Origin of the sequence: Marinomonas sp. FW-1 (assembly GCF_005222245.1) — a bacterium.
GTDB lineage: Bacteria > Pseudomonadota > Gammaproteobacteria > Pseudomonadales > Marinomonadaceae > Marinomonas > Marinomonas alcarazii.
Genome location: NZ_CP025987.1, coordinates 3,111,833 through 3,160,000, shown reverse-complemented (window position 1 = coordinate 3,160,000; position 48,168 = coordinate 3,111,833). Strand labels below are relative to the sequence as shown.

At 44.1% G+C, this 48,168-nt stretch carries 39 protein-coding genes and 2 rRNA genes (2 of these 41 only partly in view); 19 read left to right on the top strand and 22 right to left on the bottom strand.

Annotated elements, in window-relative coordinates; translation table 11 throughout:
• A 23S ribosomal RNA gene (locus C1X04_RS14630) occupies window positions 1–2,201 on the top strand; it begins 686 nt to the left of the window's first position.
• Between the two features lie 185 nt (window positions 2,202–2,386).
• Window positions 2,387–2,501: ribosomal RNA gene (gene rrf / locus C1X04_RS14625) — 5S ribosomal RNA — on the top strand.
• Between the two features lie 200 nt (window positions 2,502–2,701).
• Here the strand turns inward: rrf and C1X04_RS14620 are convergent.
• Window positions 2,702–2,881: a hypothetical protein gene (locus C1X04_RS14620; protein WP_137170326.1), complete on the bottom strand. Its 180-nt coding sequence runs from the start codon at window positions 2,879–2,881 to the stop codon at window positions 2,702–2,704.
• Between the two features lie 301 nt (window positions 2,882–3,182).
• Between C1X04_RS14620 and C1X04_RS14615 the strand changes: the two genes are divergently transcribed.
• Window positions 3,183–4,427, top strand: a complete 1,245-nt coding sequence (locus C1X04_RS14615; protein ID WP_137170325.1) for an MFS transporter — start codon at window positions 3,183–3,185, stop codon at window positions 4,425–4,427.
• Window positions 4,428–4,476: 49 nt separating this feature from the next.
• On the opposite strand, the gene C1X04_RS14610 is transcribed toward C1X04_RS14615, so the two are convergent.
• The 6 genes from C1X04_RS14610 to gap form a co-directional block, all read right to left on the bottom strand.
• Window positions 4,477–4,950, bottom strand: coding sequence for an Lrp/AsnC family transcriptional regulator (locus C1X04_RS14610; protein WP_110577246.1), 474 nt, complete (start codon window positions 4,948–4,950; stop codon window positions 4,477–4,479).
• Window positions 4,951–5,203: 253 nt separating this feature from the next.
• Window positions 5,204–6,271 carry a 5-(carboxyamino)imidazole ribonucleotide synthase gene (gene purK / locus C1X04_RS14605; RefSeq protein ID WP_137170324.1) on the bottom strand — a complete coding sequence of 356 codons (1,068 nt, stop codon included), beginning with the start codon at window positions 6,269–6,271 and terminating at the stop codon, window positions 5,204–5,206.
• 3 nt (window positions 6,272–6,274) lie between these two features.
• Window positions 6,275–6,766: a 5-(carboxyamino)imidazole ribonucleotide mutase gene (gene purE / locus C1X04_RS14600; protein WP_110577248.1), complete on the bottom strand. Its 492-nt coding sequence runs from the start codon at window positions 6,764–6,766 to the stop codon at window positions 6,275–6,277.
• 212 nt (window positions 6,767–6,978) lie between these two features.
• Window positions 6,979–7,416: a methylglyoxal synthase gene (locus tag C1X04_RS14595; protein WP_110577337.1), complete on the bottom strand. Its 438-nt coding sequence runs from the start codon at window positions 7,414–7,416 to the stop codon at window positions 6,979–6,981.
• Between the two features lie 39 nt (window positions 7,417–7,455).
• Window positions 7,456–8,904: a pyruvate kinase gene (gene pyk, locus C1X04_RS14590; RefSeq protein WP_110577249.1), complete on the bottom strand. Its 1,449-nt coding sequence runs from the start codon at window positions 8,902–8,904 to the stop codon at window positions 7,456–7,458.
• 81 nt (window positions 8,905–8,985) lie between these two features.
• Window positions 8,986–9,999 (bottom strand): type I glyceraldehyde-3-phosphate dehydrogenase, encoded by a 1,014-nt coding sequence (gap, locus tag C1X04_RS14585; protein ID WP_110577250.1) that lies wholly within the window; start codon window positions 9,997–9,999, stop codon window positions 8,986–8,988.
• Between the two features lie 378 nt (window positions 10,000–10,377).
• Here gap and edd point away from each other — a divergent pair, with 378 nt between their 5' ends.
• Complete coding sequence (gene edd / locus C1X04_RS14580; protein WP_137170323.1) at window positions 10,378–12,192, top strand: phosphogluconate dehydratase; 1,815 nt, start codon at window positions 10,378–10,380, stop codon at window positions 12,190–12,192.
• A 249-nt stretch (window positions 12,193–12,441) separates the two neighbouring features.
• On the opposite strand, the gene putP is transcribed toward edd, so the two are convergent.
• The gene (gene putP, locus C1X04_RS14575) at window positions 12,442–13,938 is read right to left on the bottom strand and encodes a sodium/proline symporter PutP (protein ID WP_137170322.1); all 1,497 of its coding nucleotides are present in this window, start codon (window positions 13,936–13,938) and stop codon (window positions 12,442–12,444) included.
• A gap of 317 nt (window positions 13,939–14,255) precedes the next feature.
• Window positions 14,256–15,122, bottom strand: a complete 867-nt coding sequence (gene hexR, locus C1X04_RS14570) for a transcriptional regulator HexR (RefSeq protein ID WP_110577254.1) — start codon at window positions 15,120–15,122, stop codon at window positions 14,256–14,258.
• Window positions 15,123–15,211: 89 nt separating this feature from the next.
• Between hexR and C1X04_RS14565 the strand changes: the two genes are divergently transcribed.
• Together C1X04_RS14565 and ung are read left to right on the top strand one after the other, a co-directional pair.
• Complete coding sequence (locus C1X04_RS14565) at window positions 15,212–16,093, top strand: choline kinase family protein (protein WP_137170321.1); 882 nt, start codon at window positions 15,212–15,214, stop codon at window positions 16,091–16,093.
• Window positions 16,094–16,125: 32 nt separating this feature from the next.
• On the top strand, window positions 16,126–16,842 hold the full coding sequence (gene ung, locus C1X04_RS14560) for a uracil-DNA glycosylase (RefSeq protein ID WP_110577256.1): 717 nt from the start codon (window positions 16,126–16,128) through the stop codon (window positions 16,840–16,842).
• A 53-nt stretch (window positions 16,843–16,895) separates the two neighbouring features.
• Here ung and C1X04_RS14555 read toward each other — a convergent pair whose 3' ends face one another.
• Window positions 16,896–17,786, bottom strand: a complete 891-nt coding sequence (locus tag C1X04_RS14555) for a folate-binding protein YgfZ (RefSeq protein ID WP_175404958.1) — start codon at window positions 17,784–17,786, stop codon at window positions 16,896–16,898.
• Between the two features lie 314 nt (window positions 17,787–18,100).
• Here C1X04_RS14555 and xylB point away from each other — a divergent pair, with 314 nt between their 5' ends.
• On the top strand, window positions 18,101–19,666 hold the full coding sequence (xylB, locus tag C1X04_RS14550) for a xylulokinase (protein ID WP_254682276.1): 1,566 nt from the start codon (window positions 18,101–18,103) through the stop codon (window positions 19,664–19,666).
• Between the two features lie 86 nt (window positions 19,667–19,752).
• Here xylB and C1X04_RS14545 read toward each other — a convergent pair whose 3' ends face one another.
• The 6 genes from C1X04_RS14545 to C1X04_RS14520 all read right to left on the bottom strand — a co-directional run bounded on the left by C1X04_RS14545 (window position 19,753) and on the right by C1X04_RS14520 (window position 26,470).
• Window positions 19,753–20,649: an AraC family transcriptional regulator gene (locus C1X04_RS14545; RefSeq protein WP_137170320.1), complete on the bottom strand. Its 897-nt coding sequence runs from the start codon at window positions 20,647–20,649 to the stop codon at window positions 19,753–19,755.
• A 149-nt stretch (window positions 20,650–20,798) separates the two neighbouring features.
• Window positions 20,799–22,229, bottom strand: a complete 1,431-nt coding sequence (locus tag C1X04_RS14540) for a mannitol dehydrogenase family protein (RefSeq protein WP_110577259.1) — start codon at window positions 22,227–22,229, stop codon at window positions 20,799–20,801.
• Between the two features lies 1 nt (window position 22,230).
• Window positions 22,231–23,325 carry an ABC transporter ATP-binding protein gene (locus C1X04_RS14535; RefSeq protein ID WP_137170319.1) on the bottom strand — a complete coding sequence of 365 codons (1,095 nt, stop codon included), beginning with the start codon at window positions 23,323–23,325 and terminating at the stop codon, window positions 22,231–22,233.
• A gap of 17 nt (window positions 23,326–23,342) precedes the next feature.
• Window positions 23,343–24,173: a carbohydrate ABC transporter permease gene (locus C1X04_RS14530; protein WP_110577261.1), complete on the bottom strand. Its 831-nt coding sequence runs from the start codon at window positions 24,171–24,173 to the stop codon at window positions 23,343–23,345.
• A 10-nt stretch (window positions 24,174–24,183) separates the two neighbouring features.
• A complete protein-coding gene (locus tag C1X04_RS14525; protein ID WP_110577262.1) occupies window positions 24,184–25,044 on the bottom strand; it encodes a carbohydrate ABC transporter permease in 861 nt (286 codons plus the stop codon).
• 106 nt (window positions 25,045–25,150) lie between these two features.
• Entirely contained in the window at window positions 25,151–26,470 is a 1,320-nt protein-coding gene (locus tag C1X04_RS14520) for a sugar ABC transporter substrate-binding protein (protein ID WP_110577263.1), read from the bottom strand.
• A 322-nt stretch (window positions 26,471–26,792) separates the two neighbouring features.
• On the opposite strand from C1X04_RS14520, the gene C1X04_RS14515 reads away from it, so the two are divergent.
• Window positions 26,793–27,068 carry a succinate dehydrogenase assembly factor 2 gene (locus tag C1X04_RS14515; protein ID WP_110577264.1) on the top strand — a complete coding sequence of 92 codons (276 nt, stop codon included), beginning with the start codon at window positions 26,793–26,795 and terminating at the stop codon, window positions 27,066–27,068.
• Between the two features lie 49 nt (window positions 27,069–27,117).
• Window positions 27,118–27,498: a hypothetical protein gene (locus tag C1X04_RS14510; RefSeq protein WP_137170318.1), complete on the top strand. Its 381-nt coding sequence runs from the start codon at window positions 27,118–27,120 to the stop codon at window positions 27,496–27,498.
• Between the two features lie 27 nt (window positions 27,499–27,525).
• On the opposite strand, the gene nadB is transcribed toward C1X04_RS14510, so the two are convergent.
• On the bottom strand, window positions 27,526–29,121 hold the full coding sequence (gene nadB, locus C1X04_RS14505; RefSeq protein WP_137170317.1) for an L-aspartate oxidase: 1,596 nt from the start codon (window positions 29,119–29,121) through the stop codon (window positions 27,526–27,528).
• A gap of 233 nt (window positions 29,122–29,354) precedes the next feature.
• Here nadB and rpoE point away from each other — a divergent pair, with 233 nt between their 5' ends.
• The 6 genes from rpoE (at window position 29,355) to C1X04_RS14475 (ending at window position 34,105) form a co-directional block, all read left to right on the top strand.
• On the top strand, window positions 29,355–29,942 hold the full coding sequence (rpoE, locus tag C1X04_RS14500) for an RNA polymerase sigma factor RpoE (protein ID WP_110577339.1): 588 nt from the start codon (window positions 29,355–29,357) through the stop codon (window positions 29,940–29,942).
• Window positions 29,943–29,944: 2 nt separating this feature from the next.
• Window positions 29,945–30,622, top strand: coding sequence for a sigma-E factor negative regulatory protein (locus tag C1X04_RS14495; RefSeq protein ID WP_110577267.1), 678 nt, complete (start codon window positions 29,945–29,947; stop codon window positions 30,620–30,622).
• Between the two features lie 3 nt (window positions 30,623–30,625).
• Window positions 30,626–31,597 (top strand): MucB/RseB C-terminal domain-containing protein, encoded by a 972-nt coding sequence (locus C1X04_RS14490; RefSeq protein ID WP_110577268.1) that lies wholly within the window; start codon window positions 30,626–30,628, stop codon window positions 31,595–31,597.
• Complete coding sequence (locus C1X04_RS14485) at window positions 31,590–32,057, top strand: SoxR reducing system RseC family protein (protein WP_110577269.1); 468 nt, start codon at window positions 31,590–31,592, stop codon at window positions 32,055–32,057. Before C1X04_RS14490 ends, C1X04_RS14485 begins: the two co-directional genes overlap by 8 nt.
• A 61-nt stretch (window positions 32,058–32,118) precedes the next feature.
• A complete protein-coding gene (locus tag C1X04_RS14480) occupies window positions 32,119–33,528 on the top strand; it encodes a DegQ family serine endoprotease (protein WP_110577270.1) in 1,410 nt (469 codons plus the stop codon).
• A gap of 151 nt (window positions 33,529–33,679) precedes the next feature.
• Window positions 33,680–34,105 carry a chemotaxis protein CheW gene (locus tag C1X04_RS14475; protein ID WP_110577271.1) on the top strand — a complete coding sequence of 142 codons (426 nt, stop codon included), beginning with the start codon at window positions 33,680–33,682 and terminating at the stop codon, window positions 34,103–34,105.
• Between the two features lie 70 nt (window positions 34,106–34,175).
• On the opposite strand, the gene argA is transcribed toward C1X04_RS14475, so the two are convergent.
• Complete coding sequence (argA, locus tag C1X04_RS14470; protein WP_110577272.1) at window positions 34,176–35,498, bottom strand: amino-acid N-acetyltransferase; 1,323 nt, start codon at window positions 35,496–35,498, stop codon at window positions 34,176–34,178.
• Entirely contained in the window at window positions 35,488–36,663 is a 1,176-nt protein-coding gene (argE, locus tag C1X04_RS14465; RefSeq protein WP_137170316.1) for an acetylornithine deacetylase, read from the bottom strand. Before argE ends, argA begins: the two co-directional genes overlap by 11 nt.
• Window positions 36,664–36,794: 131 nt before the next feature.
• On the opposite strand from argE, the gene C1X04_RS14460 reads away from it, so the two are divergent.
• The 3 genes from C1X04_RS14460 to C1X04_RS14450 all read left to right on the top strand — a co-directional run bounded on the left by C1X04_RS14460 (window position 36,795) and on the right by C1X04_RS14450 (window position 41,062).
• Entirely contained in the window at window positions 36,795–37,736 is a 942-nt protein-coding gene (locus C1X04_RS14460; protein WP_110577274.1) for a CYTH domain-containing protein, read from the top strand.
• Window positions 37,737–37,787: 51 nt separating this feature from the next.
• A complete protein-coding gene (gene glnE, locus C1X04_RS14455) occupies window positions 37,788–40,718 on the top strand; it encodes a bifunctional [glutamate--ammonia ligase]-adenylyl-L-tyrosine phosphorylase/[glutamate--ammonia-ligase] adenylyltransferase (RefSeq protein WP_110577275.1) in 2,931 nt (976 codons plus the stop codon).
• 134 nt (window positions 40,719–40,852) lie between these two features.
• A complete protein-coding gene (locus C1X04_RS14450) occupies window positions 40,853–41,062 on the top strand; it encodes a hypothetical protein (protein WP_110577276.1) in 210 nt (69 codons plus the stop codon).
• Window positions 41,063–41,161: 99 nt separating this feature from the next.
• Here C1X04_RS14450 and sbmA read toward each other — a convergent pair whose 3' ends face one another.
• On the bottom strand, window positions 41,162–42,442 hold the full coding sequence (sbmA, locus tag C1X04_RS14445; RefSeq protein WP_137170315.1) for a peptide antibiotic transporter SbmA: 1,281 nt from the start codon (window positions 42,440–42,442) through the stop codon (window positions 41,162–41,164).
• Window positions 42,443–42,662: 220 nt separating this feature from the next.
• Here sbmA and C1X04_RS14440 point away from each other — a divergent pair, with 220 nt between their 5' ends.
• Window positions 42,663–43,526, top strand: coding sequence for a PhzF family phenazine biosynthesis protein (locus C1X04_RS14440; protein WP_137170314.1), 864 nt, complete (start codon window positions 42,663–42,665; stop codon window positions 43,524–43,526).
• Between the two features lie 54 nt (window positions 43,527–43,580).
• On the opposite strand, the gene C1X04_RS14435 is transcribed toward C1X04_RS14440, so the two are convergent.
• Together C1X04_RS14435 and C1X04_RS14430 are read right to left on the bottom strand one after the other, a co-directional pair.
• Window positions 43,581–44,816: an aspartate aminotransferase family protein gene (locus tag C1X04_RS14435; RefSeq protein ID WP_175404957.1), complete on the bottom strand. Its 1,236-nt coding sequence runs from the start codon at window positions 44,814–44,816 to the stop codon at window positions 43,581–43,583.
• 54 nt (window positions 44,817–44,870) lie between these two features.
• On the bottom strand, window positions 44,871–48,168 hold the 3' portion of the coding sequence (locus tag C1X04_RS14430; RefSeq protein WP_110577282.1) for an NAD-glutamate dehydrogenase. It continues 1,520 nt past the right edge of the window; the window shows 3,298 of its 4,818 coding nt (coding positions 1,521–4,818); its start codon lies beyond the right edge, outside the window — the gene reads right to left on this strand; the stop codon is at window positions 44,871–44,873.

Here is a 48,168-nt window from a genome sequence, read left to right as displayed (position 1 = left end):
GTTGAAGGTTGAGTAACATCAACTGGAGGACCGAACCCACATCCGTTGAAAAGGCTGGGGATGACTTGTGGATAGGAGTGAAAGGCTAATCAAGCTCGGAGATAGCTGGTTCTCCTCGAAAGCTATTTAGGTAGCGCCTCGTATCTCACCATTGGGGGTAGAGCACTGTTTGGGCTAGGGGGTCATCCCGACTTACCAACCCCATGCAAACTCCGAATACCAATGAGTGCAATTACGGGAGACACACGGCGGGTGCTAACGTCCGTCGTGGAAAGGGAAACAACCCAGACCGTCAGCTAAGGTCCCAAAGTTACAGTTAAGTGGGAAACGATGTGGGAAGGCTTAGACAGCTAGGAGGTTGGCTTAGAAGCAGCCATCCTTTAAAGAAAGCGTAATAGCTCACTAGTCGAGTCGGCCTGCGCGGAAGATATAACGGGGCTCAAACTGTACACCGAAGCTACGGATGCTTAGTTTACTAGGCATGGTAGAGGAGCGTTCTGTAAGCCGTTGAAGGTCAAGCTGTAAGGCAGGCTGGAGGTATCAGAAGTGCGAATGTTGACATGAGTAACGATAAGGGGAGTGAAAAACTCCCCCGCCGGAAGACCAAGGTTTCCTGTCCCATGTTAATCAGGGCAGGGTGAGTCGGCCCCTAAGGCGAGGCAGAAATGCGTAGTCGATGGGAAACAGGTTAATATTCCTGTACTCGTGCATATTGCGATGGAGAGACGGAGAAGGCTAGGCCAGCACAGCGATGGTTGTCTGTGTTTAAGGCGGTAGGTTTAGGGCTTAGGCAAATCCGGGCCCTTTTAAGACCGAGAACTGATGACGAGCCCTCTTTTGGGCGAAGTGGTTGATGCCATGCTTCCAGGAAAAACTTCTAAGCTTCAGATATGCAGGAACCGTACCCCAAACCGACACAGGTGGTCAGGTAGAGAATACCAAGGCGCTTGAGAGAACTCGGGTGAAGGAACTAGGCAAAATGGTACCGTAACTTCGGGAGAAGGTACGCCGGCCGGTGTGAAGGACTTGCTCCGTAAGCACTAGTCGGTCGAAGATACCAGGTGGCTGCGACTGTTTATTAAAAACACAGCACTCTGCAAACACGAAAGTGGACGTATAGGGTGTGACGCCTGCCCGGTGCTTGAAGGTTAATTGATGGGGTTAGCGCAAGCGAAGCTCTTGATCGAAGCCCAAGTAAACGGCGGCCGTAACTATAACGGTCCTAAGGTAGCGAAATTCCTTGTCGGGTAAGTTCCGACCTGCACGAATGGCGTAACGATGGCCACACTGTCTCCACCCGAGACTCAGTGAAATTGAAATCGCAGTGAAGATGCTGTGTATCCGCGGCTAGACGGAAAGACCCCGTGAACCTTTACTATAGCTTCACAGTGAACTTTGAACCTACTTGTGTAGGATAGGTGGGAGGCTTTGAAGCGGTGACGCCAGTTACCGTGGAGCCACTCTTGAAATACCACCCTGGTATGTTTGAGGTTCTAACTCAGGTCCGTAATCCGGATCGAGGACACTGTGTGGTGGGTAGTTTGACTGGGGCGGTCTCCTCCCAAAGAGTAACGGAGGAGCACGAAGGTGTGCTCAGCATGGTCGGAAATCATGCATAGAGTGTAAAGGCAAAAGCACGCTTAACTGCGAGACAGACACGTCGAGCAGGTACGAAAGTAGGTCTTAGTGATCCGGTGGTTCTGTATGGAAGGGCCATCGCTCAACGGATAAAAGGTACTCCGGGGATAACAGGCTGATACCGCCCAAGAGTTCACATCGACGGCGGTGTTTGGCACCTCGATGTCGGCTCATCACATCCTGGGGCTGAAGCCGGTCCCAAGGGTATGGCTGTTCGCCATTTAAAGTGGTACGCGAGCTGGGTTTAGAACGTCGTGAGACAGTTCGGTCCCTATCTGCCGTGGACGTTTGAGATTTGAGAGGAGCTGCTCCTAGTACGAGAGGACCGGAGTGGACGAACCTCTGGTGTTCCGGTTGTCACGCCAGTGGCATTGCCGGGTAGCTATGTTCGGACGGGATAACCGCTGAAAGCATCTAAGCGGGAAGCCTCCCTTAAGATAAGATCTCACTGGGACCTAAGTCCCCTAAAGAGCCGTTCGAGACTAGGACGTTGATAGGTTGGGTGTGTAAGTGCTGTGAGGCATTGAGCTAACCAATACTAATTGCTCGTGAGGCTTGACCATATAACACCAAAGTGGTTTTAGAGACACAAAAGACACAGATTACGATTAAGCATCAGCAATGATGAGCATCGGTTTGATACTTGGTTATCCCTATTTCAAAATGAATTGTTAAAGATCCAAGCATGTATTCGCGTGTTGTGGTGAGACGAAAAAAGTCCAGCCAGAACAAAACGCAAAACGAATTGCTTGACGATCATAGAGGCGTTGAACCACCTGATCCCATCCCGAACTCAGAAGTGAAAAGCGCCATCGCCGATGGTAGTGTGGGAGATCCCATGTGAGAGTAGGTCGTCGTCAAGCTTTAAAATGAAAAGAACCTCGTCCTGCGAAGCAGGGCGGGGTTTTTTCGTTTTGGAATATCGTCATCTATCTCTTTACTACTTTTGGATACATGTGATTACACGATGCACCGAAGGTGCTAGTGGAAGACATCCGCAGGATGCCCGAAGGGGATGAAGCACCGCTTCAGATCATTGTGGTCGTCGTATCGTGCTCCAAAGTCAGGTTTTTTCGTTACGAGGAATCAACAAGCTAAGCTGTAATGGCTTGCTGCAACAGTTGCCTTGCTCTTGCAGCAGTGGCTTACTCTTTTGTGCCCCGCTAGCGCCTGTCTCATTCTTCGACGCATCTGCGCGGGTCATCAAAAGAGAACGACTTATTTGTCTATCTGGGCGCGTCATCAAAAGAGTACGCCTGATCGTATCGTGTATTAAGTCGTTTACCTGATTTGCCTAAGCCATGCGCTACGCAGCAATGGTATACCCAGCTTGTGCTTGTCTTATCCTTCGGTGCGTCAGTGCGGTATATTAAAAGAGCTCGCCTTGTGTCATCTATCAGAATAGCTTTTCCATATTTTTTAAACGACGTGGTCGTAGGTGTCATGCGTATATCAAAGAGGCTTTGAGAGTTATTTATGCTGTCAGGGCTTTTTTTCGTTTAAAATAGCGCCAACAAAGATATTAACAACCTCAGAGTACCTTTATGTCAGATAAAGAAGCACAGAAGAAAGTTGATAAGGCGAATGTATTTAAGTTAGTCATATCGAATTTTTTAATTAATTTAGGGGATGTTTTGATTAACCCTAAAGTGACTCTTCCTTGGCTTCTACAAAGCGTAGGTGCACCTTTGTTTTTATTAGGTTGGCTTGTACCGATTCGTGAGTCTGGGTCTTTGTTACCACAGGTTATTATTGCTCACTTTATGTACAAAATAAAAGTCAGAAAGTGGGTGTGGGTGCTTGGAAGTGTTATTCAATCTTTGTGTGTCGTATTGATCGGTTTTGCGGCTGTAACACTTGAAGGTGAATCTGCTGGTTGGGCTATTATTAGTGCTTTAGTTGTATTTAGTGTGGCAAGAGGTTTGAACTCCGTCGCCTCTAAAGATGTTTTAGGCAAGACGGTAGTCAAGAATAAACGAGGTAGTGTGAGCGGTTGGTCTGCAAGCGCTGCTGGATTCATCACGATTATCATAGCTCTCACTATATTGTTTGGCTTTGACAGTTTTCATAAAAATACTGATGTCTACGTTTGGGGGATTGTTGCTGCGACATTGATTTGGTTGATTGCTGCTTTAATATATTCATTCGTGCGAGAACCTCTTAGTGACGTTAAAGGGGCTGGTTCGAGTTTACTGGACATCTTTAGAGAGTTTGCATTACTGCGTACAGATCGGCCATTTCGTTCATTTGTTATCGCTCGATCTTTATTTCTATGCGCTGCTTTGAGTGCCCCTTACTACGTTCTAATTGCTCAAAATGACGCCCAGAATTCCGTTTTAACCCTAGGACTATTTATACTGGTTAGTGGTTTGGCTTCTTTGCTGTCATCTCCATTTTGGGGGTTGTTTTCCGATTACTCTAGCCGTCAGGTGATGGTGCTATCTTCATTATTGAGTGTTTTTTCTGGGGTGGGGTTGTTTCTCAGTGTTCGTTTTGAGGTAGAAATGCTCTCAGGTAGTTGGTTGTTACCTCTGTTGTATTTTGTTCTTAGCATCGCTCATCAGGGGATTCGGATTGGGCGTAAGACGTATTTAGTTAATTTGGGAGAGGGCAATCTGCGCACCAGTTATGTATCCGTTAGTAATACATTGATTGGTATTGTTTTGCTAGCTATGAGCAGTATCAGCTTATTGTCTTATGTTGTTTCTCTGGAAACTCTGGTTTTGATATTTTCATTTATAACTTTAGCTGGTGCTATTATGGTGATTCGTTGTTTACCAGAGGCTTAAAGCGCCATTAGTTTGTTGCTTGCTTCCTGTCGCTTTAAGCCCTTCATTGTTAATTTGGTAAAGGGATAGAGGGGGCGTGCTTTACACGATTCAATACGACTGTTGAGGTAAGATCTCGAACGCAGGTTAGACTCGAAAGTGACTCGCTTAAAAAAGAGGAAAGCGATGGAAGGTTTTCACTTATGACTCTCAGCCAGTAATCAGCATCACCGCTGACAGAATAGCATTCTAATATTTCGGGAATTGCTTCAATTGCTTGTTTAAATTCTTTATCAGAGTTCTTTACTCTCTTATCGAGGGTGATACTGACAAAGGCGGTTATTTGATAACCAAGCTCACTGGCATTTAATTGAGTAAAGTAAGCTTCTATTAGATTGTTTTGTTCAAGTCTCTGTAAGCGCCGAGAGCATTGTGACGGTGATAAATTTACTTGTTCGGACAAGGCAACATTACTTAATCTTGCGTTTGTTTGCAGTGCTCGTAGCAATCGCCAATCATAACTGTCTAGTTCAATATGACTCATTCAAAGTTCCTTAATCAGCATCTATAAATATGTGCTGCTATTTTTATATTTGCTAAGCCGTTTTTAGCTTGATCAACAAGAATAAGGGGTTTTGTAAACTAAACAAGCTTAAAAGCTTTGTTTTTGCATTTTTTTATGCATTTATTTGCACTTTTGTTTTTTGAAAGTATAGAAGGTTTTGATTCTGAGGGATAAATAAATGCCGCCTATCATAATTGATAGCGGCATTGATGGGCTGCTTTATGGTAAATGGCTATTTTTGAGGTAGATTCTCAGATAGCCAAGTTAGTGCTTCAGGGTAAGGGGCAGGTATATTCAATTGATTGAGGGCTGCTTGTAGTACTTCTGGGTCGCCAGAACAAAAGTTGAGGTGACCAACTTTTCTTCCAGGTCGTACTTCTTTCTTATACCAATATAGCTCTAAGTCTTTAATGTTGAGCCATTGATAGTCAAGGTCTACGCCGATGAGGTTGACCATCATGCTTTGGTTTTTCACTTCAGCTGGTGCCAGTGGTAAGCCTGTTACAGCTCTCACATGATTTTCGAACTGACAGACGCTTGAGCCTGCTTGCGTCCAGTGGCCACTATTATGAACTCGTGGGGCAAGCTCGTTAATGAGTAGCTCATCACCTACGCGGAAGCACTCCATAGCCATTACACCGACATAGTCTAGCGCGCCCATCAGTTTACTAAGCATAGCTTCAGCTTTGCCCTGTAGAGGCTTCAGGCGCTCTAATGGCGATATTGAGGCGTACAGAATGCCGTTAATGTGTAGGTTTAGAGTAAGAGGGTAAAAATGTGTTTCACCGTCTTTGCCTCTAACACCGACTAAAGAAACTTCCTCGTTAAAATTGATTGCTTGCTCAGCAATAGCACGGCCTTTCCAATCTTCAGGGATTTCAGTCGCGTCAGACTGTTTTAACCAATATTGCCCTTTACCATCATAGCCACCGCGGCGTTGTTTCATAAGGACGCGTTCGCCTAATGTTTCATAAGCAAAAGCAGCGGTTGAATCTGATTCAACAGGGAACCATGGTGCTGTAGCTAGGTCGAGACGATCTAACCACTGCTTTTGTGTTAGGCGATCTGCTAGTTGTGGGAACGTCGCTAAATTGACAAAGTTGCTGTGAGTAGCAAGTTGCTTTGTTGCCACAGTTTCTGGCCATTCTTCTCTTTCTGCTGTGACAATATCTGCTGGTGATAGATTTAGCGTTTCAGTTGATTCGATATCGACTGGACGAACATCGAGGCCGAGAGGTGTTCCAGCTTGTTTTAACATAGCGCCTAACTGACCAGCACCCAATACCCATAGAACTGACATAAATTAGGCCTCTCTTGGATCTGGGTTGGCTAAGACGGTTTCAGTCTGGTTTATTCTGAACTCTTCAATCTTCTTAGCTAGTTCGGGGTTGGTGATAGCAAGGATTTGACACGCTAATAGACCAGCATTAAAAGCGCCAGCTGTGCCAATAGCTAGTGTACCTACGGCGACACCTTTTGGCATTTGCGCGATAGATAATAAGCTATCCATACCATTGAGTGCTTTGCTTTGAACAGGCACACCTAGAACTGGCAATCGAGTGTGAGCGGCAACCATACCTGGTAAATGAGCAGCGCCACCAGCACCACCAATAATAACTTTGAAGCCTTTTTCTACGGCACTTTCGGCAAACTCCGCAAGTTTTACAGGGGTTCTATGAGCGGAAACAACTTCAACGTGATAGCTAACACCAAGAGCGTCCATTATTTCAGCCGCACCTTCCATGGTAGCCCAATCACTTTTAGAACCCATTATTAGAGCAACTTCTGCTTGCAAAATTTTTCTCCTATCGAGGAATCCAACGTGGTGCTGAGGGAGTTAAAGCGTTGAATTCGGTCAGTAAACTTATCGAACATAGCATGAGGCCTAGAGCATCTATATCAGATAATAATTGGCGGCTAATATAGCCGATTTTGAAGTAAACCGCGAGCTTTGAGGGAGGATAAGTGCTTAAGTGGAAAGATAATGAATGGAAAAGAAAAGAGCGACTAAAGTCGCTCTTGGAGGTATTTATCGTAATCTGGAATTTGCCGTTCAAACTCGGATTCAAATAATGGAGAAGAAACCAGAAAGTTTGCAGAAGAAACACTGCATGCAATCGGGATGTTCCACACTGCTGCAACTCGAAGCAGGGCCTTAATATCTGGATCATGAGGCATAGGCTCAAAAGGATCCCAGAAAAAAATCAACACATCAATTTTGCCTTCGGCAATGAGACCGCCAAGTTGTTGGTCTCCACCCAAGGGGCCACTAATTAGGGACTTTACTGGAACGTTTAATTGCTTCTGCATTAAATTTCCAGTTGTTCCTGTTGCCATCAAATTATGCTTGATTAGCCTTTCTTTATGCTTTTCAGCCCATTCGATAAGAGCAGGCTTCATATTATCATGAGCAACCAGAGCGACGTTTTTACGCTCTGGTGTCATGATGGTTTTTTGTTGCAGTGTATTGTTTTTCACTGTGGATTATTCCTCAGCAGCGCCAACTTTCACGACTTTCATCATATTAGTTGTGCCATAGCTTACTAGGTGATCACCTTTTGTCACTATGACAAGGTCACCATCTTTGATTAAACCGAGTGATTTAACATGGTCAACCAAGCCTGTAATGATAGTGTCTACGTTATACTCTTGTGAAGAAAAAGCCACAGGAGTTACGCCGCGATAAAGGTTTACTTTATTAAGCGTCGCTTGGTTTGGAGACAATGCGTAGATTGGCAGACCAGAACTGATGCGAGACATGAGAAGTGGTGTTGTGCCAGATTCAGTCAAACTGATGATCGCTTTTACGCCTTCCAAATGGTTAGCCGCGTACATAGCTGACATGGCGATTGTTTCATCGATACTCGTAAAAGTAACATCAATGCGGTGTTTAGAACGGTTGATTGCTGGTTGTTTTTCAGCACCTAAGCAAACGCGGTTCATGGTTTTGATGACTTCTTCTGGGTACGCACCAGCCGCTGTTTCAGCAGAAAGCATTACGGCGTCTGTACCATCTAGTACAGCGTTCGCAACGTCAAACACTTCAGCACGAGTTGGCATTGCACTGGTAATCATGGTTTCCATCATTTGTGTCGCGGTGATAACAGGGCGGTTCAATTGACGGCAGCGCTTGATCATGTGTTTCTGTACACCAATCAATTCGGCATCGCCAATTTCCACACCTAGATCGCCACGAGCAACCATAACGGCATCAGAGGCTAGAATAATAGAGTCCAATGTTTCGTTGTCAGCAACGGCTTCAGCACGTTCTACTTTAGATACAATGCCTGCTTTCAGACCGGCAGCCTCTGCAAGTGCACGGGCTTCGTGAAGGTCTTCTGCAGAACGAGGGAATGAAACGGCTAGGTAGTCAGCTTTTAATGCTGCTGCTGTTTTAATGTCTTCGCGATCTTTATCGGTAAGGGCTGCTGCAGACAGGCCACCACCTTGACGGTTGATGCCTTTGTTATTCGACAGAGCGCCGCCAACGATGACTTTAGTAATGACTTCTTGGCCTTTCACTTCCAACACTTCAAGGACTACTCGTCCATCATCAAGAAGCAAAATATTACCTGGTTGAGAGTCTTTTGCTAATTGAGGGTAATCAATACCAACTCGAGTTTCGTCACCATTGTTTTTGTCAAAGCCTACATCAAGGATAAAAGTGGCTCCGTCTTCTAGCTCAATTTTGGTGTTTTTGAAGCGAGCAATACGGATTTTTGGGCCTTGTAAGTCACCAAGTATCGCAACATGACGGTTGTTTTTCTTCGCCATTTCACGAACTACTTCAGCGCGATTAATGTGATCTTCTGGTTGACCATGGGAAAAATTCAAGCGAAAGACATTTGCTCCAGCCAGAATCAGTTTTTCGATCATTTCTGGTGAGCTGGAAGCTGGGCCTAAAGTGGCAACAATTTTAGTTCTACGAGTCATGTTAAGTACCAAAGATTAGAAAGCGTGAAGTGAAGTATAAGAGACGACGAAGGCTGCGTCAGCAGCCTTCGTGTATTTTGACTATTTAGCAGCCATTAATGCGATAGTATTATCGAGCATGCGGTTTGAGAAGCCCCACTCGTTATCATACCAAGCCATAATTTTAACCAACTTGCCTTGAACGCGTGTTTGCGTCGCATCAAAGTTAGATGTGTAAGTGCTGTGGTTAAAGTCAGAAGAAACGAGTGGCTCATAATTGATATGTAATACCTGAGCAAGAATAGGGTCAGCTTTGATGGCATCTTCTATAATTTTGTTTACTTCTTCTACTGTCGTTTCGCGTGGTGCTAGGAAAGTCAAATCAACCAAGGAAACGTTGATCGTAGGGACACGAACGGCCATACCATCAAACTTACCAACTAGTTCAGGCACAACAAGGCCAACAGCAGCAGCGGCACCCGTTTTACTTGGGATCATATTTTGTGCAGCAGCACGAGCACGGTATAGGTCTTCGTGATAAACATCTGACAAACGCTGATCGTTAGTGTAAGCATGAATAGTCGTCATCAAGCCACTTTCGATTCCCAATTTGTCGCTAAGCGGTTTAGCAACAGGAGCTAGACAGTTAGTTGTGCAAGAAGCGTTAGAAATAACCGTCATGTCTGAGGTAAGTACATCTTGGTTAACGCCGAATACAACCGTAGCATCAACTTCTTTGCCTGGTGCAGAAATAATGACTTTCTTCGCTCCAGCTTTGATGTGCGCGCTGGCTTTTTCTTTTGTTGTAAAAAAGCCTGTACACTCATAAACAACATCAACACCTAGTTCAGCCCAAGGAAGGTCGGCAGGGTTACGTTCAGAGAAAGTGCGGATTTTGTCTTTGTTGACGTAAAGTGCTTCATCATCAAAGGTGACTTCTTCACCAAAGCGACCATGTACAGTGTCGTATTTTGTTAAATGAGCGTTGGTCTTGGAGTCGCCTAGATCATTGATCGCAACAATTTGGATTTGATCACGCTTACCTGATTCATACAAAGCTCTAAGCGTGTTGCGTCCAATGCGTCCATAACCATTGATAGCTACTTTAATTGTCATACTCACCTCTAAATAGTGCGAAAGTTACTAATGTTCGAATTCGAACAATTAGCGTTCAATAATGTTCTTTGACGTAAAAATACTACATAAGTAATTTTTTAAGCAAGGATTAGTAACAAATTCCTTGTAGTTTGACTATATTTCGATCAATTAACTGTCATTGATCATGTTGCATAGAAGTATATTACAAATGTTGGGATATTTTAGCCGAAAAAATGTCTTTTTCGAATCCTGAATGTAAAAAAATTACAAAATAATATGTTTTTGGTGTGTTTTTTGGGATTTTTGGCGTGAAATAAAATTAAAATGTAGTAATATTACATAAATATAGAGTCAGGCAGCTTGCTGAGATAACAGAATGAAAAAACGGAGAGAAGCATGAATCCGATTGTTGCTAAGGTAACGAACGACATTATTGAGCGTAGTAAAACCTTGCGCGAGCAATACCTTAAAGATATGAGAAAAGCGCAAGAGCAAGGGCCACACAGGGGGAAGTTATCCTGCGGCAACTTGGCTCATGGCTTTGCGGCATGCGAACCTCAGGATAAACAAAAATTGACTCTAATGGATGAGGCGAATATTGGCATAGTATCGTCTTATAACGATATGCTGTCCGCTCACCAACCTTACGAGAATTACCCAGACCAAATCCGCTCCGCTGTAAAAGAAATGGGCTCTGTCGCTCAGTTCGCGGGTGGTGTGCCTGCCATGTGTGACGGCGTCACCCAGGGGCAAGATGGCATGGAGTTGAGTTTGTTTAGTCGCGACAACATTGCGCAGGGTGCTGCGATAGCGCTTTCTCATAACATGTTTGACGCCGCTATTTATTTGGGGATTTGTGACAAGATTGTTCCAGGCTTATTGATTGCAGCTTTACGCTTTGGTCATTTGCCGGCTTTATTTATTCCTGCTGGACCAATGCGTTCTGGTATTACCAACGCAGCTAAAGCTGCAGTGCGTCAGCGTTACGCACAAGGACAGGCGACTCGAGAAGAATTACTCGAAGCCGAGTCTGCGTCTTATCACAGTGCTGGCACTTGTACTTTTTATGGAACGGCAAACTCCAATCAGTTATTAGTCGAAATCATGGGGCTTCAGCTTCCTGGTTCCTCTTTTGTTAATCCTGATGATCCATTACGAGGAGCGCTAACTAAATACGCTTCTCAACTATCTACCAAGATCACAGCGCTTGGGCGAGATTATCGTCCTTTATACGAAATAATTGACGAGCGCAGTATTGTTAATTCGATTGTTGGATTGTTGGCAACGGGCGGCTCTACTAACCACACAATGCATATTGTGGCTTACGCTCGAGCTGCTGGCATTATTGTAACGTGGGATGACTTTTCTGCTCTTTCGAAAGTGGTGCCATCACTGACAAAAATCTACCCTAATGGCCAAGCTGATATTAACCACTTCCATGCGGCAGGTGGGATGGCATTTTTGGTTAAGCAGTTACTGAAAGGTGGTTTGTTGCATGAAGATGTTAATACTATCGTCGGAAAAGGTTTAACGCATTACACCAAAGAACCATTCCTAGATGGCGATAATCTAGTGTGGCGTGATGGTACAGATGAAAGCTTGGATATGGACGTTGTACGACCTATCGATAATCCATTCAGCAAAGAGGGCGGATTGGCGTTGCTCAAAGGTAATCTTGGTCGCTCCGTGATTAAAGTTTCTGCCGTGAAAGAAGAGAATCGAATTATAGAGGCTCCAGCGGCTGTATTTCATAGTCAAAATGAATTGGCTGCTGCCATTGCCAGCGGTGAACTAAAACGTGACTGTGTGGCTGTGGTTCGCTTCCAAGGGCCAAAAGCGATAGGGATGCCTGAGTTGCATAAATTAACGCCTTACCTTGGTAACTTACAGGATCAAGGTTATCGAGTGGCGTTAGTGACTGACGGTCGTATGTCTGGTGCATCCGGTAAAGTACCTGCGGCAATTCACCTAACTCCAGAAGCGTTAGCGGGAGGCTTGATTGCGAAAATTCAAGATGGCGACATGGTTCGCTTGGATGCCATTGAAGGGACTTTGTCTGTGCTGGTTTCTGATGAAGAGCTCAATCAACGCGAAGCGGCTTCGCAAGATTTAACGAATTCCCATCAAGGTATGGGGCGAGAACTATTTAGTGCGCAACGCATTTTAGTAAGCGGTGCTGAACAAGGCGCTTGCAGCTTGTTTAATGACTAAACCTTTCCTCTGACTACTAACATTTGTTAGTAAATGGTGTTTAGGGGCTTGTTTCAAGCCCCATTTTTTTGTCTAAATTTTCTTCTCTTGTATTAATTAATCTTGGTGAACTCTCATCTTTAGGGGACTTTGTATCTCAGTGTTTTAGCTAATATAAGTGGGAGCTTGTGGGTATAAAAAAGGCCCGAATCCATTATGGATTCGGGCCTTCTAGAGCAATAAGTCTATTGAGCTGGCTGCTCTTACTGCTTAGTTCATTGTTTCTAGTGCTTTCTCGTATTCGTCAAAAGATTCTGTTACAGACTCTTCTGGCTTACCTGTAGCAATGCTGACGACAAAGATTGTGATGCTTGAAAATACGAAGCCAGGAAGGATTTCGTATAGGTCGAAGAGACCACCAGTTAACTGCTTCCATACTACAACCGTAACACCACCAACGATAATACCTGCTAAAGCACCGTTACGGTTCATGTTACGCCAGAATAGACTTAGCAGAATCGCAGGGCCAAATGCCGCACCGAAACCAGCCCAAGCATAAGATACTAGACCAAGCACCGAGCTCTCAGGATTTAATGCAAGCACTAAAGCAACAATGGAAATTGCGACAACGGCAAAACGTCCAACGTTAACAATTTGTTTTTGTGTCGCTTCTTTGTTGAATAGTTGCTTGTAAAAATCTTCCGCCAAGGCAGAAGAAGATACGAGTAGTTGAGAATCCGCTGTACTCATAATTGCAGCCAAAATAGCAGCAAGAAGAATACCTGCAACCACAGGGTGGAAGACAGCATTAACAAGAATCATAAAGATTTTTTCTGGATCATCTAGCGTGCCAGCAAGGTTGTTATCAACAAATGTGATACCAACAAGGCCAATCAATATAGCACCAACCATTGAAATGAATGTCCAGATAACCGCAATGCGACGCGCTGTTTTGATGTCTTTATTAGAACGAGATGCTTTGAAGCGCGCTAGAATGTGAGGCTGACCAAAGTAGCCAAGTCCCCACGCAACAAGAGAGATAATACCAATTGCTGTTAATGGTTCACCGCTTACACTTGTCCAAATATCTAGCAGCTCAGGGTTTTTAGCTGTTAGTGTGCCCGTTAGTTCTGACCAGCCACCGTCAAGCGCTACAAGAGGCACGATAACCAAGGCTGCGCTCATCATTAGGCCTTGAACTAGATCTGTCCATGCAACCGCAAGGAAACCACCAAAAAGAGTGTACGACACAACACATACTGTGCCGATAACCACTGCATAGGTGTAATCTAAGCCAAATACGGTTTCAAACAACTTACCGCCAGCAACTAAGCCAGAGCTTGTATAGAACAAGAAGAACAGCAATATGAATAAAGCTGAGATTGTTTGAATTAGCTTGGATTTGTCATTGAAGCGAGTAGATAGGAAGTCTGGAAGCGTTAAAGCATTGTTTGCTTTGATACTGTAGGTTCTTAGTCGTTTTGCACAGATTAGCCAGTTCAGCCAGGTGCCCGCAAGTAGACCGCCTGTAATCCAAACGGCTTCTAGACCTGAAGCAAAAGCGTAGCCCGGCACCCCAAGCAATAACCAGCCGCTCATGTCTGAAGCACCAGCTGAAAGAGCGGTCGGCCAAGGGCCTAGGGAGCGTCCACCAAGAAAATAATCTTCAGAGCTGGAAGTGAGTTTGTAAGCGTAAAGCCCAATACCTAGCATAACTACCAGATAGGCTAGGAATGTAAAGCTGATCGCATAGCTGCTTTCTATCATTATTATTGTCCCCTAGTCGGAATTGTTTTGTGTGGAACAGCTTTGAATAAGTTGGGTTACTTATTTGTGTCCCGAAAAGTGGTAACGTCTAAATCGTTATCATGATAGCCATCGATATTAGGTGTAAAAATAATCGTCTGACTGTAAAGATAATGGACGGCATTTTAACATACCTAAAGACTCGATCGGATTCTAAGTGGCTTACGGTTGATAATCTTTCAAAATGCTCTCGCAAATTTACAAAAAAATCTGATTTCCTTGTTGAGTCAATGGATTCGAATAAAAATAAGGCGCAGCCAGTGCGCCTTACTAGAATATTATTTTTTTTCTACTTTTGGTAAGCGAGTGTCTTGAACGCTTTGCTTGAGCTTTTTAAGGTGGGCATTGAACTCAGGGCCTCGTTTTAAAAGCACACCAGTAGCAAGGGCATCAATCAAGGTTAGATAAACAATACGCGAACTCATTGGCGTATAAATATCTGTATCCTCAGTCTCTTCAATAGGAAGTACAATAGAGCAATGTTCAGTCAACGGAGAATCTGGATTAGTAATACCAATCACAGACGCGCCAGTCGCTCTAGCCACGCGAGCTGTTTCAATGAGCGGTAAGGTTCGACCAGTGTAAGAGATGACAACAATCGCATCGCCTGAATGAGCGCCAGCCGCTGCCATGCGTTGTACTAATATGTCGGTATAAGCAACAACCGGCATATTTAGACGAAAGAATTTGTGATGAGCATCTTTCGCAACGGGTCCGGATGCACCTAAACCATAAAATTCGATACGTCGGGCTTGGGCGAGTACATCGACAGCTCTGCTGATGAGTGATTCCGGTAAAATTTCTTGAGCACGCGTTAAGTTGTTCTTCGCGGCTTCAAAAATTTTCGCAGTGACAGCGCCTGGGGCATCGTCTGGTTCCACGTTTAAGTTAACGTATGGCGTACCTGTTGCAAGACTTTGAGCCAGTGATACCTTAAAATCCGGAAAACCACTACCGATTAGGCTTCGGCAAAAACGGTTTACGGTGGGTTCACTCACTTCGGCTCTTGCAGCCAATTTCGCAATGCTGGAGTGGATGGTGGTTTTAGGGTCGGCAAGAATCGCTTCCGCAACTTTTCGCTCGGATTTGCTCAGTGTGCTTAAACGTTCTTGTATTTTACGAATAATGTCTTCGTGTTTATTCATTGATCTGCTTCAAAGTTGTCTATTGACTCGGATGGTTCAGTTATACATTCTGACAGCGACTTACATTTCTGGCAATAAAATGATGAAAAATGACTGAATTATCTGAGTATTTCGCAAATCTGGCTTGTATTTTGCCAACCACCGGTGAGATTAAAACAACATTACTAGAAGAAGGCTTTTCTAATGAAGCCTACTTAATCGATTGGGGAGAAAGCATTCATTTGGTATTGCGAGTTCCTTTTATAGATAGTGATATATTTTATATTAATCGAGCTAGTGAAATGGCAGCGTTGAAAAGTGCTGCCGCGTTAGGTTTGTCGCCCGCCGTTATTTGGAATGACCAAAAAGGTGCCTTTGCTTGTCAGTTTGTTGTTCAGCCTTCTCTTGATTGGTCGGTTGTTCATAAAGATAAGGATGTGTCACGAATTGCTAAGTCATTAGCCAGTAGTCACCAAGGATTGCCTATTACGAATCATCAATACGCTGTTTTTGAGGTTATTGAGCATTATTTAAGTGGTATCCATTCTTATGCTGAGAAAGATGCAGTATTGCTGAAAGAATATGAGTATCTGAAATCTGTTTTTAGTCAACTGGCGCAGCCGAATCAGCTACTTAACTCTGTCCTTTGTCACAATGATTTGAATCCTAAGAACGTTCTTATGGATAATGAGCAATTGTGGATTATTGATTGGGAATACTGTGGTGTAGGTGATCCATTATTTGATCTTGCGGTGGTGGCAAAGTCGCATAATTTAGATGAAAGGCAAACGATGCTTTTGATGGCTGAGTACGATGTGAGTTTGCCTTTATCAGAATCTTTAGCTGCAATGTCTGAATACAAAAAAGCCTACGCCGTGCGGGAAATGGCTTGGTTATTACTAAAACATCTAGTGACCCCGAAGGACCGTATTTCTTTGAAGTATTATTACGAATTCAAAGCAACACCTTCGCTCAATCCGTTTTATGCCTAATATTGGCTTCAAATACAAAAGAGAATTGAATAATGGAATTAACAGGAGATTGGCAGCATTACTTAGCCAGTGAACTTGAAAAAGAATACATGCAAGACTTGCAAGCCTTTCTGAGTGAAGAGCAAAAAACAAAGACGATTTATCCTGCCCAAACCGAATATTTTAGTGCGCTAAATGCCACACCATTTAAGCAAGTGAAGGTGGTGATCTTAGGTCAAGACCCTTACCACGGAGAAAATCAGGCCCATGGCTTATCCTTCTCAGTAAAACCAGGAATAAAAGTGCCGCCGTCTTTGATGAATATGTACAAAGAGCTAGAGGCAGATTTGGGTATTGCACCAGCGCAACATGGCTTTTTATTGCAGTGGGCTGAACAGGGGGTTTTACTGCTCAACAGTGTGTTAACCGTTGAGGCGAGTAAGGCAAACTCTCATCAAAACAAAGGCTGGGAAATCTTTACCGATAAAATTATCGAATTAATTGATCGAGAGCATCAAGGCGTGGTGTTTATGTTGTGGGGATCTTACGCACAGAAAAAGGGCCGTTCTATTGATAGAGAAAAGCACTGCGTATTAGAAAGTGTGCATCCATCGCCTTTGTCCGCTTATCGGGGCTTTTTGGGGTGTCGTCACTTTTCAAAGGCCAACGACTATTTAATACAACAGAATAAAAAGCCAATCGAATGGGCATTAGAGCCTATAGATCATAGAGGAAGCGAAGACGGTGCCCAGTTTGGTTTGCCGTTTTAAGAGTTGTTAAGAGAGTCAAACGCTTAGCGTTAGACCCTCTTAACGCGCTGTCACTATTTTTTGCTATCCAGCGAATATGGAAGGGGTAACAAGGTTACTTCTTCGTTACCTAAAAACAGTTGCTTAGCGTCACTTGGCTCGATGTTTAAAATAACTTGAGCGTAGTGTGTATTATTGATTTGAGAAGTCGCAAAAAGTTGACCTACGCTCTTGCCTTGCTCATCGACAAGTTCATTCGTTGTCTCTGATGACCCTTGCCACGTAATTAAGGCGAGTTGCTTCTTCGATTTACCCTTGTATTGCATTCGAGCAACGATTTCTTGTCCTGTATAGCAGCCCTTAGTAAAGCTAATGCCGCCTGTGCTTTGCATATTCAGCCATTGCGGAAGCGTTGTTTCGCTTTGCTCTAAGGTAATCACCGGACGTGCGATGAGCAAGCTAAGAGCTGCCAGTTCCGAGTTTGCTTCTTCCACAGCTGAGCGGGTGATTAACCATTCAACGTTGAGTGGTGTATTGCTCAGAGTCAAAGTGATGGTGTCATTGTCTCGGGTTGTCGCAAACGGCGCTGCCCCTGAACTTTTTGGTGTTAACTTGGCATAAACCGTCAAGTCGTCTTGTGCATTCGTGAGCTCTGTTTTGAAAAAGACCGCGTACTTTTTCAAATGCAATACGGTTTTCTCGACCAAGTCCTTTGCCATCAGCATTAGGATGTCTTCGTTGCTCTGGACTATGTAGAAGTTTGTGATGATACGACCTTTGATATTACAGATCGCACCATAAAGCCCAGAATCTGCCGATAAAGCATTAATGTCGCAGGTTATTTGGCCTTGCAGGAACTTTTTAGCGTCTGGGCCAGAGACACGCAAAGCACCAATATCAGGCTGTTTTGCTATGACGTCTTGGTTTAACAGCGTTGAATCAACAATATTTTGCAGCGAGGGCATAAAACTTTCCATAAATAGGTGGACCAAAAATAGCGTAATACGTTTTTGACAAGTTAGCTTATTTGTAATGCCTATTTTCTGCTTTTCAATAGACAGAAGAGAATGAATTTTATTCTGTCTCAGTCTCTGCAAATTAAACAATGTAAAGTAAAAAGCGTACTAGAGCCTAGCAATATAAAACCATCAGGCTGATCAGATGTTGGCGATTCTGTCATTTACCGAAACTAACCATTTTTATGCTTTGTTTGTACTAAAGAGGCCAGTTTGCCGAATTTTATTGACTATCCTTCCCAATATTTCGAGTATGAAGATGTATGAGTTTTTTGGTTAATGCTTGCCAGATAAAAGAACAAAATAAACCACTATTTCTTGATAAGATGAGTAATGAAATGTATTTAGGTCTGGATCTTGGAACCTCTGGGTTGAAAGGGGTTGTTATTGGTGCTGATGGAAACGTGCTAGCGCAAGAGTCGGCTTCTTTGGTTGTTAACTCGCCTCAAACGCTCTGGTCGGAGCAAGACCCCGAGTCATGGTGGCAAGCTTGCGTCGAGGTGATTCGGCAATTACAACAGCGCCTAGACCTAAGTAAATTAAAAGCAATTGGCCTTTCTGGACAGATGCATGGCGCTACTTTACTTGATGCTCAAGGTAACATTCTACGACCTTGTATCTTATGGAATGATGGTCGAAGTCAGGCTCAGTGCGAAGCTCTAATGACACAATTTCCAGAATTAAAAGAGCGCTCTGGCAACCTTGCTATGCCTGGCTTTACTGCTCCTAAAATACGTTGGGTGCAGGAGAATGAGCCCGACATCTTCGCAAAGTTGGCATTCGTTCTACTTCCTAAAGACTACTTGGCTTATCGATTGACGGGGGTTATGTCATCGGACTGTTCTGATGCTGCTGGTACGCTTTGGTTAAATCCTGAAACAAGGCAATGGGACGATGCTTTATTAGCGGCAACAGGTTTATCACAAGCCAACATGCCAAAAGTGTATGAAGGTTGTGATCTTGTTGGACTTTTAGCTGAGCCAATAGCGCAAGAACTCGAGCTGACCCAATTACCTATTGTTGCCGGAGCGGGCGATAATGCTGCTGGTGCGGTTGGTATGGGGATAACGAACCCAGGCCAAGGTTTTATCTCTTTGGGGACTTCTGGTGTTTATTTCACAGTAAGCGAATCCCATAAAGCCAATCCAGACAATACGGTACATGCGTTTTGTCATGCTTTGCCTAATCGTTGGCATCAAATGGGGGTCACTCTCAGTGCTGCAAATTCTCTTGCTTGGTTTGCTAAGCTGGTGGATAAATCCGTAGCTGAGTTATTAGATGCGTTGGAAGACAGTGATATACAGCGTACTAATGTGTTGTTTTTACCTTATCTTAGCGGTGAACGAACGCCGCATAATGATCCTCTAGCGAACGGGCAGTTTGTCGGTCTAACCAATACGACGAATACCGAGGCGATGACCTTAGCAATTTTGGAAGGTGTGGCATTCTCTTTATTAGATTGCCAAAATGCTTTGGAAAGCGCAGGTAGCTTTGTGGATGAATTATCACTTATTGGTGGTGGCGCGCGTTCTGCCATGTGGCGTCAAATTATTGCCAATGTATTAAACAAACGTCTTATTTACCGTGACGGTGGCGATGTTGGTCCTGGTTTGGGGGCGGCGCGCTTGGCTTTGTTAGGAGAACAACACAGTCAGGGGAAAGACATCGAGTTATTGATTACAGAATATTGTACTATGCCTGAAATATTAGAAGTGAATGAGCCTGATTCGACTATCGGGCGATACTATCAAGACAAATACGACTTATATAAAGCCTTTTACCAATCCACAAAAGGGTTTAATGAAAAGTTGGCCTCTTTGCTCTCCTGATATTCGTTGTTGCTTAGTAAGAGAAACGCCGCTTAACAAATATTGTGCCGCGGCGTTTTTTTATGTGTTCTTGTTATTTTTCATGGTCATGAAGCGGGTACGACACCTTCAATGTGGATATTGCTTTGAGAGCGAAAATCCCTTGGAGTAACGCCTTTTAACTCATGAAAACGGCGGTTAAAGTTAGCGACATTGTTGAATCCGACTTGGAAGCAAATAGTGGCAATTTGTTGATCGGTTTCGGTTAATAAACTGCAAGCACGGCTGACTCTAACGCGATTGACAAATTCAATAAAACGATTCCCTGTTGCCTTTTTAAAGAAGCGAGAGAAGTGGCTATCGGACATACCAATTAAACTGGCTACGCTAGAAAGCGTGATATCTTGGCTGTAATTTTGAGAGACATAATCGACAACCGTATTGATTTTTCGTTGCAGTGTTTCGTTGGATTTTAGGTCGATTTGTACTGTGGAAAGTAAGCGGTAACTTCGGCTTTGTGCGAGCTTTTGTAATAAAGGCAATGCGACTATTAGTCTTGATAAGCCACTTGAGTCCCTCACATTTTGGAACACTTCTTCTAAATATTTATGATCTAAATCGAAAAACTCGATGCCAGATTTTGCCCTAGCTAGCATAGGTAGCACTTCAGCAAGTTCGGGGATAATTTTCATGCCATTGGAAAAAGACTCATGGTCGAAGCGAATAACCATGTCTCTGCGCTCTACGACTTGTTGATCGTTTTGGCAAATCCAATTATGAGGAAGTCTGGGACCTGTCAGAATGAGTTGGCCTGGAGAATAATTCCCAATGTAGTCTCCAACAAATACTTTACCCGAGGTCGCAACGATAAAATGCAGCTCATAATCATCATGGGCGTGCCAACGAATAAGGTCACTCGGATGCCCATGTTCGAGGTAGCGAATGGTTTCGTTATCTTGAACGATTTCATATTCTGGGGTGATGCGTTTGGCGGTGTTGGGCATAATATTCTCGCTCAAGCAGCAAAAAATAATGATGTTTCTGCATCGTAGCTGCTTTATGTTCTTATTCTTCTATAAAAAATATACTCAAGAAATTAAGGTATTAAATACAATAGAATGCCAGTAATTTCTTGAGTTAGAGATACCTTTATCTAAGCATACTTTTCCATATTTGTCTGAATAGCTTGTGTAAGCTGTGCAACAAAATCTGGGAATTCTGTCGGTATGCTACCCCATAAAAAGCGGTCTGTGACAAAAGCCTGAATACCTTTTGCATCATTACTAAACGCTGCCAATGAGGCTTTGTTCGGTTCATGATATGGCGTGGCTACTTTGCCTTGGTTCGACAATTGTATGAAGGTAAACCAGCTCGCAATGCCTTGAATGGTTTTTGTCGGTGTGCCGCCTTTGCGATAAACGCCTTCCAGTGTTGGGAAGACGAAAATTGGAAATTTAGCATAACCGTCTGTACATATACGTTCTACCGTATCGCCAATATTGGCGTTGCTAAAACGCTGCGCAATAATGTTGAAGTAAGCTGGCAGATCCACTACCGAGTCGCCAATAGCTGGAATCGAGTCTTGCAGGATAAAGTCTGTAAAATACTGCCTTAATTCATCGTCTCGCATGGCTTCATCAAAATAGGTGAGACCCTTTAATGCTGCTTGATAGGTGACGCAGGTGTGGCCTGCATTAAGAATACGAATCTTCGCTTCTTCAAATGGGTCGACCCTATCAACGAACTGAACGCCAACTAAATCAAGAGCGGGCTTTTCGCCTGCAAAATTGTCTTCCACCACCCATTGAATAAAGTCTTCACCCATGACAGTCATATCATCATCAACACCAAAGCGGGCACGCACGTCATCGACATGTTGCTGGCTTGGTTTTGGGGTTATGCGATCCACCATAGAGCATGGGAAAGACACATTTACGGCCACCCAAGAAGCTAAAGCATGGTCATTTTTCGCTTCTAAAAATTGCATCAAGCCAGCCTTTAGCAAGTCACCGTTATGACGAAGGTTATCGCAGCACAATAGGGTTATTTTGGCTTTCGATGTTTCGTTACGCAGTTTTAATCCCGCATATAAAAAAGCATAAAGAGTGTTTCTACCTCCTTCTAGGTCTGCTTTTATTGCTGGGTGCTCTAGCATCAAGCAGCGGTTTTCGTCCAGATAGTAACCACCTTCGGTGACGGTTGAGGTGACAAGTTGCACCTTCGCATCAGCGAGAGCCTCATCGACTTCTTTGGGATTCTGTGCTCCGTCAATTTGCTGAACAATAGAGCGAATGTGTTCGTAATTTGTGGTGCCATCTGCCGCCATGGTTTTTAAGACGTATTCGCCTTTTTGCTTGATAAAGCGATCGAAAACTTGGCTGTCTTGTGGGCGAATATTGACGCCAATAATCCCCCAGTTTTGCTGAGAATCATGAGCTAACAGACGATCAATGTACACAGCTTGATGAGCACGGTGAAAAGCACCAACTCCTAAGTGCACTATGCCCGCTTTAATCGTGTCTTTGGCGTAGTTTTGCGTGCAAAGCTGCTCCATATTGTAGGAGGCTTGTAAGTAATTAGTCATATTACGCTTCCTCTGGAATAACAGAGATGACACGGTCGTTTTCGTTAAACAATATGAGTTCTGAAGTGTCAATTTTGATGCAAACTTCTTGACCGTCTTTTAGCTCAGTTCGAGCCGGTGCTTTGATGATAATAGTTTGGTCACTGGACAACTGAAGATGGGCATAAGCTTCTGAACCAAGATGTTCAACCAATTCAATGCGTCCAGTTAAATCTCCGTCCGTTTCTACCAAGGACATGTGTTCCGGACGAATGCCAATGACAACCGAATCTGGCAATGGTCCTTTCAAACGGTTAGCGGGGAAAGATATTTGCTGTCCTAATATATCGATTGATAGCGTGTCTTCATTGCGTAGGATTCTATTAGCAGGGATGAGGTTCATTTTGGGCGTACCAATGAATTCCGCAACAAAGCGGCTGTTCGGTTGGCGATAAAGTTCTAATGGCGTGCCGACTTGTTCTATCTGGCCTGCGTTAAGAATAACGACGCGGTCAGCCAAGGTCATCGCCTCGACTTGGTCATGGGTTACATAAATCATGGTGGTGCCAAGTTTTTTATGTAAGCGAGCCAGTTCCAAACGCATTTGTACACGAAGGGCGGCATCGAGGTTGGATAACGGCTCGTCAAACAAAAAAACTTTTGGTTGGCGAACAATAGCGCGGCCAATGGCAACCCGTTGGCGTTGGCCACCTGATAGCTCTTTCGGTTTTCGCTCCAGCAAGGCATCAAGTTGCAAAGAAGCCGATACCGAACGGACTTTTTCTTTGATTTCAGCGTCAGATACCTTAGCAAGACGCAAGGCAAAGGACAGGTTGTCTGCTACCGTCATGTGTGGGTACAAGGCATAAGACTGGAACACCATGGCAAGGTCGCGTTTTGATGAAGCCACTTCGGTAATGTCTCTGCCATCTAGCTCTATACTACCGCCCGTGCTGGATTCCAAGCCTGCTATAGTTCGCAGTAAAGTAGATTTACCACAGCCAGAAGGCCCAACAAAGACGACGAATTCGCCTTCACTAATGGAGAGATTAATGCCGCGCAGTGCATGGTAATTCTCATAATGTTTTTGTAGATCTGTGATCGTTAAGTAAGACATAAAAAGCTTCCTAATAATTATTTTACGGCGCCGAACGTAAGGCCTTGGACTAATTGTTTCTGACAGAACCAACCGAAAATGACGATGGGGGCGCAAGCAAGTGTGGAGGCCGCAGACAACTTCGCCCAGAACAAGCCTTCAGGGCTCGAATAAGAGGCAATCATCGCGGTTAATGGCGCGGCATCAGAGGCTGTTAAGTTGAGAGACCAAAATGCTTCGTTCCAGCAAAGTACAATGGACAAAAGCGCTGTAGAGGAAATAGCACCAACTGAAAGAGGCAATACGACTTTGACAACCTCATCCCAAGGTGTGGCGCCGTCCATGCGTGCGGCTTCTAGAATCTCTTTTGGTAGATCTTTGAAGTAAGAGAACAGCATCCAAACGATAATAGGCAAGTTCATCAGGGTGAAAATGATCACGAGAGCCGTTTTTGAATCCAATAAACCATAGTTTCGGCAAAGTATGTAAATAGGCACCAGAACACCTACAGCTGGTAGCATTTTGGTAGAAAGCATCCAAAGCAAAATGTCTTTCGTACGCTTGCCGGGGAAAAACGCCATAGAGTAAGCCGCCGGGATGGCAATAATCAGCGCGATGATGGTTGAACCGAACGAGGTAACCACGGAATTCCAAGCGTGGTGAATGTAATCACTGCGCTCTTGAACGATTCGAAAGTTATCCAATGTGGGTTCGAAGAACAGCGACGGTGGTACGGATATCGCCTGTAATTCGGTTTTGAATGAAGTGATAAACATCCAAAAAATTGGGAAAAATAACACCAATGCGACCGACCAAGCGAATAAGCCTGTCAGAATGGTTTTTAGTTTGCGTTGTTGATTAAGCGTCATTGTATTTACCTCACACCGTTAAGTTTTTGCCAACGGCACGAATTAAGAAAATGGCTACGATATTGGCAAGCAACACGGCAAACAAACCACCAGCAGAGGCCACACCAACGTCATATTGAAGAAGAGCTTGGTTGTAAATTAAATACGCCAGGTTGGTACTGTCGTAACCTGGGCCGCCACCAGTGGAGACGAAAATCTCAGCAAAAACAGCCAACAAAAAGATGGTTTCGATCATGACAACTACCGCAATCGGGCGGGCAAGGTGTGGAATGGTTAGGTAGCGGAAGATATGCCAGCCAGTCGCGCCATCCATCTGAGCCGCTTCTTTTTGTTCAGTATCTTGGGACTGAAGTGCGGTAACAAACACTAAAATAGCAAATGGCAGCCATTGCCAGCTGACCATGATAATGACGGATACCAATGGATAACTAGAGAGCCAATCTATGGGTTCAAAACCGAGTGATTCCGAGATCCAAGCGAAAATGCCATAGACGGGATTCATCATCATGTTTTTCCAAATCAATGCATTGACGGTTGGCATGATGAAGAAAGGCGATATTAATAAGACGCGTACAATGCCTTGTCCAAAAAATGGCTTATCAATCAAAGCGGACAGCATGACACCTAAAACCACTGTGATGATTAAAACGGAAAGCAGCAAAATTAATGTGTTTGATACCGCAGGAACAAAGCCGGGGTCGGTAATAAAGAACTCAAAGTTCATCAAACCGACAAAGTTGTTTTGACCTGGGTACAATAAGTTGTAGCGAATGGTTGAAAAGTAAATGGTCATGGATAACGGTATGATCATCCAAACCAAAAGCATGATGACTGATGGCGCCATTAATAAGCGAGTGATTGAGCGCTTCATGTTGAGTTTCTCTTATTATAAGCAGGGTGCTTGTTCTTAAATAGAACGTATCAAAAGTAAGAAATAGGGCTTTTTGGCCCTATTTCTTTGTCGAGCTTAAAGTCGGTTAGTAGTAACCTGCTTGACGCATTTGACGATCGGCAGAGGTGTTTGCAGATTTCAATGCTTGATCCACTGACATAGAACCTGATAACGCTCCGGAGATCATTTGTCCTGTAGTAGTACCAATTGCTTGGAACTCCGGAATCGCTGCAAACTGAACGCCCACATAAGGAGACGGTTTTAGCGTACTGTCAGTTGGATCGGCAGAATTGATGGCTTTTAGTTCTGCGTCAGCAAAGACGGCGGCTTTTTGGAACTTAGGGTTTTCATAGGTACTGGTTCTTGTCCCTGTTGGTACCGCAGCCCAGCCATTCTTTTGACCCACGAGCTGAATGTATTCCTTAGAAGTTGCCCAGCGCACAAATTTCTGTGCTGCTTCAGCATTTTTTGTGGCTGCTGGAATGCCAAGAGCCCATGCCCATAGCCAGTTAGCTCCTTTTTCGGTAACAGCGTAAGGGGATTGTGCAAAACCAACTTTGTCCGCCACTTTACTTTGCTTAGGATCGGTCACGAAAGATGCCGCGATAGTGGCATCAATCCACATGCCACACTTGCCTTCGTTGAATAATGCTAAGTTTTCGTTAAAGCTGTTGCTGCTTGAACCTGGAGGGCCGTATTTTGTTAGCAAATCAACGTAGAAACTAACCGCATTTTTCCATTCACTTGTTTCTAGTTGAGGTTTCCAGTTCTCATCAAACCAACGCGCACCGAAGGAGTTTGCCATGGCAGTCATGAATGCCATGTTGTCCCCCCAGCCAGCTTTACCACGTAAGCAAATGCCGTAAATGCCTTTTTCTGGATTATTGACTGCAGCGGCGACATCGCGAATATGTTCCCAGCTATCACGATCATTGATTTCCATTCCAGCTGCTTTAACAAGGTCCTTACGGTACATAACCATAGAGCTTTCGCCATAGAAGGGCGCAGCATACATAGTTCCTTCATAAGATAGACCACCACGAATAGATGGCAAAATGTCTTTCTCATCGTAGTTTCCGCTTGTGTCTACGGCTTGTAGCCAGCCGCGTTCACCCCAGATAGGGGCTTCATACATACCGATTGTCATTACGTCATAAAGCCCACTGCCATTTGCAATGTCTTGAGTAACGTTTTGACGGAGCACACCTTCTTCTAGCGTGACCCATTTTACTTTGATGTCAGGATTGGCTTTTTCAAACTCAGGAGTCAGTTTTTGCATTTCAATCATGTGGCCGTTGTTTACGGTTGCCACTGTGATTTGTGTCGCAGAGAATGCACTTGCAGCCGTCATAGCTGCAGTTATAGATACCGCATAAGTTAGGGTATTCTTGGTAAGGCGTTTCATAGGTTTCCCCCAGTTTGGAGTTTCTTTGTTTTTATAGTCGTACCTAATTCTTGATATTTGGTTATCAAGTGATTATCAATATAAGTGATATAATAATTGACCTGTTAATACATAATCCGCCAATACTTGTACTATTTTGTTTCATTTTTATGGGATTATTAAAAATTGAGTCAATATAATACTCTTTTGATGTTCCTTGAATTGGGCTATCCCTTTGACTAATAAGGTTTTACATGACAAATGTCAGTAATTCAGACCGAGGCGTTTTCGTTTTTTTTATATAAGTGGCTATAATGGCGACATTCTAGTAAGAGGTTATGTCATGAGTGAAACAGTAGAATCATTGAGTTTTAAACGTCTTAAAATGCAATGCCGTCGTGGCATGTTGGAGCTTGATGTTCTTCTTGAGCCTTTTTTAGCGGATGCATATCTGACATTGGAAGAGGATGATAAACAGCGATTTGCTCGCTTGTTGACCTGTGAAGATCAGGAATTGTTTCCCTGGTTTATGCAAAGTGAAGTGCCGGAAGACGAAGATCATGCTCGCATTGTTAACATTATTTTGACTCGTGTTCAGCCTGAAAACTACCGAGCTTAAAGGCTCTTGGATTGGTTTAAGCGTATGGCTACTAACGGCCATCGTTTACATGGCTTTATTGCAAGTTTTTTGGATGCCTGCCTTTTGGCGGGCATTGTTTTATATTGGTATTGGACTGCTTAGTGCAACCTTATTAATTCGTGCTTTTTTCATGGAGAAACAACGGGTTGGGATTGATGAGCAGGGTGCGTATTTAGTTAAGAATGGACATTATGCGAGGCTAACTTTTGTACGCGCCAACAGTGTGCAACTGATCGCGAGAGTGGAGCGAGGCAAGTCTTTTGTTGCACGTATTTGGCCTAATTATCGCGTTATTTATCGAGACAGCGTTCAGCTGGATCAATACCACACACTGCTTTCTTATGCGGCACAGCAAATTTTGCTGAGCCGCAGTGAAGAAGCTAAAAAGCGTTTTGGTTCAAAAGCTTAATTTTAACTCAGAATCGAAAAACACAGCTTAGTCTGTGTTTTTCGGAGTCAGTATGGTCGGTGTACTGGTTGCCAGCTTATTTGGATAGTCTAAGGTGAAATGTAAGCCTCGGCTTTCTTTGCGAGACATCGCGGAACGTATGATTAAATCTGCCACAACCGCTAAGTTTCGTAGCTCCAGTAAATCGTTAGAAACCTTATAGTTAGTATAGAACTCTTGGATTTCTGATTGTAACAAATCGACTCTATGCTTGGCCCTTAAAAGGCGCTTGTCCGTTCTCACTATGCCAACATAATCCCACATAAAGCGTCGTAACTCTTGCCAGTTATGGGTGATAACCACATCTTCATCTGAATTAGTCACTTTACTTTCATCCCAGTCTGGAATGGTGATTTCATTTGCCTTTTGCTTGTTTTCAGAGATGTGGCGGGCCGCTGAGCGAGCAAAAACAATACATTCTAATAAAGAGTTGCTGGCTAGACGGTTTGCACCATGAAGGCCTGTATAGGCGGTTTCACCGATAGCGTATAAGTTGGCTATGTCTGTTGCGCTGTGACGATTTACCACGACACCACCACACGTGTAATGAGCCGCAGGCACGACAGGAATCGGCCCTTTGGTCATATCATGGCCGTATTCCAAGCAGCGTTTATAAATGGTTGGAAAATGCTCTTTGATAAATTCTGGGTCTTTATGGGAAATATCTAGCAAAACATGATGAATGCCAAGGCGTTTCATTTCGTGGTCAATGGCGCGAGCAACAATGTCACGTGGGGCTAGCTCTTTGCGTTTATCGAACTTCTCCATGAATTGAGAGCCGTCTGGCAGTAAGAGTTTTCCGCCTTCACCACGTACCGCTTCCGATATCAAAAAGGTTTTGGCTTTGGAGTCGTAGAGGCAGGTTGGATGGAATTGATTGAATTCCATGTTTGCGACTCGACAACCAGCACGCCATGCCATGGCAATACCATCTCCAGAAGCGGTATCAGGGTTACTTGTATATAGATACACTTTGCTGCTGCCGCCACATGCCAAGGAGATAAATTGGCCGTGAAAGACTTCGATAACATCGTCGTCTAGATTTAACGCGTAAACACCAACAGCACGGTTGGGACCATCAACGCCAAGTTTGTCAGTGGTAATAACATCGATCGCAACACGATCAGGGTAAAAATCGATATTGGGGTGTTTACTGGCGTTTTTAATTAGGGTTTTTGAGATGGCTAATCCCGTTGCATCTGCACTGTGGATAATGCGTCTATGGCTATGACCACCTTCTTTTGTTAAGTGATATTCTTCGCTTTCACCGTAGCGGGTGAAGGGAACGCCTTGATCTATTAGCCAATCAATACTTTCTTTAGAGTGTTCAACCGTAAAGCGAATAGCATCTGGGTCGCCAAGTTCAACACCAGCGTCAATTGTGTCATCAATATGAGAATCTATGGTGTCTTTGTCCGATAATACAGCTGCAACACCACCTTGAGCATACAATGTTGAACCTTCACGGATATCGGCTTTAGTCAAAATTGCTACTCGATGCTGATCGGCCAGCTCAAGAGCAAGCGTTAATCCCGCAGCGCCTGCGCCAATAATGACGATGTCGTATTTATAATGTCGGCTCATTGTATTGATCTAATTATGAATAAAAAATTAATGTTACTATTGTTGTCACTCAATAGTGAATACTTTCTGAGATCACATTTTGAATATTCACCATACTTTGTCGTTTTGAGTGTGTTTTATCTTGTTTAAACAGGCTGTTTAGAATATCAAACGGGAACTCATAGGAATGCGCGTTGTCTTCTCTTGAAGTAGCAGAGGCGCAGACGAATAGGTTTATTTTACATGAGGTGCCTATGCAGCACGAAACGTCTTCAGATCAGGCGTTAGTTGAAAAAGTACAGCAGGGCGACAAGCGGGCTTTTGATCTACTTGTAGTCAAATATCAATATAAGGTTATTGGCTTAATTGGACGTTATGTACAAGACAGAAGTGAAGTATTAGACGTAGCTCAGGATAGTTTTATTAAGGCGTACCGCGCGATTGGAAGCTTTCGTGGAGAAAGTGCTTTTTATACTTGGTTGTATCGTATTGCCGTAAACACCGCAAAAAACTATCTAGTCAGTCGCTCCCGCCGTCCTCCAGAGTCGGATGTTGAACTGGATAATGAAGAAGTGTTCAGTGTCTATGAGCCCTTAGCTGATATAGACACACCTGAAGCGAAACTAAACAGTGATCGCCTTGAAAAAGCGATTCATTATGCCATTCAACAGTTGCCTGAAGAGTTGCGCAGTGCATTAACGCTACGAGAGTTTGACGGTCTGAGTTATGAAGATATTTCGTTGATTATGGACTGTCCCGTAGGAACGGTTCGTTCACGTATATTTCGTGCTCGAGAGGCGGTAGAAAAACACATACGTCCCTTGATGGGGTCAGGAGAGTAAAGATGAAAGCTTTAAATGATGATTTCCCAGAAAATCATAGCTCCCGAGAGAAAGGTAACTCCCTAGACGTGAATAGTTACCCTGATGTGCTCCCAAGTTTGTCGGCCATGTTTGATGGCGAGGCGACGGAGCAAGATTTAGAATGTTTATTAAACGCAGACAGTCAGGATGTAAGCCGACAGTTAGAAAGTTTTCACTTGATTCAACAAACACTCCATAAAGAGTCCTCTGTGGCGGTTGGACTTGAAGGGAGTTTACTGTCTCGTATACGTGCAGAACTTGACGTTGATGCTTCTTTTCCCGATGTACAAGACAATACAGAAGGAAGTAACTTACTGCCTTTCGTGCTACCGACAGAAAGCTCGTCAGTGTCTCGACCTGCTTGGCGTATGGCGTTATCTAGTGTGGCGATTGCTGCCAGCGTGACATTTGTGGTTATTTTTGCAGGCAATCAATTCTTAACATCTGAGCCGCAAATACAAAAATTAACGGCTGATGTCAGTTCGTCGTTACCAAATATGGTTGTTACCCCTTTGGCTGAGTTAGATAGCGAAGCGTCGCAATTCGACAATGAGAAGTTGCAGCACTATCTGCGACAGCACGCTGAGCAAGCGACAATGACAGTAGGTCAAGGCATGATTCCTATGGCTCGTGTCGTTAGTTACCCGATAAAAGAGTAGTTTATGAAATTGATTTCGCCATTTCACATTTTTTTCACGGTACTGTGCTTTATTATTTCGGGAACGAGCTTAGCAAGTAATGCGTCACCGGATGCTTTGCATTTGCTAAGAAGCATGACACAGTCATTTTCGACACTGAGTTATGACGGTGTGTTCGTGCATTCTGAAGCAATGAATATGAATAGCATGCGTGTTCGTCATAGTTTGATGAATGGCGTTGAATATGAAAGCTTAGTGGATCTGGATGGCGATAAAATTGAAGTTTTGCGCATCGATGACAAAATTATTTCTGTTTACCCAAATGCGATGCTTGCAAATACTCGCGCACCCTTGATACCGCCTTTCAAGCGCTTTAAAGATGTTGAGAGTGATCGGCTTATCAAGGGATATGACATGGTAATTAGTGACCATACGAGCCGTATTGCTGGGCGTAAAGTGGTGGCTGTAAAACTTATACCAAAAGACCAATACCGCTATGGACATCAGTTTTGGTTAGATGAAGAGAATCACTTTCTTCTAAAACATGACATGATGAAAACAGACGGAAAGCTATTAGAAAGAATTCAATTTACGTCCGTTAACTTTGCACCAGACTTGAAAGATAAAGATTTTGTCCCAAAAGAGGGGAGTTATGCAGAATCTGTTGTTGATACACCGCCAAGACGGGTCAAAAATCTTTGGCGGTTCGATTGGCTACCTAAGGGCTTTTCCTTAGTTTGGCCTGAAGCGCGTTCTTTGAATCATGGAACTAGCATGCTTTTATTATCGGATGGTATGACAACAGTATCTGTGTTCATTGAGCCAACAATGAAGCCTAAGCCCATGTCGATTTTGAATATGGGAGCGACCATTGCTGGCGAACGAAGTATTAAGGTAAAAGACCAGCTGTACTTGTTGACCATGGTGGGTGAAGTACCTGAACCGACTATTGAAAAACTGATGACTGTATTTATGCCAAGGCCTGAGCATGATTGAAGAATCTGGAACCGTATTATCGACCGAAGAAGGGTTTGCTGATGTCGAAACGATTCGAACTAGCACCTGTACTTCGTGTCGTGCACGCCACGGCTGTGGTCACCATGCGATTGCGCAAGTTTCTTCAGCCAATAGAATGCGCATGAAAGCAATTGATTCTTTTAATGTGAAAGTGGGTCAAAAAGTGGTGGTTGGTATACCTGAAGATACCTTGCTACAGGCGTCTATGTGGATGTATCTCATACCTTTACTTGGCTTAATTGGCGGTGCTGTTTTGCCCTCTTTATGGGGAGGAGAGTCTGGCGTCGCGGTTATCTTCTCTATTATTGGTTTTGCTGGTGGTTTGTTACTGGCGCGGAATAAATCGAGAAAAGAAACATATAACCTGGATTATTATCCAAAAATTTTACGAATTGAGGCGCTTGATGACGGTCACATCCCCTTGGTTGTGACGCCATAGATGTCTAATGATCTTCACCTGGCACTGTAATGAACTTGGTACGTTTTAAGGAGACCAATCAATGAACAGATTGCTTAAACACGTAAGCATGATCTTCGTCAGCATGTTTTTGATGACTTCAATGCTTTCTCATGCGGCTTCTCTGCCTGACTTCACCGAGTTAGTTGAAGAAGCTTCCCCCGCTGTTGTGAATATCAGTACGGAACAGACTGTTACCACAAAAACGGCTAACCAAGGTGGTCAGCAATTAGGGCCAAATAGCGAAGAGCTTAACGAGTTCTTTAAGCATTTCTTTGGTCAGCAGCCTTTCGGTCAGCAAGCGCCACCACAGCAAGGACAGCGCAGTTCTTTAGGTTCTGGCTTCATTGTTTCGCATGATGGGTATGTGTTGACTAACAACCATGTTATTGACGGTGCGGATGTTATTCATGTGCGCTTAAGTGACCGTCGAGAGTATGTTGCTAAGTTAGTCGGAACCGATCCGCGTACCGATTTAGCCTTACTTAAAATCGAAGCTGATGACTTGCCTATCGTAAAAATGGGGGATTCAGACAAGCTTAAACCAGGACAGTGGGTATTAGCGATTGGCTCGCCATTTGGTTTTGATTATACCGTGACGGCCGGTATTGTCAGTGCAACAGGGCGAAACTTGCCTTCTGACAACTATGTGCCTTTTATTCAAACCGATGTCGCGATTAACCCAGGCAACTCTGGTGGCCCTTTGTTTAACTTAGATGGCGAAGTGGTAGGCATAAATTCACAAATTTATACCCGTTCGGGTGGCTTTATGGGCGTGTCTTTTGCGATTCCGTCCAAAGTGGCTATGTCAGTCGTTGAGCAGCTGAAGAGCGACGGTAAGGTGTCTCGTGCTTGGTTGGGTGTGCTGATTCAGGATGTAAATAATGAACTGGCAGAGTCATTTGGATTAGACAGATCAAATGGTGCTTTAATCAGTCGTGTATTACCTGATTCACCAGCAGAAAAATCAGGCTTAAAATCAGGCGACATCATCTTGGAATTCAATGGTCAATCTATCGCGCATTCGGGTGAACTGCCTTATATCGTTGGGCAAATGAAAGCGGGTGAAAAAGTAGAGGCGAAAGTATATCGAGATGGTAAGGAGCAAACGATATCAGTGACACTGGATGCGCGCCCTAATGACCCTAACGTCATTGCGCAATCACAACAAGATCAAAACCGCCTAGGTATGATTGTTGGTGAAGTGCCAGCGGATATGGCTAAGCAATTTGAAATTGATGGCGGTGTTGTTATCGAGCAAGTGCTTGGTGGTACAGCAGCGCGTAATGGACTTCAGCCAGGTGATGTGATCACTATGCTGAATGGTAAACGCATTGATAGCGTGGCGACTTTTACGGAGATTGCCAAAAATGTTCCTAATGGGCGATCAGTGCCAATGCGAGTTATTAGGCAGGGTTACCCAATGTTTATTCCATTTAAAATCATTGAATAAAAGCAGTTGATAGAAAAAAAGCGGCCATCAGGTCGCTTTTTTTATGCCTAAAACTTGTGAATAAAGATTAGACATGTAACTATTTTTGTGAGAACGATGACTTACGTTAAATAAGTCTTATTGAAGTAGTGTATTGTTTGGAGGTTAGGTTGTGGATCAAGCTGTAGAGAAAGGGATCTGCTTTTGTTTAGGTGGTGAGCGGTACATTCATCCTCTCTCAAACGTAAAAGAAGTTCTCAGTTACCAGTCTCCAGCACCTGTGCCGGGTGCAGGCGAAGGTGTTGAAGGTATGATTGATGTACGTGGAAATATGGTCACCGTTTTGTATGGTACATATCTTCTAAAATTGGACCCCAATTCCTGTAAGAAGGAAGGCCATATTATTGTGTTGGATTTTCCTACTGGCTACTTTGGCGTTCGGGTAGAAGAGGTTGAGCAGGTGATGGATATACCGCAAAGTGTAGACACGAACGGTCTTGAGTATCGAGATCATCATTGCATTCAAGGCACTGTGCAGCTTAATAAGCAGCTTTATATCCTGGTGGAGTTTAGTGATTACTGCAAAGCGCTGGACTGAATAAAAGTCGATGACGACCTAGAGATAAGCCCCATAGGTCGTTTTTGACTTCGTGCTGTTAATGCAAATGCTACAACTTTTTAGCGAAGATTTTGGAGTTACGCTGGTAGTTATACAGTGCTTGCTTTTGCGTTGGTAAACTGGCTAAGGTTGTTTCGCTAAAGCCTCGCTCTATAAACCAATGAGCTGTTCGAGTGGTAAGCAGGAAAAGCATTGAAAGGTTAAGGCGTTTAGCGGCTTGTTCTATGCCTTTTAGTAAGCGTTCACCACGGTTGGAACCGCGATAATCTGGCGATACGGCTAAACAAGCTAACTCACCAGAATACTCTTGTTCGAATGGGTATAAGGCTGCGCAAGCAACGATTGCTCCGTCACGCTCGATGACGATAAAACGATCTATCTCATTTTCTAACAGCTCGCGTGACCGCCTTACTAAGATGCCTTTTTCTTCTAATGGCGACAATAATGCCATCATGCCACCAACGTCATCAATGTGCGCCGGACGCAATTGCTCATAACTGTCTTCGTCGATCATGGTGCCTGAGCCTTCACGAGTGAAAAGCTCCTGCAGTAAGCCGCCATTTACATTGTATGAAATCAAATGCGCTCTTGGCACGCCTTTGCGAACCGCTTGCACGCAGGCGTCTAAGGCGGCATGGGTAATGCTAGAAAGTGATTTTTCTTTCAGTATGGCTTCTGCATCCTTGGTTAACAGCTCTGAGTAAAGCTCCCCATCGCTTTTAAAGACACCTTCGTCTTCAGCGTAAATAATAAGCTTGTCTGCCTTTAGTTGAGTGGCCGCTTGGATGGCAACGTCTTCGCTTTTTAAGTTGAAGACTTCACCTGTTGGCGAGAAACCAAGGTGCGGCAAGAGCACCATATTGTCGTCTTCAAGTAGGCGAAAAATGGCTTCTGTGTCGATTCGACGAACCTCTCCTGTGTGTCCGTAATCGATGCCATCAACCACACCCAGAGGTCTAGCAATAACATAATTACCACTACACACTTTTAATCTAGCGCCATCCATAGGGGTGTTTGAAAGCCCCATAGAAAGTTGGGCTTCAAGTTGGACACGCACTGCAGCAGAAGCTTGGATAATATCCAATAACTGATCCTGTGGCGTGACACGATAGTCATCTTCGACGCGGCTGACTAAATTTCGATTAGATAGCGCTCGGCTTATTTGTGGTCGAGCACCTTGTACTAAGACAAGGCGAATTCCTAATGAATCCAGCAACGCAAGGTCATGAATTATGCTGGAAAAGTGGGTGCATTCGACAGCTTCACCTGGAATCAATATGACGAAGGTTTTTCCCCTATGGGCATTAATATAGGGGGAAGAATGGCGGAACCAGTCCACATAGTTGAATTCTTCAGGCACTTTATTCCTCATTTTTTTGCTCGTTTAATTGAAGGCAGAAACGCTCTATAAGACCGCGAATTACCCCTTGCATAGGTTTAATTTGATCCAGTGCCATAAATTCATTTGGCTGGTGAGCCTGATCAATCGAGCCAGGCCCTAAAATCAACGTCTCCATTCCCATTTGATTTAGGAAGGAGCCTTCCGTTGCAAACGCCACTGTGCTGGCTTGGCGTTTGGTTAAGGCTTCACATGCTTTTATGATATCTGATTCGACCGATGTATAAAAAGACGGAACGTCAGGAAACAAACTATTTAACTGTATTATTGTGCCAGTTTTTTCTTCTATGCGGGGAAGAATGGCGGCAATTTCTGCCATAAGAGCCTGATTACTCATTCCAGGTAGGGCTCGTAAATCAAATTCAAGTTCACAACGTCCACAAATTCGATTCGGGTTGTCGCCACCATGAATGCAGCCAAAATTCATTGTTGGGTAGTCAATAACAAAATTGGCGTCGCGATAGTTTGTTTTCAATTGTTGGCGAAACAGCATTAATTCCGACATCACATCGTGCATGGCATCCAGTGCATTGTTTCCCAATGATGGATTAGAGGAATGACCAGATTGTCCTGTTACTTGGATTCGTTCCATCATAATGCCCTTGTGGGCATAGATAGGTGTTAATGATGTAGGTTCACCTATCAGGGCATACCTTGCCTTTAAAGTGCCTTGATCCACAAGTGCTCTTGCGCCTGACATGGAGCTTTCTTCATCAGCCGTGGCGAGTATGATGAGTGGTTGCTTCAGATTAGATAGCTGCATCTGTTGAATGGTATCGATCACGATGGCAAAGAAGCCTTTCATGTCACAGCTGCCAAGGCCATAGAGTTTTTGCTCTCGCTCTTCTAATTTAAAGGGGTCTGATTTCCATCGACCTTTGTCGTAAGGCACTGTGTCTGTGTGGCCGGATAGCACTAAACCGCCATCACCGCTGCCAAGCGTGGCAATCAAATTGAATTTGTTCGGGTTGTCTGGCAAAGGCATTACTTCACATTGAAAGCCTTGGGAGCTGAGCCAGCTCTCGAGCAATTGAATAACCCCTTTATTTGACTGATCCCAATCAGCTTGACTACAACTGATAGAAGGCGATGCAATAAGCTGAGACATCATACTAATGAGCGAAGGCAATGCGGGCATAAAAGGCGTTCCTTGAATCCGAGTTATGAGCGAATATTACTACTGAACGCTAGGCATCTGGTACACTTGCTCGCACATTATTTTTTCTTTGTTGTTTGCTCAACAGCAAAGGTTTTAGAGGTTCGTATATTATGGCTACCGAGCTAGAGCTAAAGTTAATGCTTCAGTCTGAGTATCTCAAGTCCGCAAGTGATTTTCTTGATGAATTTTGCGCGCTTGCTGATGCGGAGGATCAATCTCGTCAGCCAACCTTGGCTTTGATGAATGCCTACTTTGATACTGAAGACGCCAGTCTTATGAAAGGAGGCATGGCGTTGCGTATTCGAGCGGTAAACAAGACCTTTATTCAAACGGTAAAAACTCGAGGTAGTAATCGTATTGGCATGCACGCCCGGGGAGAGTGGGAGTGGTTTTTACCTAATGACCAATTAGATTTATCACTATTGAATGAAGTGCCTTTGCCAGAAAGCTTGCAAGATATGTCCTGGGCCAATGAGCTGGTTGAAGTATATCGAACGGACTTCGAGCGCCAAGTTTGGAATATTCATTCAGCCGCCTGCAAAATGGAAGTGGTTTGTGATCAAGGTTTGGTTACCTCTCCATATGGAGAAGATTCAATTTGTGAGTTAGAACTGGAATTGAAGCAAGGTGACGAATCCGGCTTATATCAATTTGCATTGCAGTTGGCCGAGCGGGTTCCAGTGCAAGTGAGTATTGTCTCTAAGGCTCAAAAAGGCGTACGTTTGAAATATGGGCAGATAGAGTTCCCTGATAAACCACTTGCGACGTCAAGTTCTATTGAGCTGGCGGCGTATTGGTATGAAGTATGGTTAGTGTATTGGGAGGCAATGTATTTCATGGAGGATGAAGCGCTTTTGCAACCATTCCGTCACTCTATGGCGCAGTTGAAAAACTGCTTACCAGACACATTAGCGCAGCAATTAACCGCATTAGATAATGAGTTAATGCCTTATTTAGCAGACGAATCTGTTGTGTTAAAACAGTTAGCTGGCATGACAAACATTGGCGTCAATATGTTACTTGTCGGGCAATGGTTAAACAGCCAAGCTTAATGATCTATGTTGTAACGAAAAAATAAAAAGAAAATGTTGTAAGGAAGCCCTGTGACACCACCTCATTTAAACCCAAATTACGCGATATTTTGTGAGCAATCTCTTTCTCGTTCCTTGTTATTGGAGCATGTTCAAGACGCACGAGAGAGGCATGGTCTTGATGCATTGAGCCAAGAGCAAATCGATACATTAGAGCCGTTATGGGTTCTGAGTGAGTATTTGCATCAGCAATTTACTCGTTTCCCTCATTGGTTAGATGATCTCTTAACGTTAAAAGAGTTGCCGGAAAAACCATCAGTGGAAGCGTTAATGGCTGGGGAAGCGTTTTTCTCATGTGAGGCGAGTGCATGTTCGACAGAGACGTCAGAACCACTAGATGAAGCGGGTTTTATTAAACGTTTGCGTTTGTATCGACAGTGGTGGATGGTGCGACTAATCGCCTTGGATATTCAGCAACAAATTTCATTGACTGAGCTGACATCACGCCTAAGTGGCCTAGCGGATGCGTGTGTTAACGCCAGCTTGCAATGGACAACGCAGCACTATCTAGCCTTGTATGGTCAGGCGTTGGATAGTAACGGCCAGCCTCAGTCGATGATTGTGATTGGTATGGGGAAATTGGGGGGCAACGAATTAAACCTGTCTTCCGACATCGACCTCATTTTTGCATTCCGCGAACATGGTGACACCCAAGGTGGTAAAAAAAGCCTATCTCATCAAGAGTACTTTACTAAGTTGGGACAAAAACTGATCCAGCATTTGGATCAGGTAAGTGCCGATGGCTTTGTATTTAGAGTCGACATGCGCTTGCGACCGTTTGGTCAGTCAGGGGCCTTGGTGTTGAACATGGATTCTCTAGAGAACTATTACCAAGATCAAGGCCGAGATTGGGAACGCTATGCCATGATCAAAGCTCGTGTCATGTCAGGAAATACCTTAGATGTTCGTGAATTTGAAGCGTTACGAAAGCCTTTTGTCTATCGCAAGTATTTAGACTTTGGAGCAATCGGGGCGCTGCGTGATCTTAAACAAATGATTGCCAAAGAAGTGCGTCGTAAAGGCATAGAGCATAATATTAAATTAGGCGAAGGTGGAATTCGCGAAGTAGAGTTCATAGCCCAAGCTTTGCAAATCCTCCATGGCGGTAGAGATCAGAAGCTACAAACACCCGCTTTGCTAGAAGTCTTACCTTACCTTGCTAAGCAGGATTATTTACCCACAGAGGAAGTTGAGCAATTACGCGATGCTTATTTACTGCTGCGCCGAACAGAGCATGCATTGCAAGCGGTCAACGATGAGCAAACCCAATTGTTGCCTGAAGATGAAAGAGCTCGTACTCGCATTGCCTTGATGGTTGGGTTTCCTTCTTGGGAGGCGTTAGATGAACGTTTATGGGAAGTACGTAAAAATGTTCATCGTTCTTTTGTCGCCCTGATCGATGACGGTCATGAAAGCAGTGAAGAGGTTAAGAACCAAGAAACATGGCGTTTATTGATTAAGCATCCAGAAGACAAAGAAGCCATTGAAGATGCTATCGCATTAATTGCTTGGCAAGATCAAGAAGCAGCGATTATGAGAATCGCACAATTGCTTAGCTCGCGTACTGTTGTTTACATGCAACCTATTGGGCATGAACGGCTTGCGGTGTTTTTAGCTGCGCTCATAACGAAATTAACGGATGAAGTGAATCCAGATCTAGTGTTGGAGCGTGTTTTCCCCATATTAGAAGCGGTATTGCGCAGAACGGCTTATTTGGTGCTGCTATGTGAGAACCAAACTGCGCTGACACACCTGATTCGCTTATGCCGAGAAAGTGTTTGGTTCACCGAGGCGATCTCGACAACGCCAGCATTGTTGGATGAGTTGTTAGATGCCAATACGCTGTTTTCTCCACCTGATAAGACGATGCTTGCTGAAGAGCTTCAGCAGATATTATTGCGTTTGCCGGAAGAAGATGAAGAAGCACAAATGGATGCTATGCGTCGCTTTAGACGTTCTATTATCTTGCGTATTGCGGCCTGTGATATCACCGAAATCTTGCCTGTCATGAAAGTGAGTGATCACTTAACTTGGTTGGCAGAAGTGCTTCTTGATCAAGTATTGCAGCAGTCTTGGCAATATTTGACCAAGAAACATGGCTTTCCTGTGAGCCAAGGTGAAGCTGCGTATTCTCCGCAACTGGCGATTATAGGTTATGGAAAATCCGGTGGCTGGGAGCTGGGTTACGATTCAGATTTGGATCTTGTGTTTATTCATGATGCACAAGCAACAGGTAGCACAGACGGCGAACGCAGTATCGATAATTTAACTTTCTATACTCGACTAGGGCAGCGTTTAATTCACATGATCACGAGCTTTACCGCTGCGGGTCGATTGTATGAGGTAGACATGCGCTTGCGTCCTTCTGGTAATTCTGGCCTATTGGTTTCTAGTTTAGATGCCTTTAAAGATTACCAGCAAAAGGAAGCGTGGGTTTGGGAGCATCAAGCATTGACGCGTTCTCGTGGTTTGGCGGGAGACCCTAATCTACTAGCTAAGTTTGAAGACTGCCGCAAAGAGATTATTGCTTCTGTTAGAGATCGAAATGAACTCAAAGCGGAAGTAATAAAAATGCGTGAGAAAATGCGTGCTCACCTTGATACTGGCGGTAAAGACAAAGGTTTTGATCTTAAGCAGGGCGCTGGTGGCATTATAGACATCGAATTTATGGTGCAGTACTTAGTATTGGCTTGGTCGCACCAGTATCCTGAACTTATGCGTTTTTCGGATAATGTCCGCCAGTTAGAAGCTGCAGCAAGTGTTGGGCTTCTAGATAAAGATCAAGCAGAGAAGATGACTGACACTTATACCTTGTATCGCTCGCTTGTTCACCGTTTGAGTTTGCAACATCAAAGCCGAGTTATTCAAAATGAAAAGCTAGTCAGTAACCAGAATATGGTCAGCCAGTTTTGGAGTCATTTTGTGACGGATAAAAATGTTTGAGTAAATTTCATCCCGTTTACAAAAAGTCATTCGTAAATATGTTATTTTCTGACTATACTGGATGTATTGATGTTTTTTTGATCAATGAGTAACCTACAAACGCGAAACACGTTAGTAGGTTTATAGGAGGAAAAATGCCAAGTATTAATGGTTTGAGTAGTCCTGCGATGGATTATGCTAGTGAGGTATACAGTGCCAGCTTGTCAAAAGTTGCCCAGCAACAAAAAGCAGAGCAAGAGCTTGCCTTGTTAGAGGAAGCGGCAAAAACGGTAACGCCTGCCGCGAATAGTGGGTCGCACACTACGACGGATAACTTAGGTCAGAATATAAACGTTAACGTTTGACACCGTATAAAAACGTTTATTTGAAATGTACTTAATAATAAAAGGCCCGTTAGATTGAATCTAACGGGCCTTTTATATTCACGAATATACGCTATTGATTTACTGCTGTGTTTCGATAAAACTCTGGTCTTCTTCAGGCAGTGGTTGATCGTAAATAGCCGCTTCAAAAGCTTTAAGACGTTTGTAGATAGATAATAGTTCTACAATCGTTGTCCAAGAGTTAACCAAGTACTGGAAGGAATTCTCTACTTGATTGAACGCATTATTGATTTGTTGAAATATCCCAAAAGTGATGGCGCCAGCAACGATAGATGGGCCGAGTGCGATTAATGGTACTAAAACACCTGCTTGAAGGTAACCGTAACGAACCACATTAAAATACAAGTAGTTAAAGTAAAGAGTGAAGTAGTTTTTACGTACATGGTTAAACAGTTCTTTTAATGTTGCAGGCTCTGCTCTGTCGGCTCTATCTTCACCATATACCAGTTCTTTTCGGTAGGCAGCCTCAACACGTTGATTTTTAAATTCCAAACCGGGAAGTTTGATACCAGCTACCGCAAGAAGTGCTGTCCCGATAATCGACCAAAATAATGCGGTGAAAACTAACCCCTGTGGTACTTCACCGATAAAGGGAAGTTCTTTGACATAGGAGGAGAGCCCCCACAGTACAGGCAAAAAGGCGATCAAAGTCATAACTGAGCTGATCAAACGCACTCCCAGACCTTCCATTATGCTGGCAAAGCGCATGGTGTCTTCTTGGATACGCTGTGACGCCCCTTCAATGTGCCTAACTTGCTGCCATTTTGATGAATAATATTCCGTCATGGACGTTCTCCAGCGGAAGATGTAATGGCTCACAAAGAAGCTCTTTAGAACCACGAGGCTTATGTGTGTTGCTGCAATCCCAAAGAAGACATAGATCTGAGCAAAGTAGTCATCCATAGTGATTGAATTTGGGGTTGTTAAGGCTTTTTGAACTAGGTTATAAAAATCGCCATACCAACTGTTCAGCATGACGCTAAGTTGTACGCTGAACCAAGTAGCAAAAATAATTAAGCCCGACCCCATCACTGACCATTTTGCCCATTTATGGCCACCGAAGATCATCCAGATCCCGATAAATAACCCATAACATACCGCTATGTATTGATAGAGCCACGCATCTAATGCCGTACTTTGTGCGCTCTGAAATGCGCTTTGGGCAGCAGCATCAGCACCTTCCGCTAAAGCCTCAGGAAAGTGGACGCCAAAAAAGGAGCCTAGGCTTAAAATGTGTCCTAAGTCCTGAACGACAGCATACCAGCCAATCACACAAACTAGTGCCCAGATGACAAAACTTAGGAAAAAGAGCTTGGGTTTTGGGAAAAAAGATTGAAACACGTTGTTGTTTCTCTATGTTAGTTAATTAGTTGGGATGAGTAAGCCATTGATTTACACAGGGTTAGTTAATGGCGAATCATCCGAGCTTAAACCAGTGAAGTGATAATGACAATCAGATACCAGTACTTGAATCAGCAAAAAAGGCGACAATTTATTAACTAAGAGTCGTTTTCATTATACTAAAGCACTTTATGGCAAACTTAAGGTACAGGGAAATAATATGGCGCAGGTTGAGGTGTATCTAATTCGAGCTTTTTCTATTGCGGGCCAAGGCGGAAATTTGGCGGGTGTGGTGTTAAATGCAGATTCCTTAACAGAGCCACAGAGACAATTCATAGCGCAGCAAGTGGGTGTGTCTGAAACAGCATTTGTTAGTAAAAGTGATAAGGCTGATTTTCAGGTATCTTTTTACACTCCTACCGTAGAAGTCGATTTTTGCGGTCATGCCACGTTAAGTACCTTTTGGTTGCTCCATCATTTTCAATCTATTGCTGCTGGAAAATATCGACAAGAAACGAAAGCGGGCGTCTTAGATGTCGATGTGGCGTTAAATGGTGATATTTTAATGAGTCAAAGCTTACCAACTTGGTTTGACGAGTTTAGTGCTCAAGAGATCGCGCCTTTGTTAGGTATTGCGCCGTCACTGATTTTGCAAACAGGTTTGCCTATTCAAGCTATTTCTACTGGCTTGATTGACCTGATGGTTCCTGTTCCTTATGGAGTGCTAGATTGTCTTGAAGTGGATCATGAGGCGATCACTCGGTTTTGCCAACAACACCAGTATGTCGGTTTTCATGTCTTTGAAATGAATCCACAGGAAAGTGCTTATACCGCCAGTTGCCGTAACTTTGCACCAGCGGTTGGTATACCCGAAGAATCCGCGACCGGCAGTTCGAGTGGCGCGTTAGCCTGTTATTTGAACCGGCGCTTTGGTTATCAGCAGGCGATTTTTGAGCAAGGGCGGGCGATGGAAATGTCATCGCGTCTAGTGACTCAATTAACCATAGATAAAGAGGAATTAACGCAGGTTCAAGTTGGAGGGGAAGGGGCGTTTTATAAAAAAGTAGTCATCGAGGAACTGTAACAAAAAAATCGGACCTAAGTCCGATTTTTATTGTTTTGCTTGTGACAAACCAGCTTAAGCTGCTTTGTTGTTCGCGACGACTTTTGCAATGGCTTTATCCAGTCGAGCAAGGCCTTCGGCAATGTCTTGTTCTGGAATGATCAAAGACGGAGCCAAACGCAATACGTTCGGACCGGCTACAAGTGCAAACAGACCTTCTTCGGCGCCCGCTTTAATAATCTCACCAGCTTTTCCAGTAAGGCTATCAACCATCTCCGCACCAATCAAAAGGCCCATACCACGAATCTCTTTAAAGACATGGTACTTTTCGTTTAATGCTTTAAGGCCTTCAACAAATAAGTCATGGCGTTTTGCTACGCCGCCAAGGACTTCTGGCGTATCAACAATATCAACAACAGCTTCAGCAATAGCGCACGCCATTGGGTTACCACCATAAGTACTACCATGAGTACCAAATGATAAGCTTTTGGCTGCTTTTTCTGTGGCTAACATAGCGCCGACAGGAAAGCCGTTACCAAGTGCTTTAGCGGTTGTTAATACGTCAGGTGTTACGCCTAGCTGTTCATACGCAAACAACGTACCTGTTCGGCCTACGCCGGATTGCACTTCGTCATACACCAACAGTGCATTGTATTGATCACACAGTTCACGAACTTGCTTGGCAAATTCAACGTCGGCAGGAATGATTCCACCTTCGCCTTGGATTGGTTCCATAACAACGGCACACGTTTTATCGCTAATGATGGCTTTAAGCTGTTCTATGTCGTTGTAGTCACAATGCTTGATGCCACCTGGCGTTGGCTCAAAACCTTCTTTGTATTTTGCTTGTCCGCCTACAGAAACGGTAAACAAAGTACGACCGTGGAAAGATTTGTAAAAGGCGATAATTTCGTGCTTTTCTGGGCCAAAATTATCAAACGCATAACGACGAGCAAGTTTGAATGCTGCTTCATTGGCTTCTGCGCCACTGTTAGCAAAGAAAACTCGATCGGCAAAGGTCTTTTCTGTCAACTTTTTCGCCAATCGTAGCGCTGGTTCATTGGTCATAACGTTAGATAGGTGCCAAAGTTGCCCAGCTTGTTCACGCATGACGTTGACTAGAGTTGGATTGGAATGACCCAATGCAGTAACAGCAATGCCGCCTGCAAAGTCGATGTATTCTTTGCCCTCTTGATCCCATACGCGAGAGCCTTCACCACGCACTGGAATAATCGCAGAAGGTGCATAGTTAGGAACCATTACTTCGTCAAAGGTTGCTCTCGTTACTTGTTGTGTCACTTTTCTATCCATCCTCAAAAAAGACCTCTTAAAAATAGGCGGCCGAAAGGACGGCCGCCTGTTGGTTTATATCAGATTTCTTAGCTCGCGAATAGCGACAGTTACCATGGCAAGTGTTAATTCACTTTCCGCTTTTATTTCGCTAAAAGCGGCACGGTAATGTTTGATGCTGTCACTATTTGACTCGCGCCAATGGGTCAAACGTAGCTCCAGTTTCTTGATATCGGCACTGGATTGAATGACTTCTTGGGTAAGCGTTCTTAAGCTATTGTCGACCTCGTCGCCTAAACCTGATTTTGCTCGACGTTGCCACATGTCATCAGCAGACAGTTCGCTGACTTTATGACGCAACCAATGCAGTTCTAGATCCATTTCAAGAGCAAAGTAGGTTTGAGCGACATCCAGCACTTCGGTCTCGGTATTTGCCGCGACGCGAATAATGTCTAACCCGTAGAATAGATAATGCAAAGACGACAAGCGTTCTGCTATTTCTACGGGGATATTTTGCTCAACAAGGTTGGCGGCAATATCGGCCAAATGCGCTTGGCTGGATTCTGTCAGAATTGCCTGCATATTGGCGCGAATGACTTCAACACCCGGCTTGTAAGTGTCTTTCAAGCGCTGGATCGATAAACTTTCGCGAGTGTTGCGTAGTAGCCAAAGTGTCGCGCGCTCTAGAAGCCCTTGAATACGAATCAGTAAGCGGTTTAAAACCGAGTTCGCAACGGTAAAGTCCAGTTCATTGATTGCATCCCAAAGTGCTGGAATGCCAAAAATGTCTTCCGCTGCCATGTAAGCACGTACAACGTTCAAAGAAGTCGCACCAGTCTCTTCTTGCATGTAGGTGGTAAACGTTGGCCCCATGCGGTTGCCTAAGTTGTTGGTCACATGCCCAGCAATGATTTCTTGAATCAGCGGATGTGATGACATTTGTCCACCGAAGTGCTTAGTCAACTGCGTAGGGAAGTATTCGTTGATTTGAGTAGTCAAATCAACATCTTCACCAATACCGTCTTCTACTAGCTGTTCAGATAATTTGATTTTTGAATAAGCCAGCAAAACAGAGATTTCTGGACGTGTTAAGCCTTGGCCTTTGTTTAAACGCTTTTTGATTTGCGTGTCACTAGGCAAGTACTCGATTTCACGATTTAATCGACCTTCTCTTACAAGAGATTGAATTAAACGCCAATGATCGGTTAAACGCTCTGGTGCCTGTGCGTTTGCCAAAGACAAGACGTGGCTTTGGCCACGGTTGTGGCGTAACACCAATTTACCCACTTCATCCGTCATTTCGGCCAATAAGCTGTTACGTTGCTTCTCGGTCAAATCGCCATTTTCAACAACACGGTTTAGTAGGATCTTGATGTTTACTTCGTGATCCGAGCTGTCTACGCCCGCAGAGTTATCGATCGCATCGGTGCTGATTAAGCCACCTTTTTGAGCGAATTCAATACGGCCTAGCTGTGTTAAACCTAGGTTTCCGCCTTCACCGACAATTTTACAACGTAGTTCTTTACCGTTTACACGCAATCCGTTGTTTGCGCTGTCACCAGCATCGGCGTGGGATTCGCCTTCGGATTTCACATAAGTACCGATACCACCATTCCATAGTAGATCCACAGGCGCTTTTAGAATCGCGTTGATTAGATCTGTTGGTGCCATCGATTTGATATTGCCTTCGATGCCTAGTGCTTTACGAATATCCGCATTGATCGGAATAGATTTCGCGGAGCGGTTGAAGATACCACCGCCTTTTGAAATAAGTTCTTTGTTGTAATCTTCCCAAGAAGAACGCGGCAGTTTGAACATGCGCTCACGCTCTGCAAAAGACGTTGCAGCATCTGGCGTTGGGTCGATGAAGATATGCATATGGTTAAATGCAGCGATTAGACACGTGTGTTTTGATAACAGCATGCCGTTACCAAATACGTCACCCGCCATGTCGCCTACACCAACAGCGGTGAAATCTGTTGTTTGGCAGTCAATGCCAATTTCTTTGAATTGACGTTTAACGGATTCCCAAGCACCACGTGCCGTGATGCCCATTTTCTTGTGGTCGTAACCGTTAGAGCCACCAGAAGCAAAGGCATCGCCCAGCCAGAAACCGTATTTCGCAGAAATACTGTTTGCCAAGTCAGAGAATGTTGCTGTGCCTTTATCTGCTGCAACTACCAAGTACGGGTCGTCTTCGTCGTAACGAAGTACAGAAAGAGGTGGGACTACTTGGTTCTGTACTAGGTTGTCAGTGATGTCTAACAAACCACTAATGAAGGTGGTGTAGCAATGGATAACTTCTGCTTGCACTTCCTCGCGAGATGCGTTCTTTTTAAGCTGTTTGGCAACGAAACCACCTTTGGCACCAGATGGTACGATAACGGCGTTTTTCACCATTTGTGCTTTTACGAGACCTAGTACTTCAGTACGGAAATCTTCCATACGATCAGACCATCGTAAGCCACCACGAGCAACCTTACCGCCGCGCATGTGGATACCTTCTACCCAAGGCGCATAAACGAATATTTCGAATTTCGGTCTTGGAAGTGGTACCGCTGGAATTTGTGAAGGATCCAGTTTGAAAGAAACGTAGTCTTTTACTTCGCCTTCACTACCCGCTTGGTAGAAGTTAGTACGCAACATTGCCTGAATAACAGACAAGTAATGTTTCAGAATACGGTCTTCGTCCAAATTGGCAACTTGATCCAACTCTAGGTCAATTTTTTCAAGTAGCTTTTGAACCTTGTCGTCACGCTTGGTTTCTTGGCTAGGGTCGAAGCGTTGTTCGAACAGTTGAACCAAAAGGCGAGCGATGCCCGCGTTTTTCTCTAGCGTTTGCTGCATGTACTGCAAAGAGAAAGGCACTTGTAGTTGCATTAAGTACTTTGTCAAAGCACGTAACATGGTGACTTGACGCCATGTTAGGGAAGCGCTTAGTACCAAGGCGTTGAAGCGGTCGTTTTCAACTCGACGGTTGATCACTTGATTGAAGGCATCTTGGAACGCTTCACGCTGAGTGTTCTTTTCAAGGTTCACATCAGCGTCTACGCTGATAGCAAATTCGACCACCCAAGTATTCGCTGACCCATCGCCATTTTGATCTAGTTCATATGGACGTGCTTCTAACACACGTAATCCCATGCACTCCAAAATAGGTAATACGTCGGACAAAATAAGTGTTGTGCCAGTGCCGTATACTTTGAAAAAGTAGTTGTTTTTCGCTTGACCAACTTGGCGGTAGATGTGCGTTGAAATATCACCTTCACCGGATAATTGCGCCAAACGCTCAATGTCTAGAACGGCCGCATTTGGAGAGAAATCTTCACGGTAAGCAGCAGGTAAATACGGCACATACTCATTGAAAAGAATG

Excerpts from the sequence above, each read along its gene's own strand:
- gap (WP_110577250.1), bottom strand. The coding sequence starts at position 9,999 with ATGACAATTAAAGTAGCTATCAATGGTTATGGACGCATTGGACGCAAC.
- xylB (WP_254682276.1), top strand. The coding sequence starts at position 18,101 with ATGAGTTTTTTGGTTAATGCTTGCCAGATAAAAGAACAAAATAAACCA.
- C1X04_RS14595 (WP_110577337.1), bottom strand. The coding sequence starts at position 7,416 with ATGACACCAGAGCGTAAAAACGTCGCTCTGGTTGCTCATGATAATATG.
- putP (WP_137170322.1), bottom strand. The coding sequence starts at position 13,938 with ATGATAGAAAGCAGCTATGCGATCAGCTTTACATTCCTAGCCTATCTG.
- C1X04_RS14615 (WP_137170325.1), top strand. The coding sequence starts at position 3,183 with ATGTCAGATAAAGAAGCACAGAAGAAAGTTGATAAGGCGAATGTATTT.
- C1X04_RS14510 (WP_137170318.1), top strand. The coding sequence starts at position 27,118 with ATGGCTTTATTGCAAGTTTTTTGGATGCCTGCCTTTTGGCGGGCATTG.
- nadB (WP_137170317.1), bottom strand. The coding sequence starts at position 29,121 with ATGAGCCGACATTATAAATACGACATCGTCATTATTGGCGCAGGCGCT.
- C1X04_RS14530 (WP_110577261.1), bottom strand. The coding sequence starts at position 24,173 with ATGACGCTTAATCAACAACGCAAACTAAAAACCATTCTGACAGGCTTA.
- C1X04_RS14485 (WP_110577269.1), top strand. The coding sequence starts at position 31,590 with ATGATTGAAGAATCTGGAACCGTATTATCGACCGAAGAAGGGTTTGCT.
- C1X04_RS14450 (WP_110577276.1), top strand. The coding sequence starts at position 40,853 with ATGCCAAGTATTAATGGTTTGAGTAGTCCTGCGATGGATTATGCTAGT.
- argE (WP_137170316.1), bottom strand. The coding sequence starts at position 36,663 with ATGCCCGCATTGCCTTCGCTCATTAGTATGATGTCTCAGCTTATTGCA.
- hexR (WP_110577254.1), bottom strand. The coding sequence starts at position 15,122 with ATGAATAAACACGAAGACATTATTCGTAAAATACAAGAACGTTTAAGC.
- C1X04_RS14540 (WP_110577259.1), bottom strand. The coding sequence starts at position 22,229 with ATGACTAATTACTTACAAGCCTCCTACAATATGGAGCAGCTTTGCACG.
- C1X04_RS14555 (WP_175404958.1), bottom strand. The coding sequence starts at position 17,786 with ATGCCCTCGCTGCAAAATATTGTTGATTCAACGCTGTTAAACCAAGAC.
- C1X04_RS14620 (WP_137170326.1), bottom strand. The coding sequence starts at position 2,881 with ATGACGCGCCCAGATAGACAAATAAGTCGTTCTCTTTTGATGACCCGC.
- C1X04_RS14545 (WP_137170320.1), bottom strand. The coding sequence starts at position 20,649 with ATGCCCAACACCGCCAAACGCATCACCCCAGAATATGAAATCGTTCAA.
- ung (WP_110577256.1), top strand. The coding sequence starts at position 16,126 with ATGGAATTAACAGGAGATTGGCAGCATTACTTAGCCAGTGAACTTGAA.
- C1X04_RS14535 (WP_137170319.1), bottom strand. The coding sequence starts at position 23,325 with ATGTCTTACTTAACGATCACAGATCTACAAAAACATTATGAGAATTAC.
- argA (WP_110577272.1), bottom strand. The coding sequence starts at position 35,498 with ATGAGGAATAAAGTGCCTGAAGAATTCAACTATGTGGACTGGTTCCGC.
- C1X04_RS14460 (WP_110577274.1), top strand. The coding sequence starts at position 36,795 with ATGGCTACCGAGCTAGAGCTAAAGTTAATGCTTCAGTCTGAGTATCTC.
- rpoE (WP_110577339.1), top strand. The coding sequence starts at position 29,355 with ATGCAGCACGAAACGTCTTCAGATCAGGCGTTAGTTGAAAAAGTACAG.
- C1X04_RS14495 (WP_110577267.1), top strand. The coding sequence starts at position 29,945 with ATGAAAGCTTTAAATGATGATTTCCCAGAAAATCATAGCTCCCGAGAG.
- pyk (WP_110577249.1), bottom strand. The coding sequence starts at position 8,904 with ATGACTCGTAGAACTAAAATTGTTGCCACTTTAGGCCCAGCTTCCAGC.
- C1X04_RS14480 (WP_110577270.1), top strand. The coding sequence starts at position 32,119 with ATGAACAGATTGCTTAAACACGTAAGCATGATCTTCGTCAGCATGTTT.
- C1X04_RS14520 (WP_110577263.1), bottom strand. The coding sequence starts at position 26,470 with ATGAAACGCCTTACCAAGAATACCCTAACTTATGCGGTATCTATAACT.
- C1X04_RS14525 (WP_110577262.1), bottom strand. The coding sequence starts at position 25,044 with ATGAAGCGCTCAATCACTCGCTTATTAATGGCGCCATCAGTCATCATG.
- edd (WP_137170323.1), top strand. The coding sequence starts at position 10,378 with ATGAATCCGATTGTTGCTAAGGTAACGAACGACATTATTGAGCGTAGT.
- C1X04_RS14515 (WP_110577264.1), top strand. The coding sequence starts at position 26,793 with ATGAGTGAAACAGTAGAATCATTGAGTTTTAAACGTCTTAAAATGCAA.
- C1X04_RS14610 (WP_110577246.1), bottom strand. The coding sequence starts at position 4,950 with ATGAGTCATATTGAACTAGACAGTTATGATTGGCGATTGCTACGAGCA.
- C1X04_RS14435 (WP_175404957.1), bottom strand. The coding sequence starts at position 44,816 with ATGGATAGAAAAGTGACACAACAAGTAACGAGAGCAACCTTTGACGAA.
- C1X04_RS14440 (WP_137170314.1), top strand. The coding sequence starts at position 42,663 with ATGGCGCAGGTTGAGGTGTATCTAATTCGAGCTTTTTCTATTGCGGGC.
- purK (WP_137170324.1), bottom strand. The coding sequence starts at position 6,271 with ATGTCAGTTCTATGGGTATTGGGTGCTGGTCAGTTAGGCGCTATGTTA.
- C1X04_RS14565 (WP_137170321.1), top strand. The coding sequence starts at position 15,212 with ATGACTGAATTATCTGAGTATTTCGCAAATCTGGCTTGTATTTTGCCA.
- C1X04_RS14490 (WP_110577268.1), top strand. The coding sequence starts at position 30,626 with ATGAAATTGATTTCGCCATTTCACATTTTTTTCACGGTACTGTGCTTT.